General features: G+C 48.3%; 47 protein-coding genes. 15 read left to right on the top strand and 32 right to left on the bottom strand.

The features are described from left to right. Window positions 1-10: 10 nt before the first annotated feature. Genes AB4Z29_RS20870 through AB4Z29_RS20855 form a run of 4 tightly spaced genes read right to left on the bottom strand, consistent with a single transcriptional unit; the run spans window position 11 to window position 3,763 of the window. Entirely contained in the window at window positions 11-775 is a 765-nt protein-coding gene (locus AB4Z29_RS20870; RefSeq protein ID WP_441944920.1) for an ATP-binding cassette domain-containing protein, read from the bottom strand. A gap of 18 nt (window positions 776-793) precedes the next feature. After that, window positions 794-1,567 carry an aliphatic sulfonate ABC transporter permease SsuC gene (ssuC, locus tag AB4Z29_RS20865; protein WP_441944919.1) on the bottom strand — a complete coding sequence of 258 codons (774 nt, stop codon included), beginning with the start codon at window positions 1,565-1,567 and terminating at the stop codon, window positions 794-796. A 21-nt stretch (window positions 1,568-1,588) separates the two neighbouring features. Beyond that, window positions 1,589-2,734 carry an FMNH2-dependent alkanesulfonate monooxygenase gene (gene ssuD, locus AB4Z29_RS20860; RefSeq protein ID WP_441944918.1) on the bottom strand — a complete coding sequence of 382 codons (1,146 nt, stop codon included), beginning with the start codon at window positions 2,732-2,734 and terminating at the stop codon, window positions 1,589-1,591. A 36-nt stretch (window positions 2,735-2,770) separates the two neighbouring features. After that, on the bottom strand, window positions 2,771-3,763 hold the full coding sequence (locus AB4Z29_RS20855; RefSeq protein WP_441944916.1) for a sulfonate ABC transporter substrate-binding protein: 993 nt from the start codon (window positions 3,761-3,763) through the stop codon (window positions 2,771-2,773). 274 nt (window positions 3,764-4,037) lie between these two features. Between AB4Z29_RS20855 and AB4Z29_RS20850 the strand changes: the two genes are divergently transcribed. Beyond that, window positions 4,038-5,240: a helix-turn-helix domain-containing protein gene (locus AB4Z29_RS20850; protein ID WP_441944915.1), complete on the top strand. Its 1,203-nt coding sequence runs from the start codon at window positions 4,038-4,040 to the stop codon at window positions 5,238-5,240. Window positions 5,241-5,341: 101 nt separating this feature from the next. On the opposite strand, the gene AB4Z29_RS20845 is transcribed toward AB4Z29_RS20850, so the two are convergent. Further along, window positions 5,342-6,385: an anthranilate phosphoribosyltransferase gene (locus tag AB4Z29_RS20845; RefSeq protein WP_441944971.1), complete on the bottom strand. Its 1,044-nt coding sequence runs from the start codon at window positions 6,383-6,385 to the stop codon at window positions 5,342-5,344. Between the two features lie 15 nt (window positions 6,386-6,400). Continuing rightward, window positions 6,401-7,018 carry an ANTAR domain-containing response regulator gene (locus AB4Z29_RS20840; protein WP_441944914.1) on the bottom strand — a complete coding sequence of 206 codons (618 nt, stop codon included), beginning with the start codon at window positions 7,016-7,018 and terminating at the stop codon, window positions 6,401-6,403. Between the two features lie 324 nt (window positions 7,019-7,342). Between AB4Z29_RS20840 and nirB the strand changes: the two genes are divergently transcribed. The 4 genes from nirB to AB4Z29_RS20820 all read left to right on the top strand — a co-directional run bounded on the left by nirB (window position 7,343) and on the right by AB4Z29_RS20820 (window position 12,227). Next, on the top strand, window positions 7,343-9,787 hold the full coding sequence (nirB, locus tag AB4Z29_RS20835; protein ID WP_441944913.1) for a nitrite reductase large subunit NirB: 2,445 nt from the start codon (window positions 7,343-7,345) through the stop codon (window positions 9,785-9,787). A gap of 68 nt (window positions 9,788-9,855) precedes the next feature. Further along, window positions 9,856-10,170, top strand: a complete 315-nt coding sequence (gene nirD, locus AB4Z29_RS20830) for a nitrite reductase small subunit NirD (RefSeq protein WP_441944912.1) — start codon at window positions 9,856-9,858, stop codon at window positions 10,168-10,170. Between the two features lie 136 nt (window positions 10,171-10,306). Further along, window positions 10,307-11,083, top strand: a complete 777-nt coding sequence (cobA, locus tag AB4Z29_RS20825; RefSeq protein ID WP_441944911.1) for a uroporphyrinogen-III C-methyltransferase — start codon at window positions 10,307-10,309, stop codon at window positions 11,081-11,083. A gap of 190 nt (window positions 11,084-11,273) precedes the next feature. Further along, window positions 11,274-12,227 carry a TRM11 family SAM-dependent methyltransferase gene (locus AB4Z29_RS20820; protein ID WP_441944910.1) on the top strand — a complete coding sequence of 318 codons (954 nt, stop codon included), beginning with the start codon at window positions 11,274-11,276 and terminating at the stop codon, window positions 12,225-12,227. A 13-nt stretch (window positions 12,228-12,240) separates the two neighbouring features. Here the strand turns inward: AB4Z29_RS20820 and AB4Z29_RS20815 are convergent, their stop codons facing one another. From AB4Z29_RS20815 to AB4Z29_RS20785, 7 genes are all read right to left on the bottom strand, one after another. Further along, window positions 12,241-13,017, bottom strand: a complete 777-nt coding sequence (locus AB4Z29_RS20815; protein ID WP_441944970.1) for an alpha/beta hydrolase — start codon at window positions 13,015-13,017, stop codon at window positions 12,241-12,243. Between the two features lie 176 nt (window positions 13,018-13,193). After that, window positions 13,194-13,658, bottom strand: a complete 465-nt coding sequence (locus AB4Z29_RS20810) for a divergent PAP2 family protein (protein ID WP_441944909.1) — start codon at window positions 13,656-13,658, stop codon at window positions 13,194-13,196. 75 nt (window positions 13,659-13,733) lie between these two features. Beyond that, complete coding sequence (locus AB4Z29_RS20805) at window positions 13,734-14,588, bottom strand: MBL fold metallo-hydrolase (RefSeq protein WP_441944908.1); 855 nt, start codon at window positions 14,586-14,588, stop codon at window positions 13,734-13,736. Then, window positions 14,585-15,346, bottom strand: a complete 762-nt coding sequence (locus AB4Z29_RS20800; protein WP_441944907.1) for an ABC transporter permease — start codon at window positions 15,344-15,346, stop codon at window positions 14,585-14,587. The genes AB4Z29_RS20805 and AB4Z29_RS20800 overlap by 4 nt, the downstream gene beginning before the upstream one ends. Further along, entirely contained in the window at window positions 15,327-16,091 is a 765-nt protein-coding gene (locus AB4Z29_RS20795; protein ID WP_441944906.1) for an ABC transporter ATP-binding protein, read from the bottom strand. The genes AB4Z29_RS20800 and AB4Z29_RS20795 overlap by 20 nt, the downstream gene beginning before the upstream one ends. A gap of 543 nt (window positions 16,092-16,634) precedes the next feature. Next, window positions 16,635-17,114: a carboxymuconolactone decarboxylase family protein gene (locus AB4Z29_RS20790; RefSeq protein ID WP_441944905.1), complete on the bottom strand. Its 480-nt coding sequence runs from the start codon at window positions 17,112-17,114 to the stop codon at window positions 16,635-16,637. Between the two features lie 215 nt (window positions 17,115-17,329). After that, the gene (locus tag AB4Z29_RS20785; protein ID WP_441944904.1) at window positions 17,330-17,851 is read right to left on the bottom strand and encodes a GNAT family N-acetyltransferase; all 522 of its coding nucleotides are present in this window, start codon (window positions 17,849-17,851) and stop codon (window positions 17,330-17,332) included. 233 nt (window positions 17,852-18,084) lie between these two features. Between AB4Z29_RS20785 and AB4Z29_RS20780 the strand changes: the two genes are divergently transcribed. From AB4Z29_RS20780 to AB4Z29_RS20770, 3 genes are all read left to right on the top strand, one after another. Next, the gene (locus AB4Z29_RS20780) at window positions 18,085-19,449 is read left to right on the top strand and encodes an outer membrane protein assembly factor BamB family protein (RefSeq protein ID WP_441944903.1); all 1,365 of its coding nucleotides are present in this window, start codon (window positions 18,085-18,087) and stop codon (window positions 19,447-19,449) included. A gap of 138 nt (window positions 19,450-19,587) precedes the next feature. Next, the gene (locus tag AB4Z29_RS20775) at window positions 19,588-21,558 is read left to right on the top strand and encodes a hypothetical protein (RefSeq protein ID WP_441944902.1); all 1,971 of its coding nucleotides are present in this window, start codon (window positions 19,588-19,590) and stop codon (window positions 21,556-21,558) included. Next, on the top strand, window positions 21,473-22,207 hold the full coding sequence (locus AB4Z29_RS20770) for an S-layer homology domain-containing protein (RefSeq protein WP_441944901.1): 735 nt from the start codon (window positions 21,473-21,475) through the stop codon (window positions 22,205-22,207). Before AB4Z29_RS20775 ends, AB4Z29_RS20770 begins: the two co-directional genes overlap by 86 nt. Before the next feature lie 252 nt (window positions 22,208-22,459). Here the strand turns inward: AB4Z29_RS20770 and AB4Z29_RS20765 are convergent, their stop codons facing one another. The 8 genes from AB4Z29_RS20765 to AB4Z29_RS20730 form a co-directional block, all read right to left on the bottom strand. Then, on the bottom strand, window positions 22,460-23,098 hold the full coding sequence (locus AB4Z29_RS20765) for a ThuA domain-containing protein (protein ID WP_441944900.1): 639 nt from the start codon (window positions 23,096-23,098) through the stop codon (window positions 22,460-22,462). A 69-nt stretch (window positions 23,099-23,167) separates the two neighbouring features. Beyond that, window positions 23,168-24,859, bottom strand: coding sequence for an ABC transporter substrate-binding protein (locus tag AB4Z29_RS20760; RefSeq protein ID WP_441944899.1), 1,692 nt, complete (start codon window positions 24,857-24,859; stop codon window positions 23,168-23,170). A gap of 85 nt (window positions 24,860-24,944) precedes the next feature. Further along, window positions 24,945-25,841 carry a carbohydrate ABC transporter permease gene (locus AB4Z29_RS20755; RefSeq protein ID WP_441944898.1) on the bottom strand — a complete coding sequence of 299 codons (897 nt, stop codon included), beginning with the start codon at window positions 25,839-25,841 and terminating at the stop codon, window positions 24,945-24,947. Window positions 25,842-25,855: 14 nt separating this feature from the next. Beyond that, the gene (locus AB4Z29_RS20750) at window positions 25,856-26,746 is read right to left on the bottom strand and encodes an ABC transporter permease (protein WP_441944969.1); all 891 of its coding nucleotides are present in this window, start codon (window positions 26,744-26,746) and stop codon (window positions 25,856-25,858) included. 67 nt (window positions 26,747-26,813) lie between these two features. After that, the gene (locus tag AB4Z29_RS20745; RefSeq protein WP_441944897.1) at window positions 26,814-27,620 is read right to left on the bottom strand and encodes an alpha/beta hydrolase; all 807 of its coding nucleotides are present in this window, start codon (window positions 27,618-27,620) and stop codon (window positions 26,814-26,816) included. A gap of 26 nt (window positions 27,621-27,646) precedes the next feature. Then, window positions 27,647-28,357, bottom strand: a complete 711-nt coding sequence (locus AB4Z29_RS20740) for an SDR family NAD(P)-dependent oxidoreductase (RefSeq protein WP_441944896.1) — start codon at window positions 28,355-28,357, stop codon at window positions 27,647-27,649. A gap of 15 nt (window positions 28,358-28,372) precedes the next feature. Beyond that, on the bottom strand, window positions 28,373-29,461 hold the full coding sequence (locus tag AB4Z29_RS20735; protein WP_441944895.1) for an AbrB family transcriptional regulator: 1,089 nt from the start codon (window positions 29,459-29,461) through the stop codon (window positions 28,373-28,375). Between the two features lie 13 nt (window positions 29,462-29,474). Continuing rightward, the gene (locus tag AB4Z29_RS20730) at window positions 29,475-30,950 is read right to left on the bottom strand and encodes a carboxylesterase/lipase family protein (RefSeq protein ID WP_441944894.1); all 1,476 of its coding nucleotides are present in this window, start codon (window positions 30,948-30,950) and stop codon (window positions 29,475-29,477) included. Window positions 30,951-31,118: 168 nt separating this feature from the next. On the opposite strand from AB4Z29_RS20730, the gene AB4Z29_RS20725 reads away from it, so the two are divergent. After that, window positions 31,119-32,006, top strand: coding sequence for a LysR family transcriptional regulator (locus tag AB4Z29_RS20725; RefSeq protein ID WP_441944893.1), 888 nt, complete (start codon window positions 31,119-31,121; stop codon window positions 32,004-32,006). A gap of 231 nt (window positions 32,007-32,237) precedes the next feature. On the opposite strand, the gene AB4Z29_RS20720 is transcribed toward AB4Z29_RS20725, so the two are convergent. The 7 genes from AB4Z29_RS20720 to AB4Z29_RS20690 all read right to left on the bottom strand — a co-directional run bounded on the left by AB4Z29_RS20720 (window position 32,238) and on the right by AB4Z29_RS20690 (window position 41,892). Further along, on the bottom strand, window positions 32,238-33,947 hold the full coding sequence (locus tag AB4Z29_RS20720) for an ABC transporter ATP-binding protein (RefSeq protein WP_441944892.1): 1,710 nt from the start codon (window positions 33,945-33,947) through the stop codon (window positions 32,238-32,240). After that, complete coding sequence (locus tag AB4Z29_RS20715) at window positions 33,934-35,796, bottom strand: ABC transporter ATP-binding protein (RefSeq protein ID WP_441944891.1); 1,863 nt, start codon at window positions 35,794-35,796, stop codon at window positions 33,934-33,936. The genes AB4Z29_RS20720 and AB4Z29_RS20715 overlap by 14 nt, the downstream gene beginning before the upstream one ends. Window positions 35,797-36,029: 233 nt before the next feature. Beyond that, window positions 36,030-37,043 (bottom strand): zinc-binding alcohol dehydrogenase family protein, encoded by a 1,014-nt coding sequence (locus AB4Z29_RS20710; RefSeq protein WP_441944890.1) that lies wholly within the window; start codon window positions 37,041-37,043, stop codon window positions 36,030-36,032. Between the two features lie 15 nt (window positions 37,044-37,058). Beyond that, window positions 37,059-38,003 carry an aldo/keto reductase gene (locus tag AB4Z29_RS20705; RefSeq protein WP_441944889.1) on the bottom strand — a complete coding sequence of 315 codons (945 nt, stop codon included), beginning with the start codon at window positions 38,001-38,003 and terminating at the stop codon, window positions 37,059-37,061. A gap of 43 nt (window positions 38,004-38,046) precedes the next feature. After that, the gene (locus AB4Z29_RS20700) at window positions 38,047-39,576 is read right to left on the bottom strand and encodes a UxaA family hydrolase (RefSeq protein ID WP_441944888.1); all 1,530 of its coding nucleotides are present in this window, start codon (window positions 39,574-39,576) and stop codon (window positions 38,047-38,049) included. Next, entirely contained in the window at window positions 39,569-41,065 is a 1,497-nt protein-coding gene (locus tag AB4Z29_RS20695; RefSeq protein WP_441944887.1) for a tagaturonate reductase, read from the bottom strand. The genes AB4Z29_RS20700 and AB4Z29_RS20695 overlap by 8 nt, the downstream gene beginning before the upstream one ends. Beyond that, window positions 41,062-41,892, bottom strand: a complete 831-nt coding sequence (locus tag AB4Z29_RS20690) for an amidohydrolase family protein (RefSeq protein WP_441944886.1) — start codon at window positions 41,890-41,892, stop codon at window positions 41,062-41,064. Before AB4Z29_RS20690 ends, AB4Z29_RS20695 begins: the two co-directional genes overlap by 4 nt. Before the next feature lie 148 nt (window positions 41,893-42,040). On the opposite strand from AB4Z29_RS20690, the gene AB4Z29_RS20685 reads away from it, so the two are divergent. The 3 genes from AB4Z29_RS20685 (at window position 42,041) to AB4Z29_RS20675 (ending at window position 43,383) form a co-directional block, all read left to right on the top strand. Continuing rightward, window positions 42,041-42,901, top strand: a complete 861-nt coding sequence (locus tag AB4Z29_RS20685) for an AraC family transcriptional regulator (RefSeq protein WP_441944885.1) — start codon at window positions 42,041-42,043, stop codon at window positions 42,899-42,901. Between the two features lie 93 nt (window positions 42,902-42,994). Then, window positions 42,995-43,156 carry a hypothetical protein gene (locus AB4Z29_RS20680; protein WP_441944884.1) on the top strand — a complete coding sequence of 54 codons (162 nt, stop codon included), beginning with the start codon at window positions 42,995-42,997 and terminating at the stop codon, window positions 43,154-43,156. 53 nt (window positions 43,157-43,209) lie between these two features. After that, window positions 43,210-43,383: a hypothetical protein gene (locus AB4Z29_RS20675; RefSeq protein WP_441944883.1), complete on the top strand. Its 174-nt coding sequence runs from the start codon at window positions 43,210-43,212 to the stop codon at window positions 43,381-43,383. 167 nt (window positions 43,384-43,550) lie between these two features. Here the strand turns inward: AB4Z29_RS20675 and AB4Z29_RS20670 are convergent, their stop codons facing one another. Both AB4Z29_RS20670 and AB4Z29_RS20665 read right to left on the bottom strand, forming a co-directional pair. Next, window positions 43,551-44,483, bottom strand: coding sequence for an EamA family transporter (locus AB4Z29_RS20670; RefSeq protein WP_441944882.1), 933 nt, complete (start codon window positions 44,481-44,483; stop codon window positions 43,551-43,553). A gap of 220 nt (window positions 44,484-44,703) precedes the next feature. Then, a complete protein-coding gene (locus AB4Z29_RS20665; RefSeq protein WP_441944881.1) occupies window positions 44,704-48,792 on the bottom strand; it encodes an S-layer homology domain-containing protein in 4,089 nt (1,362 codons plus the stop codon). 319 nt (window positions 48,793-49,111) lie between these two features. Here AB4Z29_RS20665 and AB4Z29_RS20660 point away from each other — a divergent pair, with 319 nt between their 5' ends. Further along, window positions 49,112-50,296, top strand: coding sequence for an acyltransferase (locus tag AB4Z29_RS20660; RefSeq protein ID WP_441944880.1), 1,185 nt, complete (start codon window positions 49,112-49,114; stop codon window positions 50,294-50,296). Between the two features lie 282 nt (window positions 50,297-50,578). Then, the gene (locus AB4Z29_RS20655; RefSeq protein ID WP_441944879.1) at window positions 50,579-52,561 is read left to right on the top strand and encodes an AraC family transcriptional regulator; all 1,983 of its coding nucleotides are present in this window, start codon (window positions 50,579-50,581) and stop codon (window positions 52,559-52,561) included. Window positions 52,562-52,827: 266 nt separating this feature from the next. Here the strand turns inward: AB4Z29_RS20655 and AB4Z29_RS20650 are convergent, their stop codons facing one another. Continuing rightward, window positions 52,828-54,147, bottom strand: a complete 1,320-nt coding sequence (locus AB4Z29_RS20650) for a stalk domain-containing protein (protein WP_441944878.1) — start codon at window positions 54,145-54,147, stop codon at window positions 52,828-52,830. A 273-nt stretch (window positions 54,148-54,420) separates the two neighbouring features. Here AB4Z29_RS20650 and AB4Z29_RS20645 point away from each other — a divergent pair, with 273 nt between their 5' ends. Then, complete coding sequence (locus tag AB4Z29_RS20645) at window positions 54,421-55,437, top strand: hypothetical protein (RefSeq protein WP_441944877.1); 1,017 nt, start codon at window positions 54,421-54,423, stop codon at window positions 55,435-55,437. Between the two features lie 532 nt (window positions 55,438-55,969). Here AB4Z29_RS20645 and AB4Z29_RS20640 read toward each other — a convergent pair. Further along, window positions 55,970-57,442, bottom strand: coding sequence for a TIR domain-containing protein (locus tag AB4Z29_RS20640; protein WP_441944876.1), 1,473 nt, complete (start codon window positions 57,440-57,442; stop codon window positions 55,970-55,972). Window positions 57,443-57,671 lie beyond the last annotated feature (229 nt).

Raw genomic sequence — 57,671 nt, 5'->3', positions numbered from 1 at the left:
GGAACTAACGCTAAATCGAATACGTCGTTTCTCTCTTCGAGCCATGCTTGTCGCGCACGAGTATCCGATCCAGAATCAGCTTCTCGAAATACACGAAATCATTATCACGCTCGCGCGGACGATCCAGCGTAATCGCCACATCGAGTGCGATATGCCCGTTTTCAATCAAAATAACACGGTCCGCCAGCGCAACGGCTTCACTGACATCATGCGTTACGAGCACCGCTGTGAACCGCTGCTCCGTCCAAAGCTCTTCGATGAGCTGCTGCATATCAATTCGGGTTAATGCATCGAGCGCGCCGAGCGGCTCGTCCAGCAGCAGCAATCTCGGCTCGCCAACAAGCGCTCTTGCCAGCGCGACACGCTGGCGCTGGCCGCCGGACAGCACGCCTGGCCACTCCTTCGCGCGATCCTGCAGCCCCACTTGCCGCAGCGCCTCCAAAGCCTTTTGCTTGTCTCCCGATTTGACGCCAATCGCAACGTTATCCACGCAGCGCTTCCAAGGCAGCAGCCTCGCATCCTGAAACAGCATTCTTGTATCCTCGCGAATGCCCGTCACTACGGCATCGTCTAGCTTGATTGCTCCCTGCGACGGATCTTCCAATCCCGCGATCAGCCGAAGCAATGTGCTTTTTCCGCAGCCGCTTCTCCCGACGATGGCAACGAACTGCCCCGGAGGAATATCGAGCTCCACCCCTTCAAGCACCTGCTTAGAGTCGAATTGCTTCCCTGCTTGCTGTATGAGGAGCCTCGCTCCCGTTTGTGTGGCATGCATGCCTATCCGCCCCCTCTGTTAACGTTTCACGTAATTCGGATGCCATTTCAACAGCCATTGCTCCAGCAGCTTGGCTGCCGTATCCGACAGTTTTCCGAGTACCGCGTATAGAATAATGGCCAGCACCACTACATCAAGCCGCATAAATTCACGGGCATTCATAGCCATATAACCGATGCCCGAGTTCGCAGAAATGGTTTCCGCAACGATCAATGTCAGCCACATAAACCCAAGCGCGTAACGCACGCCAACCAGAATCGACGATAAAGCTCCCGGCAGTATGACGTCACGGTATAACGCATATCCTCGCAGACCGTACACCTTTGCCATTTCCACCAGACCAGGATCAATAGAGCGAATGCCGTGCACGGTATTTAAATAAATCGGAAAAAACACGCCCAGCACGACCAGAAATATTTTGGCCGTTTCCCCAATTCCGAACCACAAAATAACGAGCGGAATCAAAGCCAGATGAGGGACGTTCCGTACCATTTGAATAGAGCTGTCCAGCAGCCGGTTCGCTGTCTGAGACAAGCCGTTCAGCAAGCCGAGTAGAAAACCTATGCCGCCTCCGATCGCGAAACCAATAAACGCACGGCTCGTGCTGCTGCCCATGTAATGGAACAATTGTCCGCTTCTTGAAAGTTCAATTCCCGCCTCCGCCACTTTAAGAGGGGTTGGGAGCGTTCGGCTGGATATCCAGCCGAGCTCCCCAAGCAGCTGCCATATGATTAATAGGAGAATCGGAACGATAGCAGGAGCTATACGGCTGTTTAAGATTCGAGTAAACATAAAAATGCGAGCCCCTTCCGTTTAAGTAGCGCTGCCTGATTGGGATTGGGGCCGTTTATTGTAAGCGACCAATTCGCCTGACGCTTGGATCCCCTCGTGGAGTATTTCTCTGTGCGGTGCCAAAGGCAGCCTTGGAAACAATAGCTCAGCCGCACGGTATGCCTCTTCGAGATGCGGATATCCCGATAATATAAAGGTTTCGATGCCAAGCTCCGCATATTCCTTGATTCGCGCCGCAACCGTGTCGGGATCGCCGACCAAGGCTGTACCCGCTCCGCCTCTTACAAGCCCAATGCCCGCCCACAGATTCGGCGAGATGACCAGCGCGTTTTTGTCGCCTTTGTGCAATTCTCCCATGCGTTTCTGGCCTACCGAATCGTATCTTGCTAGGATTTGCTGCGCCTCGGCTATCGTTTTCTCATCCACATGGCGGATAAGGCTTTCGGCCGCATCCCATGCCTCTTCCTCGGTCTCTCTCACAATGACATGAAGTCTGATTCCGAATGTAACCTTTTTGCCGCTCGCTTCCGCAAGCTGCCGCACATCGGCGATTTTTTTGGCAACCTCGCTAGGCGGCTCCCCCCATGTCAAATAACAATCGACATGATCGGCTGCAATCTGCTGCGCAGCTGGCGAGGAGCCTCCGAAGTAGATAGGCGGGTACGGCTTCTGAAGAGCAGGGAACAGCACCTCTCCCGACTCGACACGGACATATTTGCCGTCAAAATTCACTTCGCCGCCTTCCATCATTCGCCGCCATACCGACAGGAATTCATCCGTCTGCTCGTATCGCTCGCCATGATTAAGGAAGATGCCGTCTCCGCCGAGCTCATGCGGATCGCCTCCGGTGACAACATTGACAAGCAGCCTGCCGTTTGAGAGCCTGTCGAACGTCGACGCCATTCTCGCAGCGGTCGAGGGCGACATAAGGCCCGGCCGAATCGCAACGAGAAACTTCAGACGCTGAGTAGCGCCGATTAACGAGGATGCCGCAACCCAAGCATCCTCGCATGCCTTGCCGGTAGGAACCAATACGCCATGGTAGCCTAGACGATCGGCAGCCTGTGCGATTTGCTTGATATAGTCATAATCAACTGTCCGTGCGCCTTCAGACGTTCCCAAATATCTGCCGTCTCCATGTAAGGGAATGAACCAAAATAATTCCATCGTCATGCTCCTTAATCCTCTGCAGGGTATGAGGTTTTATTTTACTACCGCATCGCTTACTTTAATGGCTGAAGGGATCAATTCCAGCTTCAGGAACGTATCCGCAATGTTCTGCTGGGCTTCAAGCGTTTCATCGCTCACACGGATGACACCCCAGCCGCGATGGGAGAGCGCTTGCTCAAGCGGCGCTGTATCGAGACCTAACGCGGGAGCGAGCAGCTTTGCAACCTCTGGCTGATTGTCCTTTGCCCAATTATCAGTCTCTTCCAGCTGCGCGAGTATGACATCGATTGCTTCCTTATTCGATTTCGCAAAATCCTTGGAAGCCAAGTAAAACTCGTAGTTTTTCACAAGCCCTTCCCCATCGGCCAGCACGCGTGCTTTGGTAGCTAGCTGCGCAACCGAGTAGAATGGCTCCCAGATGACCCACGCATCAACATTGCCGCTTTCGAATGCAGCCCTGGCATCCGCTGGCGGCAAATAGACAACCTCTACATCGCTATAGGCAAGGCCTTCCCGCTCCAAATATTTAACAAGCAAATAATGCACATTGGAGCCTTTGTTCAAAGCTATTTTTTTGCCTTTCAAATCCGCCGATGATTGGATCGCAGAATTCTCAGGCACTAGAATGCTTTCCGCCTTCGGGCTTTCTGGCGAATGGGCCAAATAAGCTAGCGGCGCACCTGCCGCCTGAGCAAAGATTGGCGGCGCTTCTCCCGTATGACCGAAGTCGATGCTTCCAACATTCAACGCTTCAAGCAGCTGCGGTCCGCCGGGGAATTCCGTCCACTCTACCGCATATCCTGCTTCCTTCAGCTTCTCATCGAGACCGCCGCGCTCCTTCATGATGTTCACCGAAGCATATTTCTGATAGCCGATCCTAACCGTTTTCGCTTTCTCTCCGCCCGCTTCCGTCTCATTGCCCTCCTTGTTCGCACCGCAAGCCGATATCACCATCATTGCAGCTAAGAGCAGCAGAAGCGCCACTCTCGCCAAACCTCTTTTTTTCGTAACCGTTCCTTTATTCATCTCTAATCACAGCCCCTCAGCTTTTCTTAAAATCGTAATAACTCATAATTCCTATTAAGTTACTTTGTTTTATGTACATCGAAATTATCATTTGCTTCAAAGGCTGTCAATAGAATGAGGAAAGACGAAGAGCGATGAGGAGGAATGAGGAATATCCACTGTTTCTTTTGCATTTATCAATTGAAGTTTAAGGGGCGATAACTTATTATTATATATAACAATTCCTATGTACTAACTATGTTTTTTCTATCACATAGAAACGGAGAGTTCAACTATGATGAATGATCGCTTGAATCTTCTCAGCCTGCAGGAAGCGATGGACCTGCTTGGGATCAGCCGTGCTACCATCGACCGCTGGCGCAAGGATAAGCAGCTTCCTCATATCAAAATAGGCAAGGAAGTATGGATCGACGAGCAGCAGCTTCAAGGTTGGATCAAGCAGCACGGCGTTTCCGAGCCGCAGAATCATGCTGCCGAGGCAATCGTCCCGGATGATACAACCATTACAATCGGTTACCAAAGCGGAGCTGCTCTGCTCTGGAGTCCGCTTATTATTAAACAGCTCGGTTTGTTCGAGGAAGAATTGAAGCGCATGAACCCCACGAAGCGCTACCAGGTCCGATACGTGAACGCTCCGAACGGCATGGAGCTTGTCGAAGAGCTTATCGCAGGACGAGTTCACATCGCCTCTGTCGGCGATTACCCGATTATAGCCAGCCGCGCACTCAGCCAGATCCTGCCCCGTTTCCAACCGCAGGTCATCGCTTTCGACGGTAAAACAGGAAGCGGCGGCGGCATATCGCTTGTCGTTCCGACTGGCGGCAAGGTCGACCATATTGAAGCGTTATCGTCCTTATCTATTTCCACGGTAGGCAACTCCAGCTCCTCATACCGGCTGAAGGAATGGATGAAGACCTACGGCCTGCATTCCGAGCCTATCGTGCATCGCGGCATGGGCGACTGTCTTAATGGCATCATTGAAGGGCATGTTGGTGCCAGCATGCTATGGGAGCCTTACCTAAGCTGGGTGCAATCGATCGGCGCAGGCGTCCCCCTCCTCTCAGAAGGAATCGGCGGCGATTACTTGACCGGGCTTGTAACCGATGGCAATTGGTCAAGAGGCAACCAAACGATCGTTATCGCTTATTTGAAAGCTCATTTAAGAGCACATGAATTCATACGCAATGATCAGCAACGCGCGGCCGAGCTGATACACAAAGCCAGCGGCTTCCCCCTTCCGCTTGTCGCCAGCGTACTTACGCAAATCAGGTGGGATGCATCCATCTACAGCCGCGACCTTCAAACCTTGAATCGATTCAATGAGGGTCAGTCCGATTGGCTTTCGGCGCATAAGAAAAACAACGGCGGCTTGGAGTTCAACAAGCTTTATTTGCAGGAAGCCGTGGAAGCGTTAAAGCTGCCCATCCTCACCGACTCCCCTTTGCCTGGCGAATGGTCAATCGACAATTTCTATTAAGCAAGCACATCAAAAAGACCGCCTCGGTTGGCATAATGCCTTCTGAGACAGCCATGATGTCATGTTTTCAGCTATCGTATTCCATCTGTTCCCGCCTGCAGCTAGCTGCTGCAGGGCTGCGCGCTTTGACTGCGCATAACGGACTGCCATTTGCGGTACAATTCCCACGCCGCGCCATTATCAAGCAGATCCTTGCAAATATAAATGCCTTCCTCGATCGAGTCCACCTTCTCCGCCAATTGAAGCCTTACAGCCGCATTGAGAAGCACTTGATTAGCAAATGCGATATGACCGCGCCCTTGCAGGATCGCTTCGGTTTCCAGCACCTGCTCTGCCGGCGTCCAGTCTTTCTCCGGCACCGCCGTCTCGAGTCCGTAAGCATCCGGATCAATAACGTTAAGCTGCGATTGTCCGTTCTCCACGAAGTAAGTCCGAGTAGGGCGCTCGATATACAGATCCTCCGACCCTTCTGTACCCTGAACAATCAGCGCCTTCTTATAGTTCAGATTATTGGCTAGCTTCGCCATCCGTTCAAAAACAGTGTTGTGGTACACGCCAAAAATGAGATACGGTGAATAGGCGTAATCAATGAGCTTCTCTGCCGTATTGAGCACCGTGCGCATGCCAAGCTCAACCCGGATCGAGCGCAGCGCCTTTAACGGCGGACACCACTCCTCGACAGGTACATACAGCACACCAGTCTCCTTCGCCGCCTGAACAATACGGTCCCTTGAAAGCAGGTCAGCATCAATGCCCGATTCCTTCAACAGATCATGCAGCGTAATCCCCCATTTGGGCGGCAATGAGGCTGAGCCGTGCAGCGTGACCGGAAGTCCTGCGGCTGCCAGGACAAACGAGGTCGCGAACGTGGCATAGAACGATTTCCTCCTGCCGTCATAAGGGCCCGCGCAATCAAGGCCTTGCTGAATCGGCGCTCGATAAGCATGCTTCCGGCAGACGTTAACGAATGCCTCAATTTCCTCAACGCTTTCCATTTTAATTCGTTCAGCAACGAAAAAGGCGCCTATTTGCGCCGGGGTCGCCTTTAGCTCCAGAATGGCGGTTGCTGCCTGCAGTGACTCCTCATAGCTGAGATCCCGCGCTCCCCTTTTACCCCGGCCAACTTCCTTTAACAGGTTGATCATCATCGCAAAGCCCCCTTATTTTTGATCCTGAAGGATTTGATAGACCTTAACGATCGATGTAGCCACATCCACCATGCGTTTCCGTTCATTCATGGCTTGCTTGCGCAGCACATCATAAGCTTCCGCTTCAGAAATATTTTTGATTTTGCATAAAATGCCTTTGGCCATATCGATCCACTTCCGCTCTTCAAGCCTGCCTTCGAGCTGCTTCCGCTCATTCATCCACTGCAGGCGCTCAAAGCATTGCTTGGAGCCGAAATGAAGAGCCCAGTGCAGCTCTTGCTCGCTCATGGAGGGTGTAAGTATGCCATCCACTTGAATGTCATCCTCGCAGAATGCCGCCGACTGGGATGCTGCCGCTGCACTGCACCACCATAGCATCGGAACCGTTTTTTGCTTCAGCAGCCTTCTTCCCCATTGCTTTACTTCATTAAGAGGGACATGAAGAACGACTGCGTCTGCGCTGACCATTTGCAACTCAGCCTTCTTCTCATCCACTGCGCGAAGTACCTGATAGCCGTAATTCTCCAATACATATTTCGGCGTTTCTGTCTTGGACAGCTGATCTGACTGAGGGTCCGCCATCGCCCCCTCGGTTGCCGTACGATGATCGACCACTAACAAAGAACGCATTTGGAAGCGCCCCCTCCTATTTCGACTTTTTGTGAACACAGCACAAGCCGATACCTTTGTGATTATATATAACATACAAAACGGCATATTGTCACTAACCAAGTTTTTTCACCGATATCCATGTTAACTATCTTGACACGAACCTGTAAGCCGTTGTATATTTACCATATCAAATTCATATCTTTCACGAGTACAACGGTGTATTCGTTATAAGCGGCAAAGAAGCCTGCTTTCGATTTCCAAGGGGACGTGCGTTTTCCCATGGATCGTGGCAGGCTTTTATTTCGTTTTCGCATAGACAGAGACTGAGAGGAGAGAAATACAATGACTACAACGAAGAAAAAATTAGTACTCATCGGCAACGGAATGGCGGGGGTTCGTGCAATCGAGCATCTATTAAAACTTTCTCCGGAGGGCTATGACATCACGATCTTCGGCTCAGAGCCTCATCCTAACTATAATCGAATTATGCTGTCTTCCGTTCTAGTAGGCGGTGCCGATTTGCAAGAAATCGTCATCAACGACTGGGAATGGTATAGAGAAAATAACATCACGCTCCATACTGGCCACAAAATAACCAAAATCGATACGGACCGCAAGAAGATTATCTCACATCTGGGCATCGAAGCCGCTTACGATACACTCATTATTGCGACAGGCTCTAACCCGTTCATGCTTCCGCTTCCGGGGGCGGACAAGGAAGGCGTCATTGGTTTCCGTGATATCAAGGACTGCGAAATCATGATGGACACTGCGAAAAAGTATAAGAAAGCGGTCGTCATCGGCGGTGGCCTGCTTGGTCTTGAAGCTGCTCGCGGTTTGCTTCACCTCGGTATGGAGGTCCATGTTGTCCATATCCATAACCACTTGATGGATCGCCAGCTTGATGAGGCAGCTTCAAGAATGCTGCAACGTGATCTCGAGGCACAAGGCATGCAATTTCTATTAAATAAACATACAGCAGCGATCAAAGGCAAACGCCGCGCAACAGGCCTTGCTTTCACTGACGGTACTGAGGTTGACGGTGATCTGGTCGTCATGGCGGTTGGCATACGTCCTAATATCGAGCTTGCTAGAGCAGCGGGCATCGAGGTTAACCGCGGAATCGTAATTAACGACTTCATGCAAACGAGCGTGCCTGATATTTATGCAGTCGGTGAATGCGCCGAGCACAGAGGTATCTCTTACGGCCTCGTAGCCCCACTTTATGAACAAGGTGCCGTTATGGTCAAGCATTTGGTCGGCGTAGAAACGGCAGGCTATGCTGGCTCGGTAACCTCTACGAAGCTGAAAGTATCCGGCGTAAATGTATTCTCTGCTGGACGTTTCGCAGATACGCCAGGCACCCGTGCTCTGAAGATTCAGGACGATCTGGCTGGCACCTACAAAAAAATCGTGATCCAAGACGGCAAGCTCGTTGGGGCTGTCCTCTTCGGAGATACGGCTGACGGCGCAGAACTGTTTGCAATGATTAAGAATGGCGAATCCATTGCGGGACGCGAAAAGGAAATTTTACTTGGCATTTCCTCCGATCTGCTCGGTCAATCCTCCAGCGGCAACAGCAGGCTTGAATCCATGGCCGATGATGAAATCATCTGCGGCTGTAATGGCGTATCCAAAGGCKATATTGGCGATGCCGTTCTAAATAAAGGGTGCAATACGGTTGGAGCCATCAAAGCCTGCACGAAAGCATCCGCCTCCTGCGGCGGCTGTAAGCCTCTTGTTGAAGGGCTGCTTCACTTATATGCCGGCGATGCGGTTGGCGAGACGGTCAAAGAAGGCATTTGCGGCTGTACAACCCATTCGAGAGATGAAATCGTAGCAGAGATTACACGCATGAATCTGAACTCGACGAAAGAAGTCATGAACGTGCTTGGATGGAGCAACCCTGAGGGGTGCACGAAATGCCGCCCAGCACTTAACTACTATCTGGGTATGATTAATCCCGAGGAATACGTGGATGAGAATGAATCACGGATTACCAACGAACGCTTCCATGGTAATATCCAAAAAGACGGAACGTATTCGGTAGTACCGCGCATCTACGGCGGCGTCACCTCTCCAGCTGATTTGAAGAAGATTGCCGAGGTTGCGGAGAAATACGATGTGCCGATGGTGAAATTCACGGGCGGCCAGCGTCTCGACTTGCTAGGTGTTAAGAAAGAGGATTTGCCGAAAATGTGGGCAGATCTCGATATGCCCTCCGGTCATGCTTACGGCAAAACGCTGAGAACGGTCAAAACATGCGTCGGCTCCACCTTCTGCCGCTTTGGCACGCAGGATGCGATCGGTATGGGCATCAAGCTGGAGAAGGCGTTCGAGGGGCTGAACGCACCAGCTAAAGTGAAGCTTGCCGTATCCGGCTGCCCGCGGAACTGCGCGGAAGCAACGATCAAGGATTTCGGCGTAGTCGCTATTGACGGCGGCTGGGAGCTTCATGTAGGCGGCAACGGCGGCGTGAAGGTTCGCGAAACCGATCTGCTCTGCATCGTGAAAACAGAAGATGAGGTCATGGAATGGTCCTCCTCCTTCCTGCAGCTTTACCGGGAAAATGCACAATGGAATGAGCGTACCGCACAGTGGATTGAACGCGTCGGTCTGGATTACGTCAAAAAAGGACTTGAAAATCCGGAAGACCGTCTAGCTCTTAAATCTCGTATCGATAAAACGCTGAGCCTAACGACCGATCCTTGGAAGCAAATCGTTGAAACGGATGAACTCCGCAAAAACTTCGAGCAGTTGAACACCGCTCAGCCGGTACAGCTGTAACATAAGTTGGATGCGTACGTTATCCAAGTCAGCATGGATCAACAAAACTTTCCAGGAGGGATATTCACATGACTACAAAACTGCTAGTAGCAAATTTATCCGAAATCGACGTAAAAGGATCCCGCCGTATCAAGGTGCAGGATATTGAAATAGCCGTATTCCGCTTGACAGACGGCAGCGTGCTTGCTGTCGAGAACAAATGCCCGCATAAGGGCGGTCTTCTATCGGAAGGAATGGTGTGCGGCACAGCCGTACACTGCCCTCTCCATGACTGGAAAATAGATTTGCGCAGCGGCAAAGTACATGAACCGGATGATGGCTGCATTACGACCTTCGAAACGGAAATCGACAGTGTGAGCGGCTCAATCTACGTTACGATTTGAGGATAATGCCCGTATGCTCAGAAGCATTCTACCTGCCTTAGATTAATGGTTAGCGAAAAACATACCTCCATCGCTTTATTGCAGGATCCCAAAGCATTGGACACTAAAACGGCGTAAGAGCCGAAGGGAGCATCCTATGAGAAACAAAACGGCAGGCAAGGTTTATATAGTAGGTGCAGGTCCAGGCGATCCTGAGCTCATTTCCGTAAAAGCGATGCGGCGTATTCAACTGGCTGACGTTATTCTCTATGATCGCCTAATTAGCAAAGAATTATTAGCCTATGCCGGTCCCCATGCAGAACTTATCTATTGCGGCAAGGCTCCCGGCTCCCATGCAATGCCCCAGCATCTTATTAATGAAGCACTGGTTCGCTTCGCTCAAGACGGCAAAACGGTCGTACGGCTCAAAGGCGGAGATCCTCTCGTCTTCGGAAGAGGCGCCGAGGAAGCGCTAGAGCTCGCTACATGGGGAATCGAGTATGAGATCGTTCCCGGCATCACTTCGGCCATCGGCGCAGCTGCGGCTGCCGGGATTCCGGTTACTCACCGTGAATACGCCGCTTCCTTCGCTTGCGTAACTGGGAGCAGATGCCACGGAGACAAAACGCCTATCCGGTGGGACTTGCTTGCACACGGCGTCGATACACTTGCCATTTATATGGGAGTGAGCGAGCTTCCGGCTATTCGCGAAGAGCTGCTGAAGCATGGCAAGTCCGCAGCAACACCCGTAGCGTTAATTGAACGCGGCACGACGAAAAGGCAGCGTACCATCATTGGCACGCTTGCAGATATCCACACGCTCGCCATAACGATGAAGCTTGCTAATCCGGCCCTGATTATCATTGGCGAGGTTGTACGGGTCCGCGAGCGACTTATGCAAGCGGAGCAGCATGCGGTAGCACTCATTGGATAACAGCATTTCGACCTATAATCGGATACCTTCCTTTACATGGAGGCGACAGCGGCTGCACTTGCCATTGTCGCCTTCTATGCTTGTCAGCTTGGTCACTCAGCACACTTCTTCCCTCCTTTTTCTTTGTCTGGTCTTCTTTTTCCTGTATACTAGAAGCTTCAACTCGTTTTTATAAAGGATGCGACTCCACTTGGAAACAAGAAATGATGTACCGTTATATTTATATACTTATGGCTCAAGATTGGAAGAAACGGAGCTATGCTACTTGGAAATGCGTTCTTTTTTCGATAAGCAAACCGATTCTGGGCTATTGATGAGCGAAATTGCGGTCCATCCCGATCGAAGCCCCTTTATGAGAGAGCGAATTGAGGTACTCTACCAAGGCGAGCAGCTTGCGGATATTCTTGAGCAAGTCAAACAAATTGAGCTTCGCGATGAGACGTTTAAGGTTATTTTTGTCAAAATGAGCGATCTTTCACCCGAGGATAAAATCGATTTCGATCAGATGCGCCTAGTCGAGAGAGAGATAGGCATTTATATAGAAGGAGAAGCCGATATGCGGAATCCTGATCGCGTATTCGGCCTTGTTTATTGGGGTGGACGTTACTATTTCGGACATTATATCAAGAGCAAAGCGGTCTGGCTTACGCAAATTCAGAAGCCGCGCAGCTATTCCATCGCGCTTAGCACCCGGGTTGCAAGAGCTGCAGCCAACATTGCCGTGCCGTTCCCAAGCGGGAAGACTGCCATCGACCCGTGCTGCGGAATCGGGACCGTACTGGTTGAAGCGCTATCGATGGGGATCGATATCGTCGGAAGAGACATTAACCACTTCGTTGTTCAGGGAACGCGCGAGAATTTAGCCCATTTCGGACTGGAGACATCGGTCATTTGCGGCGATATCGCAGATGTTACCGATCATTACGATGCGGCGATTCTAGATATGCCCTACAACCACTTCTCTACTACAACACCTGAGAAGCAGCATGAATTGCTCATACATGCCCGCCGCATCGCTAACAGGGTCATTGTAGTCACTGCAGAAACGGTCGATGCGTTTATTACAGAAGCAGGATTCACGATAGTCGATCGCTGCACGACACGGAAAGGCAGCTTTGTCAGGCAAATCCTCGTTTGTGTCTAACCGATTCGGGTGATTATGCTTGAAATCCGCTCCATGCCAGCCATGAGGCGCAGGCAGTCGTCCATTCCTTCGTATGCGCCTCACTCTCAGCCAATCCCAAGCCATGATGGCCTTTCGCATATACATGCAGGTCAAAGAGTACGTTATGCTTTCGGAGAGCGGCCGCAAACATCAGGCTGTTCTCTACGGGAACGGCTGCATCATCCGACGTATGCCACAAGAAGGTCGGTGGTGTATCCTCAGTCACTTGCAGCTCGCTGCTTAGCTGCCTGATCATGAGCGGGTCCGGTTCGGCTCCTAACAGGTTTGATCTTGATCCTGCATGGGCAAACGGGTCCAGCAGCGTTATAACGGGATAGCATAGCACGAGCAGATCGGGACGGGATGACTCGCGTTCAACTACATCCTCCGCATCTTTGTTCCCGGCATCATAGCTTGTACCAGCATTAGAAACCAAATGACCACCAGCGGAGAAACCAAGCAGACCCAGCTTATTCGGATTGATTCGGTACTCCTCTGCTTTGAACCTCACGGTGCGAATAGCCCTTTGCACGTCAAGCAGCGCGCATGGATACTCGTAAGGCGCTACCCGGTAACGCAAGACAAACGCCGATATCCCTAGACTGTTCAGCCACTGCGCAATCGGTTCTCCTTCATGGTAAGCTCTGATGCCGTAACCGCCGCCTGGGCACACGATAACAGCCGGCGCTTGCTCTCCTTCGACGAGATAAGGCGTAATTGCCGGACAATCCTCATCCTCATTGCTGCGTGCGAACGGCGCTCCGTGCATCCACAATAATTGCTCTGCCAATTGAATAACCCCCTAATTAATGGTATGTATCTTCATTCCTGATTCATTATATACCTATCCGGGCAGACGAGCTATCAGATATTAGACAAAAAAAGGCTTAAGCCTGATGGCTTAAACCTGTATTTTCGATAAAGACTCATGATGAGGTCGAGACGTTATCTCCTGAAAGAAGTAATTCCTCCTATAAAGCCAAAAAGCGCGCCGAGCACTGACCCGGCAGCGACCTCACGCGGTTGATGACCAAGACTTTCCTTGAGCCGTTCGCGCCTGCGCTTATGATAAATCCCCGGATGCTTTCCAGCTAGCCGTTCGACATCCTCATCCAAATCGTTTACCTGCACCGCAATTTCACCTGCATGCCTTCGAATATTCATGGCATCATACATTACCACAATGCTAAGCATCGCCGATATTGCAAATTCAGGTGTCCTCACACCGTATTTTGTAGCGGTATAGGCAGTTAAAGCCGTTACGCCGCTTGAATGAGCGCTCGGCATGCCGCCCGATCCAATGGCTCTTCGCAAATCCCACTGCCCCGTTTTCGCGTAATGCAGCGGAAGCTTTAGCAGCTGAGCTGCTCCAACCGCTGCAAGCGCAGTCAGCAGTCCTCTATTCGACACAACCGTCACCTCCAATCCTTTTGCTTCATCATTTTGTCCTAATGAAGCAAAATCATGTGGTCAGGAATCGAGATGCTACTTCATATAAATGAAACGTTCACCCGGCGCAAACATGTGGAACTTCTTCGCAGGATAATGACGCTGAATATAATCGACGAAATAAGCCGGGTTCTCATCATTGTGCGGGAATAAACCATAATGCATCGGAACGAGCATATCCGCATTTATTTGCACAGCTATTTCCACGGCCTCGCGATAATTGCAATTGCCGACAATGCCTTGTCCGCCGCGCACAAAATCCCTTCCGTTTATCGGAAGCAAAGCAAGATGGACTTGCTTGCTCCGCAGCCATTCCACAAGCTCTGGAAACCCTACTGTATCTCCGGCATGGTATAACGATAGACTGCCGAATTGCGCTGCAAATCCAAGAAATTTATGCTCGCCCGCTTCATCCTGCTCGAATTGCTCGTGCTTAGCGGCAAAAGCCTCTAACCGAACACCTTCGGCAAGCTCCAGAGTTTGACCATGTGATATTCCGATTAACTGCTCATCCCGCAAGCCCCATTCCTTCAATAAAGGCAGATGTGCTTTAGGAACGATGAAACGCGTCTTCTCCGATTCAGCAATCACCTGCAGCGTCTGCTTGTCCATGTGATCCTCATGATGATGGGAGCAGACCACGAAGTCGACGTCGAGGCAGTCCGCAGGCTGCAGCGGCGATTCGAACGCACGCGACCATGGCGGGCCGCTCAGCTCATACACCCAATTCGTCAAATATGGGTCAAACAGAATGGTTTTGTCTTTCCATTTGACCAAGAAGCCCTCTTGCCCCAGCGCCCATAGCGAAAGCGCATGCTCAGGCAGCTCGGTCTCCATAATTTGCTTTACCAATGCGGGGCCGCTGTTATAGATCTTCACGACATTCATCATCCCTTCTCTTCCATAGGTTGTAGACGGAGTTCCTTAGTAAACCACAGCTTGTAGCTCAGCAGACTCAGAATAATGCTCGTTACCGCAGCAGAGCTGGCGAAGGCGAATACGATTAGAATTTGGTAGCGAACCGCTTCAATTGGATCGGCTCCGGCAATGATCATGCCTGTCATCATGCCGGGCAGTTGGACAAGTCCTACCGTCTTCATGCCGTCTATGGTTGGAATCATGCTCCCTTTGACTGCGCGTTTCATGACATCCTGAACCGCTTGCCTGGCGGACGCTCCAAGTGAAAGCAGCGTATCAATCTCGCCCCTTGCCGTACTTATTTCTCTTCTCATTTGGTTCAATAATAATCCGGATACGACCATTGCGTTGCCGATTGTCATGCCGCTTAAGGGAATGATATATTGCGGCGTCGCTTCAATGACATGGAATCCGAGTAGCAATCCCATCATAAGCAGCTCAGTCGTACCGATAGCAATCGCGATTCTCCATGCGATACCGCGCAGGCCTGAACCTCTTTTGGCCGCATTGTGAGAAGCGACTCCTATCATCAGCAATAGAATCAATGCAATAAACAATGGATTGCTTGCACCAAAAACAAATTGCAGGACATAGCCGACTAGAAGGAGCTGGATCGTTGAACGGATCGTGCCTACTGCAATATCTCTTTCGAGACCAAGCTTCTGCCATACGGAAACAAGCATCGTTATCATCACGAACAAGAGCGTAAAGCTAAGAGCTAGAATGGACATGTGACTGCTCCTTCTGCAGAGGAGCAGCTATATACTCTCTTGCAAGAGCTGTTTCGGGACGCTCGAAGAATCGCTCTGTTCTGCTATTTTCGAGCAGCGTGCCCTCGCCCATGAACCAGACAGACCCGCTCATCTGGCGTGCTTGCTCCAAATCATGCGTAACCCAGATAAGCGTTGTGCCTTCTTGCTCATGCCATTCCCGCAGCGCCTGCTCAACTAATTCCTTGCTTGCTCTGTCCAGCGAAGCGGTAACCTCGTCCAGCAGCAGCACCGATGGGTGCAGGAGCAAGGAGCGCAATAAGGAAACCCGCTGTTTTTCTCCGCCTGAGAGCTGCTGTGCGTTTTTGCCCGGCTCCAGATGATCAAGCCCGAGTTTTGGCAGTAATCGCCGGACTAGCTTCTCGTCATAGGGGCTGCGATGCAGCATGCTGACCGTACGCAGGTTCTGTTCAATACTTCCTGGCAGCATGACTGCTTGCTGTGCCACGTAACACATCTTTTTCCGCCATTCCTTCGGATCCGAACCTCGAAGCGAGATGTCATGCAATCGAATATCCCCTTCATCCACGGCTTCAAGTCCGGCAAGTATTCGAAGCAAGGTGCTTTTTCCTTGGCCGGATACGCCGAGCAGCGCAATAATCGCGGGCTCAGCAACCTTGGCGGAAACATTTTCAAATAGAGGGCGATCTGCTGGTCCGCCTATATTTTTCTTCAAATGCCTGAACTCAAGCATAGGCTTCATCATTGCCCTCCTTTTCATTTTCTTACCATTATAACGTGATTGCGGCTGATCGAAAAAGAACTAAACATGAGTATGCCATTAACGCTGCGTGACCAAAGTCATTCTTCCGATCGCCGTTGCAGTCAAATGGTTTTGATTCGTTAACTTCATATATAGTTACCATTTGGTCTGCAAAAGCGAGCATTGCATTTCTCCAGAACGACTTTCACCTCTCCGTCCGCGCAGCTCATTCATTATTTCAACTTATATAATCGATGGAAACACTTCATGGCATATAACTTAATAATCGTTCTTTTCACAAAAGATGATTAATAAAAGTCATTTTCAGCCCTATCTCAAGACATTAAATTTTACAATAAGAGGTATTGGAATTAGCATCATAATTGTCCATTGCATCTCAGTAAAAACACGGAAACAAAACAAAAAGGAGATCCGTAAACATACGGCTCCCCTTTGTCAAACTCAAATCTATTTTTCTGCTCGCTTAATTCATAATAACTGTTGTCGGCTAAATACTGCTAACCGTAGCCGTCGCTTTGTAACAGCTTAGCTCAGGCCCGCTTTCGTCAATCCATACTGTACGTCAGCGGAACCAGGTACATACTTGAATGCTACGTTTACACGGTTCCAAGCATTAATCGCCATAACCGAGAAAGTCAAATCTGAAATTTCTTTTTCAGAAAATTGACCGCGTACACGATCGTAAAGCTCATCCGGTACACCATGCTCTGGCAATTTGGTCAGAATTTCAGTCCATGCCAGCGCAGCCCGTTCGCGCGGAGAGAATAGTGTAGATTCGCGCCAAATCGAGATATGGTAGAGGCGAAGCTCCGTCTCGCCATGAATTTTAGCCTGTTTCACGTGCATGTCCAGACAGAATCCGCAGCCATTCATTTGCGATGCCCGAATATGAACAAGATGAAGGATTTCCCCTTCAATTGAACTATCCTTTTCCGACATGCTGAATGCCATCATTCCTTTGAAAAGCTCCGGCGATTGCTGCATATAATTTAAGCGTTGTGTCATTATTGTGTACCTCCTAATTTTTTTTGACACTAATAAAACGATCGATCACTTTAATCTGTGACATCACCTTTTATTATTTTTCGCCTATCTTATATTTGCTATCCAAAAAAGCTTTTTCGTATTGTTTTGCGTATCACTCAAGCAGCTCAACTTTCAGCTTCATACCCTCGGATTCATATCTATTTATGACTAGAAGATGGAAGTTCCTATCTCATTCAATCATTAGGTTTGAATTTGATGAAAAACAGATTCAAATCGTCATCCGCACAAACTATGGAGCCCGGGGTGACAGGCTGCTCTTTATACATCAAACCCCTGCCATCCGGTATGTATCCCCTTTTTGCGTATAAACGCTGAGCATTGCCATAGCTTTGGTACAGCCCTACGCCAATTCCCACTTTTCCATATTTCTCAAACGCTATTCTCTCGACGGCTTCCATTAATTCATTGCCAATTCCAAGCTTTCGAACTGGAGGAATAACATTAAAATCATTAATTTCCGGAATGCCATTTTCAGCAAAGTAAGGATAATTAGATGTAGCAAGAAGATGCAAGCTTCCCGCAAAATGACCCTCGTAAAAGGCAAGTAGCGTTCTTCTTTCTCCTGCTACATTCTGTTCCCAACACTTCAAGATATAATCTCTAGGTTTTTTAATATCATGTTCTGCGAAAATCCGATATACAAGATCGACGTCCGATTCTGCCATTTGACGAACTTCAATTGAAGGATTCATCATCTCACTCCCATTCTCAATAGCGTTTAAGCTTATTTTACCAAATGGGCTACTATAGATGAACGTCATTAACAACTATAGTTGAATTTTATTGCTCATTACGTTAACTAAAATCACCGGCCGTGTGCATCGGTTTCCCCTAACGTTAGTCCCATACGAATAATGACAACCTTTTCTGAGGCAATGCGTTTATAATGAGGTAAAGTGAATATGTGGAAATTAGAGGAGGATCATCCATGCGTACAAAATCACTACTTCGAACCACACTTGCAGCCTCTGCGTTACTCATTGCCTTTCAAATCGGTCTAACGCCGGACAATATTGGCATTAGCCAAGTATATGCTGAGAAACCTGTTATATCCTTCAATACAGGAAACCCAGGGATTCAGACACCGTTTGTTCAACCATCTTGGTCCGTAAAAGTTGATAATTGGTATAGTTTTTATACTTCTTCTGACTTGATAACGACGGCTGAAGGTAAAGTATTCACGTTTAGAGATCAGAAATTAATCGCATTGAACGCTCAGACCGGAAAAACGATTTGGACTTTTAATGATCATGTGTATTCCTTGTTTGTCTATCATGAAGGGGTTATTTACGGGAATTTAATTGGCGGGGACCTCTTTGCCCTTTCTGCTTCAAGCGGGAAGAAGCTGTGGCAGTCGAGCGTCAAGATTGAAAGGCCAAATGCTATCGAGGCTTTCGGCGATACGTTATATGCCCTGATAGACAATTATACCTTTGCAGTCCATGTGAAGACTGGAAAGCAGCTTTGGGTAAACTCCGGGTCCCAAGATACCACCGAACCAAAAGAAGCCTATTACACCAGTTCAGGAATGATGGACGCTGGAGATATCTTATTGCGCGCAATTACATTAAATGAACCAACACAAACCACTCGTCAACTTCATGCCATCGATAAGAAAACGGGAAAGACGCTTTGGAATATGAACAACCAAGACGCCCCATTTAAGATCGAAGGAGGACTAGCTTACTCCATTATATATAATAACCAACCGATCGTTGATGATGCCGAGCGCAGCATTACAGTTAACGTCATTAATGTGAAAACGGGTCAAATAAAAGGTAGCCGTGATTACCGCTGGAATGTAACCACAGATTCGTACAATGAATATGGCGGCAATGCACCGCACTACTTGAATGGAAATGATTTTTATATCCATCAGAATGGCATTATAGCGAGGTATGATTTTAAAAACTACAAACCAGGGGGCAAACCTCTACAGACTTATGGCGAGCCTAGCTATAATCAAGGCTCTCCGCTTTATAAAGTTCACCGCGGTCGCATTCTGTTCCGCACTCGGCAGGATTCGCTCTTTAGTATAAAAACGGTAAACGGGCAAGATATGAGCTGGACTGGCGATAACCCTTCTGCATTGACTGCGATCTATGGAAAAGGTGTCTATCTTGCCCAAACGGATGGCATTCTGCACGCGATCGATTTTGATTCGGGCAAACCTCAGTTCCGGGTGAAAACAGGCGCGCGTCAATATGATCAGATCCTTAAAGAAGACGGGTTCCTCATCATACAGACACCTGGCAAACTGATAGGCGTTAAATTACCTTCTGCTTTCAAGTAATGGAACACGCTTTTACTGAATGAGATCTACAGTGACCTGTTGACGTTTAAGCTCACTGCCACTTTCTTTCATTATTCTTTCATAGTGATTTGCTATACTTCGACAAGCAGCAAAAAACGTGGAAGTAAATGGAGGATTATGATGAAACGAACGTTAGCAGTTCTCTTGGTTATTGCATTATTTTTGTCAAATTTCGGTGTATCGGGATGGTTGTCTATAGCAAATGCTGCACCAGCAGACACTTCAGTGAGGTTTGAAGAAACTGATCTAGGATGGGATGACCATGCTTTTACATTTCCTAATAGCGGCGCTATTAGAAATGTGTCGCAATTAGAGACTAATTCAGAGGATGACCTATTTGTCATTGCTCAATTGCCATTCGGAAACAAATGGGATATCTTTCATTTCGACACAGATGGAACTTATCATCGAGCATTAGTTGATCGCACGACTCTCGAACAGGACCTCATTGACGCCGGCGCTACTTGGTTATCGGGAGGATTCGACTTCAAGCCAGAAAAGATTGTATTTTCTAGCGAGTCGGGAGTCGATTATTTGTACATTGTACATAACCAGAATGATACGAATTATCCAATGATCAAATACAATCTAAATACAAAATCCGTCACGAATCCGGAAGTGGTCATGTTCACCCAGCCGGTAACCTCCATTCAGAAAGCATTTGATGGACTTTTTTATGTATCGACTAGAGAAACGAATACCTATTACACAATTGATCCGTCAGCCCCTGCAATAAACACCCAAACTACGAGCTGGGGTTTTGAAATTAACAGTGTACTTAAGCTGGAAAACGGAAAGTTTATGGCTAGTAATTATTATAATCCGAACAAAGGATATATTTGCGAAACTAGTTGTAATCAATTAGTGGGAAGCGAAAATCCCTTTTCGGTGATTAGCGCATCTCCTGATGGGACTCAGGTTGTTGGAGTTGGTTCAAGCGGTTCTTTTGCATCTATGGTGTATGTGAATGAAAATCCGGCGATAGAGCTTGATGGATATGCCCGTTACGTTGAAATCAATAATCAGGGTACGATCTTTGTTGGTTCGTATTATCAACATCCCATACAGGTCATTGAATATAATGCATCTTATAATAAGTATGAAGTGGTTGGAGCAATTGGCACAAGTAGAGAAACAACTTATGATAACAATGATTACAGCTTTGTTCAAGATGAGAAAGGCCATGTATTTATATTAGATTATAACAACGGCACCATTGATGAATTCGATGAGCTAGGCTTACATGTTCGAAGCAAACATGTGGACGGAAACCTATATCAGTTCACGTATTACAATGGACTGCTGTACGCTGCCGAAGACGATAGTGGCCGTGTTGTTGCCATCTCGACCGCTGATCTTAGCTATGTGGATACGCTTTGGAATGATGCCGTATCTATTCTCGCAACTCCCAACGGAACCCTGCTCGTTGCACGGCAGAACCAACTGGAGCAATATGCAATCAATCCCGTTGATAATACAAGGACATTAATCCACACTTATCCTTTTACGGGCTACAATCTAACCATGCAGTCAGACGATAGGGTATCCATAACTATGAGTATGACCTATAATTTGCGGTTCATTAACTATAAAACCTTTGAAACGGAAGATAACGATTGGACTAGCTGGTCTCCGTCGTGGTTTGATCCAACGGGGCTTATTGCGGAATATACAGACAAGTATTGGAGTATTGTTGATCCGGTAACATCCAGCATCCTGTATACGTCATCTGATCGCAATTATGGATCCAGCAGTTTTTATAAGGGCAATGGGCAAAGAATGGTTCTAAAAACGTTCTTTGACTCTAGCTTGCGCACGGTGCGGACGATTCCCGTGGGGATCATCATTGCTGCGCCATCGCTATCGGATACGCCTACTTTCTCGACGAACGAAGATGAATTGGAGCAGATCACAGGAAACTTAGTAACGTCCAATACGATTAACTTAGGTATAGATTTCCCGATGAACGGCGTTGTCGTTAATGATCTTACCCTAAATGGGGATGAGCTTCTCTTTAACGGGGCTGCTGCCAAGTACAACTTATCATGCGCGCGCTTATGCGGTAACCGATCAAGCTACACGTTATAGTTCCAACATAACCTTTACAACAGGAGCGGGACCGACGAGCCCGCCTACTACTCCACCTACAACGCCACCGGTCGTTGTTCCGGATCCTGATCTTCCTGGAGCGGCTTGTCCGTTCATGGATCTCGAGAATCATTGGTCAAAACCGGATATTTGTGAAGCGGCAAGCTTAGATATCGTTGAAGGCGTGGACGTTAATCGCTTTGCACCGAACGTGGAAATAACAAGGGCTGAATTCGCCGTCATGTTGGCACGCGCCCTTCAGGTTTCTGCCAATGAAGGTGAATCATCCCTTTCATTCCGTGATCAGGAGAGCATTCCGGCATGGGCACGCCCTATGATTCAGGCGGCACTAGCAGAAGGAATCATTGATGGTTACCCAGACGGGACGTTCCGTCCGCAGCAGACGATTACGCGGATAGAAATGGCTGCAATGCTGTCAAAGTCAATGAAGTGGGAAACAAGCGGCAAGCAGGAGCTATCCTTTGCCGATCTTGCTAGTATTCCAGTATGGGCAATGCCCTATGTAACAATAGTGAGCGAGCGGGGCCTTGTACAAGGCCGGGGAGATCATTTATTCGTTCCGCGCGGCAAAACAACAAGAGCCGAGGCTGGTGTTCTGTTGCTGAGACTTTGGCATATCCTGCACTAAAAATGAAACGGTCTACGCTGGTTTACTAGGCGTAGACCGTTTTTAATTGGATACAGAAAACGCAGCGCCTCGTACGTCTGCCATCCACATATGTCGGCGTCGTGCTCATTAGCGCCAGTTTCCCATCTATGACTGCTGTTTTGTTGCATACAGTCAGTTGAATGATTCGGCCGCCCCGTGTCGCCGAAATAAGTGATTGGGACTTTATTTGCTTCGAACAGTTTGAACTATTGTTGCACTGAGTTGTTAGGTCTATATAATCCTGGCTGCCCATAATCCGCTATTCAAAATCAACTTTCTATACGCCTCTATCTTAAAGGAGGATAGCTGATGACCGGGCATTAAATAAACGATCCTTCCACGACCAAATTCATGAGCCCAAGCCGCCGGCCACAGCTTTCCTTCATGCTCGTATTCGGCAAGCACTGTCGTCTGCAGCAACGGACTAAACGAAAACCGATATGGCTCATCCTCAATAGTAAATGGATTAATCCCATGCATGATCGGATGGCTATAATCGCGGATTTGAACAGATAACGAAGTAAAGGCGGGATGTCCCGTAAACCTGGCCCCTAGCATGCTCGCTAGTTCGTCATTTCGCTGTAAGGAAATCCCGTTGTGGATGGCAAGCAAGCCACCCCCGTTCGCAACAAATGACAGTAACGCAGCCACCTGTTCCGCAGGTAACGGCTTCTCCTTTATAAATTCCGTGTAGGATATGAACAATTCGCAAACAGACAAACTATCGGTATTCAATCTTTCGTATCGATCCGTGCTTTCGACCTGGATTTTACCTTCAAAAATTTGCTCAATCTCTTTATCAATTTCGTTAAATGGGTGATATCTTGCGTCTGAGTAATGACCTAGCGCTATTCCTGTGTACGTTTTCAATTTGCATGTATCCTCTCTATAAGATAACCCTGCACCGAATCAGCGCAGGGTTATCCTTTCACCTAATCGTTATTTCCATAGCTCGATTCTTTCTTTAACTAACTGCGTAGTAAGATCGTTCACCTTCTCAATTCCTAATTTATCAAGATCCTTCATAAAGTTATCCCAAACGGTATCGAAATGATCCGGCTTTGCCATAATAGCCTCGGGAATGCGTTTCTTCATGGTTTCATCCGCTTTTTTCGCCAAGACGTCCAGCTCAGAGCCCGTTTCCTTCGAAATGTTCCACGCTGCGCCCCACGCTTTAACAGGAAATTCGTCAGCTTGAGGCCATAGATCAAGATAACGTTCTGCGTCATAATGGCTCAACGTCTCGCGGTCAGCATCTGAGTATGCGGCAATGATTTGGCTCTTGACATTTGTCGTATACGAATTTCCAGAAGAGTCAAGCACGCCGTCACCGTACATAGGAGCGAAATTATAATTGCCAACACCGCTTTCCTTCTTAAAACTGTTTGCATCGTTCGATTTCTTATCCTGGACCTCTTGGGGGATAACGCGCATACCGTCCTCTACCATATAATCGATTCCTTCAATGCCCCAGCTGCGCAAAACTTGGCCTTCATCCGATGCCATGTAATCTAGCATCTTAATCAGCTCTTCAGGATGCTTCGCGCTGGTCGTAATTCCAATTCCGTAGCCTGCCAGATAACCCGTGCTTTGAAGATCCTTGCGCTTAATGCTCGCATCAAGCGTAACTGGGAAGCGCGCATACGTCTGATCGAACTTACCTTCTTTCTTCAATACTTGCTCCGCGTCATAGTAATCCCACACTTGGTCGATAATCCCGAGTACCCGTCCCGTCGACACTTTGGACTTATATTGATCGTATTTTTGCGTGAAACTGTCTTTGTCCAATATACCGATATTGAACAAATGATTCAGCCAGCGGAAATACTCCTTCTCTTGCGGACGCAAATAATGATAGACTGCTTCGTGCGATTCGTCATCAATTTGGAATTCGCCATCGTCCGATCCACCCGTCACGGCAAATGCGGGATTAGTCGTTGAGATTTTAATCTGCCATTCACCTGCATTAAGCGTCATGCCTATCGTCGGCTGTCCGTCGGTTGTAGGATTATTATCCAAATACGTCTTTATAGCATTTTCATAGTCTTGAACAGTCACAATGTTAGGATAGCCTAGCTCCTTCAAGACGCGATGCTGAATTTGAAAGCCTCCATTGGCTTCAAGCTGCTCACCTCCAACTCCCGCATAAGGCAGGAAGTAGATAGCGTCGTCGTCCTTGCTCCAGACGAGCCGATTCATGTATTCACCATACACTTTCTTAATATTCGGACCGTATTTGTCGATGAGTGGGCGAAGGTCAATCATGGCACCTGCGTCTACGAGCTTGCCCATATCCTTTTCCGGGATGATCATGTCCGGATACTCTCCGCTCGAGATCATAAGGGGAATCTTCTGGGCAGTTGCGCCACCGACAGGGAATTCAATCTTTAACGTTGCACCTGTTTTTTTAGTTATTTTCTTCCCAATCCTGCTCTGCATATCGTCCCAAGTTCCATTCACGCTTGCACTGTAGATTGTTGCCGTAAAAGGTGCGGCTGCACCTCCGGCATTGCCTGACACATTACCTTTAATCGTATCCCCATTGTCACCTGAACCCGAGCACCCTGCTGCAATAAGCAGCGTGGAAGCCAATAAACCTGTCGCTAATACTCTTGCATTCTTTTTGAACAAATGAAACTACCTCCCCAAATATCATATCTATGTGCATCTCAGGTTTCCCTGCAGATACCATGCCAAGATTCGCTTTTACCAGACTTCACGCTTTAACTGCACCGAGTGTTACGCCCTTAACGAAATACTTCTGTACGAATGGATACACAAGCAAAATCGGTACCGTACACAAGATCGTAATCGCCATTTTAATCGACTCCGGCGACACACTCGCCATACTTTGCGCAACGCTCGGATTGTAGGTCGCTTCAGTAAACGTCTGCGTGCTTTGCAACACTTTCATCAGCTCGAATTGCAGCGTCGTCAGTTGTTCCTTAGAGCTGTTGTACAGATAGGTATCGAACCAGGAATTCCACTGACCCACCGCAATGAACAGCGCAACTGTGGCTAGCACCGGCGAACATAACGGTAAAATAATCTTATAGAAGATTTTGAAATCATTGGCGCCGTCGATTTTCGCTGATTCTTGCAGTGCATATGGCAAACCAGCTATGAAAGAACGAATAATGAACATATTCCATACGCTCATTATGCCGGGAATGATGTACACCCAGAATGAGCCTATGAGGTTAAGGTTTCGAATCAGCATGTATACGGGTATAAGTCCGCCGCTGAAATACATCGTTAGAACGAATAGGGTCGAGAACAGTTTTCTCGCTTGGAAATCCGCCCTACTTAACACGTAAGCGACCATTGCAGCGCCTAGCACTCCCACCAGCGTTCCGCTAGCCGATCGTAATACCGAATTACGGAAGCCGATGATCAAATTAGGGTATTGCAAAATCGTTTCGTAGTTCTGCCAGGTAAAAGCTCTTGGCCAAAAGTAAATATTTCCTTTTACCGTATCCGATGATTCATTAAGCGAGATGGCCAATACATTCAAGAATGGATACAGCGTGACGATAGTGACCAGGCACATAACGATGTATAAGAAAATGTCGAAGCTTAATTCGCCACGGCTTCTGCTTTTGGAATGTCTCATTGCGCCCTCCCTTTCTAAATGATGCTCTCTTTAGTGATTCGCCGATAGATGCCATTCGCGGTCAACACAAGGATAATGCCTACGACCGAATTGAATATTCCAATCGCTGTCCCGAATGAATAACGAGACATTCCGATTCCGTAATCAAGGGCGTACAGATCGAGCACGCGAGAATAATCCGAGACGAGTGAGTTTCCGAGCAGGAACTGCTTCTCAAAGCCAATGCTAATAAGGTGACCGATCGACAAAATAAGTAAAACCATGAATGTTGTCCGTATACCCGGCAGCGTAATATGCCACATCCTACGTAGTCGCCCCGCCCCGTCCACTGTAGCCGCCTCGTACTGTTCCTGGTCAATTCCCGCCATGGCAGCAAGGAATATGATCGAGTTCCAGCCCGTTTCCTTCCACATATCGGATACCGTAACAACGGACCAGAAATATTCTCCCTTGGCTAAAAATTGAATGGGTTCTTGGATGAGATGAAGCGATATGAGCAGTTCATTGATCACCCCTCCTTCAACTGAGAGCATTTTGGTGACCAGCCCCGCAACGACGACCCATGAGACGAAATGGGGCAAGTAAGACACGGTTTGAACCATTCTTTTGAAAGCGCTTCCTCTTATCTCATTAATTAATAAAGCAAAAATGACTGGAACCGTAAATCCGACGATCAACCCCAAAACGCTCATAGCGAGCGTGTTCCGAAGTACGAGATAGAAGCTGGCATCTTGGAACAGCATCTGGAATTGGTCGAAGCCTACCCACTTTTGATCAAGAATGGATTTGCCTGGCTTGTAATTTTGGAAAGCCATCAGCCATCCCCATACTGGCATATAGCTAAAAATAATGAGCCAAATGACGAACGGAATAGACATAAAATATAAGTAACGCTGCTGCAGCATTTTTCTAAAAAAAGATCCTTCCCTACGAACAGTTAGGTTTTGAGCCTGGGCAATATCCTTTGACAGATTATTCATAGGCCTTCCCCCTGATCGGCAACCAATTCAACACCTTTTGGATGTATTCGTCCCAAAAAGTCCAATCATGGCCCCGTTCCGGCGCCACCTCATAGTCAAGGCTCAATCTGGAGCCGAATTGGCGAAAGAAATCATTATTGATTGTATAGTTATGGTCCTTCGTGCCACATGCCATATAGAACCTCGGAAGCTCCGTACCTCTTACCAAATGCTGCTCCAGTAACCAAGCCAAATCATTTTGACTATGCTCATATTCCTTAATTGAACCGAAGGTAAGGCGTGCCATCTCCAGCATTATTTTATTGCTGATCGATGAGCTGGAACCCAACCGATCCCTCTGGTCGATGCTTCCGGACAAACTTGCCACGGCGGCGAAGCGCTCTGGACAATTGATCCCCAGCTTGAAGGCACCGTAGCCTCCCATGGATAAGCCAGCCGCGAAGGTATCCTCACGAAGGCCAGAGACGGGGAAGAGATCACGAATAATCTCTGGTAACTCCTCCGACAAATAGGTGAAGTACGGAAAACCCTGCTTCTGGTCCGCATAAAAACTGTATTGAACGGAAGGCATGACGACGACGATCCCGAGCTCCTCAACATACCGTTCCAGAGACGTTTTTCTCATCCAACTCGTATGGTTGTCAGAACCACCATGGAGCAAGTACAAGACCGGATACGGCCGGCGAAATGATTGGCTGACATGCCCCTCCTTCCGTCTTAATCGCTGAGGTACGAGCACATGAACCGTGTCGGATAAACCGAGTGTTTCCGAGAAAAGCTCAACCTGTACAAATGCCATAATAAAACCTCCAAATCATAGTTCAGTTAGAATGGATGAATATTTCCGTCGTAGCCGCGAAGGACCAGCTGATTTTCGTCGACCTGTTGGTCAAAGAAGTAGTCGATTGCTCTATTGGCTGCTTCTTCGATCGTTAACTCCCCGCGATCGGATAGCTGCCCTCCCATGTAGGACTTGATCCATCCGGGATGATACAAGCGAAACCGATAGCCGTCAGGATGCAAGCGGTTGTATAGGATCTTAACGTACATATTGAGAGCAGCCTTGGACATACAGTAGGAATAGAAATCCGTCCGCTTGCTCTCCGTTATGCTACCCGCTTCGGATGAGACGAAGATGAGCCGCTTCTCTCTTCCTTTCTCAAGCATGTCGTGGAACACTTCTGTAATTCGAATCGCTCCGATGGTGTTCACGTTATACACCGCCAACATGGCATCGTAATTTTGTTTCAATGGTTCGTCGTCTGTCCTTCTTCCGTTTACCCCAGCATTATTAATAATGGCATCGAGCTCATCTGTAACCTTCTCGATCTGACGCTTAGCCTCTTCCACGCTGGCCTGGTTAGATATGTTCAACCCGATGAGATGCAAGCGATCGGGATAGTTATGCTTCAATATTTTGAGCTCATTCCAATCGTCCATATACTGTCCAGCGAATACGATATGTCCGCGTTGTAACAGCTGTTGCGCCATGCCGAAGCCTAAGCCTCGGTCGGCACCGGTAATGAGAATGTTCATGTAAGTGGCCCCTTTCTAAATGAGTAGCATAATAAGGCTCGGAAAAATGCATATGACGGCGACAAGCCTAACGGTGTGCATAACGATGACCGGTGTTGTATCACAGCCTAAGTCTCTCGCGATCATCGACATTTCCTGAATGCCTCCTGGCGTAATAGCGAGAACACTGGTCGTGATGTCGAGCGATGTTAATTTAAACATGGCGTAGCCTAAGACAACCGTAAACAGGATGAGTGAAATCGTCATGATGACAATGGGAATAATCAAATGCCGGATGGCTAATAAGCTGTCCTTTGTCATGTTTGAGCCGATTAATGCCCCAACGCCTGTTTGAAGGAAAAATCCGAATTTTTTCGGAACGTATCCTCGTCCGGTCCGCACATTGAAGAATCCGCTAAATAGAACGCCTCCAACCATACCTCCGGCCGGCACTTTCAGGAAGATCAGTAGCAGCCCCCCGAATACGCTTGCCAGCAGCGTTTGGAGAAAGTTAACCGTTTGTAATCTCGTGCCTGGCTTCGGTTCCCGCCATTTAGTCGTTTCAAGTGCAGCGCTTATTTCCTGCGTGACGGTATCCAGTCCAATCAATTGTTCTTGCTTGGGGCTGAATCTTTTGGTCAATAGCTTGAAGACGGGCGGATACAATAGATAAATGCTAAAGAGTCGAAAGATTTGTAAAATCGAGACGGTCGTCGTATCACCATTCAACTCCTCGATTATGAGCGCCATATCCGAGACACCGCCAGGTGCCGCCGCATACATCGCAGTCGCCAAATCGAGATGGCTTAGCTTGAATAGGAGATAGCCTAGAACGATATTGATGGCGATAAGCCCCATAATGAGCAGCAGAGCCGGCTTAATCAGATATCTTAAGTTGATTAAATCGGATTTACTTATCGCATGGCCGAGGAGAGCTCCCCCTGCTATTTGTAGGATTGGCCGTGCTAGACCGGGAACCGCGGCTGCTCCTGTTAGTACGTGAAAGGCGGATACACCAATTAATCCTCCAACCAAAGCGCCTGCCGGCACTTTTAGCTTTTTGGCTAACCAGCCTGTTACAATTGCAATCGCGAAGGTTACCATCATTTGAAGAGAATCGTTCATGCTGTCAATTTATTTATCCCCCCTCATTGCGAAAAGCGCTTTCAAATCCACTTAATTGAATTACTTGCATCGGAAATCGTTTGTCATAAGCATGTAAATGAATCGGTTCTACATAGCACTTTTCGTCAAGCAAAATCCGGTAACCGATTTCTCCCGAGCTACAGGAGGGCCAATTCGGAAGCTCCGGATGGTTCGGGTTTCCAGTAAGAATGAAAGTCATCCACGTTTTGTTCATAATAGCTGCCATAAAGGTATGCTCCTGACGGTACCCCTTCTCCCACTCTCTATCGCTAATTCCAAAGATATAGGGTATTTCCGATGAATGGTTCGGCAAGGAGTTGCCGGTAAAATCCCATCGATAGCACCAAACCTCGCAGCCATTCTCGGCGAGTAATTGCGTTAGTGAAATGCTAGCATCGCCGTATATATACTGAGTTTGCAACTTGCCAAAGGCTATGCTTGGATGCAACTGCTCTCTGAATTCCAAATATTTACCGAATAAGTAATCACTGTTGTCACCATAGCTGTAGAACAGCTTCTTCGGAACAGCTTCTTCTTTGAAATCCAAATCTACACAAACCGGAGTCAACTCATCTTTCGCATAGCCAATAAGCACCGGAACGCTAATGAATGTATCCGATGAAATAAAACTTTCAGGTGACTCTACAATTACGAGTCCGTCTATAACGGGACCGAATAAATGTCCCCGCGAGATTCGTTCGTAAGCTTTAATTTGACCTGCCAGCAACTCTTCCGCACACATCGATTGGAGCCACTCAGCCTCGGTATGTCCATTACTTTGTCTTAGACATGATTCCAGTACGTATTTTGCTAGCGCTGTTGCCGTTACATGGTCCCTTATGCACTGGACTCCCCCGCTTTGGATAATCGCCCTGCAAAACATCCCTTGTGCACGTGGTGTAACCATAAGATTAGCAGTCGAATGCCCCATCAAAATGATCGTTTCAGGGTCACCCCCAAATGCCGCGATATTGTTTCTTACCCATTGCAATGCACAAATCTGATCCAACAAACCGCAATTGCCGGACTCTGCGTATTGATCGCCTACTATATCTCCTAAATAAAGATAACCAAATGCACCAAGTCGGTAATTCAGCGAGACCAATACCGCCTCTCTTCCTTGAATTAATCGGTGACCGTCAGCGAAATCGTTTGAACTACTATTTTCAAAGAGTCCGTCGCCTTGAATGAAAAAGATGACCGGTCGTTTCTTATTGTCCGCCGCTGGAGTCCATATATCTAAATTCAAACAATCCTCAGAATAGAAGTAGCCCTCTTTCCGACATTGCTGCATGGCACGATTTCCATTAACCGTCGCGTCCCATGTCCCTTCCCAGTTTTCTATCATAACTGGAGGTTTAAATCGCAACTGTCCCATTGGAGCTTTAGCATAGGGAATTCCTTTGAACACATGCATGTCGTTATCCGCGTAACCCCGGACTTTTCCATGACGCGTCTCAACTATCACACGCTCACCTCCTTGGTACCGTTTACTTTATTCTCTTGAGACCAAGTATAGCCTTGACCATACAAAGCGTCTAATACATAATGATTCATATAATCCATAGATTTAAGGTTATGAAACAACAAGATCAACGTGATAATTAAATGGTTTATTATGAACAGGAGGATTTACGTGGAGTTGTTACAATTGAGATACTTCTGCAAGGTTGCCCAGTGCGGTAGCATTACTCGGGCAGCCGATGAGTTCCATGTTTCACAGCCTTCGATTAGTAAAACCATTGCGCTTCTCGAGAAGGAAGTGGGCATGCAGCTATTCGATCGTCTGGGAAGAGGCATACAATTGAACCAGCATGGTGCTAAGTTCTACAAACATGCAATCGCAATTGTAAACCATGTCGATGATTCATTGCAGGAGTTAAAAGATACAACAGAGGAGCCCAGCGGAAAAATACGGCTACTTATCCTTGCTGCTTCCAACTTGATGCCCGATCTATTTATTAATTTTTATAAGATTTATCCTAAAATCAATCTGCAATTGGTGAGACGTGACAAGGATGAATCGTTGTTGTCGAACGACTGGGATTTATGTATCTCCGCAACTCCATCTCACTATCCTGAACTAGAAAGCACCTTGTTGCTAAAGGAGGATCTCGTTCTCGCCGTTCCATCCGATCATCCGCTAGCCAAGCGTAAAAGCATTCACCTCAGTGAGGCAGCCGATTATAAATTTATTAGCTATACAAAAGGGGCTAGCATACGGACACTTTCTGATAGTATTTGCCATTTCTCCGGCTTTCAACCCAATATTGTATTCGAGAGCGACAGCGTACAAACAGTTAAAGTCATGCTCCAGAATAAGGTGGGGATTGCGCTTATTCCTTCGATAACGCAGCGTTCCATCTTAAGTTCTACTATTATCCCTGTAGCAATTGAAAAACCTGAAAGCCATCGAGAAATTAACCTATCTTGGAGAGGCAATCGGTATATGTCCAATGCGACCAAGACGTTTAAAGATTATACTATCCAACTGTTTAAGACGATTAACAATCAGATTCCATAAAACTATAAATAACTACAAAAAAAATTAGCCGTAAATATATTTCCATAAGTTGCTAATCAATGATTTCTAGCAATCCTCCGCTTTTATGGAAAAATTGGTTAAAATATTCCCCTTTTGAATAAGCTCGAATGCAAAAGAAACCACACGGAGTTGTTACACTCACATGTGGCTTACGGGTTTTACTTAACTATGATTTTGTTACATGCCCCTAAAATCGTTCCCCTTCATTCATTAATGCTGCGCCATAAGCAGCTGCTGATAAACTCTGCCCTCAGCCAGCAGCTCCTGATGCGTGCCCGACTCCGCCAAGGCTCCCTGATCCATGACGAAAATCACGTCCGCATTCTCAATCGTAGACAGCCGGTGTGCGATCATGATCGTCGTCAATCCCTCGCGTCTGGCTTCAAGCTCCCCAAGCAGCTGCCGCTCCGTCTCCAGATCGAGCGCAGAGGTGGCCTCGTCCAGCACCAATATTTCGGGATTGGTAACAATCGCCCGAGCAATCGCAATGCGCTGACGCTGGCCCCCGGACAGCTTAATGCCCCGCTCTCCGATGTTGGTGGCATAACCTTCCGGCAGACCAAGTATGAAATCATGAATCTGCGCAATGCGGCAAGCCTCTTCCATATCCGTTACGGATACGCCGTCTCTGCCGAGCATGAGATTCTCACTGATCGTATCCGAGAACATATACGGATCTTGAAATACGATCGATACCCGCTTCGCCCATTCCTCGCGATTGTAAGCCCTCGCGTCCTTTTCGTTCAGCTTAAAATGTCCTAGCGACACATCGAAGAATCGTACCAGCAGCTGTGCAATGGTCGACTTTCCCCCGCCGCTCGTGCCTACGAACGCAATCTTTTGCCCGATCGGAAGCTCCGCCGTGAAGCCCCGAATGACCTCTGGAAGCTCAGGGGAATAACGGAAGCCTACCTGCTCGAACGATAGCTGATCGATCTTCCCTTCCATCCGGCTCTTCCCAGGATCAGCCTGCTCCAGCTCAAGAATCCGCTGCACGCGATCCACGTTCGCAAGCTGAGAGGACATACCCATAACGAATTGGAAAATATTATAGAAGGCATCTGCCATCTGGGTCGAGAACTGGAACAAAATGACGAACGTTCCGATCGACATCTGCTCACTAATGAGCTGCATGCCGCAATAACCAAGCACCACAATGCCAATGCCCCATTTCATCGGATCGCTGTACCGGATTTGGCGGTTCACCAGCTTGCCCTCGGCCATTACTTGTTCAAAATATTCGGCAAACATTTTGTTGTACAGCCTCGACTCCCACTTCAGCCGGTGGTATGCGACAACCTCGCGCGTTGATGCAACCCCCTCCTCGATCTGAATGAGCAGCGCCGTTCGCTTCTCCGCTACCTGCTTCGCCTGTGCCTTCAGCTTTGGCGTGAAATAATAACCAATCAGCACATATATCGCGCACAATCCCACAATGAGCAGCAGCAGTGTGGGACTGGCAAGACCGATAATCACCATGAGGATACAAAGATTCAATATCTCCTGCATGCCGCGCGGGATTTGCCAGCCCATAACACTCGCAGATATGAATAGATCCTGTGTGAAGGAATAGACGTATTTGCCCGTGCGCTCCTGCTGGAACCGCTCGATCGGAACGCCTTCGAGACGTTTGAGCATGCGGGAGAGCAGCGAGCGGCTGACCGCGAATTCATTGCGGACGAGGCTGCGGCTTGTCATCGTAAACATGAGCGAATAAATAAGTCCCGCCGCTGCAAATACGCCGATTACGATCGGCAGCAGCTCATATCTCCCTTTCGTGAATACGTCATCGATTAGTATTTTTTGCACATAAACCAGCGTATAGTTGGATACCGACTCTAGAGCTAGGTAGAGCAGCACCATCAAATACGTACCCTTTAGCATAACCGAGTTCGACCAAAAGATTTTAAGATACTTCATGCACCGCTCTCCCTTCCGCCGCTTCCAGCTGCCCCATTTCAAGCTCATATAGCAAGCCTTGACGTGCAATGAGCTCCTCATAGCTGCCAGACTCGGCCACTCTTCCTTTATGAATGACCACAATGCGGTCAAAATGCTTCACCGTAGACAGCCGATGCGCAATCGCAATCGTCGTTCGACCCTTGAGCACCTCGTCAAGAGCGCGCTGCACCTCATATTCACTCACGTTGTCCAGCGAGGAGGTCGCTTCATCGAGCAGAACGATAGCCGGCTGCTTCGCGAACATGCGTGCAATCGCTATACGCTGCTTTTGTCCGCCGGACAGCTTCATGCCGCGCTCTCCGACGAGCGTATCGTACCCCTCAGGCAGCTGCATGATGAAGTCATGCGCATAAGCTGCCTTTGCTGCTGCAATAACCTCCTCATCGCTCGCCTCGGGTTTGCCGAAACGGATATTCTCCTTAACCGATGAGCCGAATAGGTACGTTTCTTGGAAGACGTAGCCGATCGATTCGCGCAGGTGCTCCAGCGTCAATTGTCTAATCGGTACGCCGTCAAGCTTAATGACGCCTGACGTAGGATCATAGAATCGCCCGATCATTTTGAACATCGTCGTCTTGCCGTTACCGCTTGCGCCTACGAAAGCAACCTTCTCTCCGGGGCGAATCGTGAGCGAGAATCCATTAATTACGGGAGGCTGCTCCGGATATTGAAAACAGATATCCTCGAACACGAGGCCGCCGCGCACCTCAGCGAGCGTAATCGGATCAGCCGGGTCATCAATATCAATCTGCTTATGCATGAATCGGAACAACGGAATCGTCTGGTGAATAATGAGCTTCTGCTCGGTAAGCTGCGTGACGAGCAGCGTGAGGCGGAACATCGTCGTCATGTAGAGGAGCGTGAAGGCGATGAATCCACCTAACGTAATCCATTGATTCTGAACCGAATAGTAGCCGGCGATGAACAGAGCGATTGCTCCCAAATAAAACGTGAACCGCCGGAAGCTTCCCCGCCCGAAGCTAAACGTTGCTGCCAAGAGATAATCACACGACCAGTTTTTGTGCTTGCCGAGCGTCCGCTCATGGTACCAAGGCTGCGAGCCAAATGCACGGAACTCACGCAAGCCGGAGATACTCTCATACACGGCTTGGTTGTAGTCAATGCGGCCTTGGCCGGACTTCCTTCCGTACAGCGCAGCCTTCCGCTCGAAATACGGACCGAATAAATAATAAAGGCCGAATGTCGGCAGCATGATGAGACATAACCAGCCGCTGATGCTGAGCAGGAGCACAATGGCTACCATAATAAACAATAGGTTGTCGATGACGCTCGGCAGGACGTTCCGGTATATTTTCTGAACGGAAGCCACCTCGGAGTTGAACATGGACAGCGTTTCGCCTGCCGGATGCTGCTCATAATGCGCAAAGCCAAGCCTCCGCAAATGCTTGAAGATCGCTGTCTGCATATCGCGTGAAGCAAGCTCGCCAATCGTCCGCTGCAGCAGATTGCGATAATTTTTGGCGACGAGCATCAGTAAATTTACGGCTGTAAGCGCCGCCAATATGATCAAAAACAACGATTTATCCTTATTCGGAACGACGTGATCAATGATATATTGAATCATTTTTGGCGTCAGCGTTTCACCTGCGACCGCCATCGTGCCGCACGCGGCAAGCGCCGCGATTTGCTTCTTGTAGGGCAGCAGAAAACGAAGTGCCCACACGTAAGAGCGCCCTGATTCATCTAGCTCCGCCTTTTGTTTTTGCTTATCATGCTGTTTCCGCGTTCGGTTGTTACCCTCGTACGCTTGCCGCGCTGCCTCCGATTGTTTTTCTGTTTTTGGCATCGATATCCCCCCTAGGTACTCGCTCAAAAAGCATTATGCCGCATCCTAAATTCTGTAAGCCAGCTACCAATCATAATTCCGTCTGCCCTTCTTTGTCAATGCATGAATTGCTTATAATCGTTTTGTACCATGCTCTGCGGATTCTGACCTATGAACGAGCAGAAAGCCCGATCATGGGCTGCAATGCCCCATAATCGGACTTTCAATAATCGTTGCGATGTCGCATATTTCGGCTAAAGCTCCACCATCGCTTTAATAACCTTCGATTCCGGCTTCAACCAGCCTTCGAACTCGCTGATCATCTCTGTAAACGGCACGCGATGGGTAATAAAGCTCTCTACGTCGATGCTTCCGCTCTGCACAGCCTCCTGTACCGCTGCGAAATCCTCAATCGTAGCGTTGCGGCTGCCAAGCAGCGTCATTTCCCGCTTATGGAATTCAGGATCATGGAAGGAAATATCCGCCTTGACCAGTCCCACGTAAACCAGCTTGCCGCCATGTGCAACGAAGCCGAACGCATCCTGCATCGAGCGCATATTGCCGGTTGCATCGAAGACAACGGTTGGATACTCGCCATCCGTTAATTCGGAAAGCCGCTCCTTCACGCTTTGCAGCGCGTTCACTGTCTCATCTACCTTCGCCCAGCGCTTGCAGAAGGCGAGCCGCTCTTCTTGAATATCCATGGCGATTACACGTGCTCCGCGATGCTTGGCAAATGCCATTACGCCGAGGCCAATGGGTCCCGATCCGATTACAAGGACCGTCTCGCCTGCGCGCAGCTCAGCGCGCCGTACGGCATGTGCCCCGATGCTGAGCGGTTCCAGCACAGCAGCCTGGTCAAGCGTCAAATTATTCGTCACAAGAAGATGCGTCAGCGGAACCGCAATCTGCTCTCTCATGCCTCCGTCGATATGCACGCCAAGCACCTTCATATCCGTGCAGCAGTTCGTTTTCCCATAACGGCATGCGATGCATTCCCCGCAGTGCATGTAAGGAATGATGCTGACCTGATCGCCTGCCTTAATGGCATCCTGCGCATCATCTGCCTGTTCGACAATCCCGGCAAGCTCGTGGCCAAGCACTCGCGGGTAAGAGAAGAAAGGCTGGTTTCCCTTATACGCATGAAGATCGGTACCGCAAATACCGATGCGCCTAATCCGAACGATGGCCGTTCCGGGCAGCAGCGCCGGCTCCTCCTGCTCCACTAGCTTAAGCTGGTCGATTTGTTCACATACAATGGCTTTCAACTGGCAGCTCTCCCTTTATACGTTCACGCTCGTATTGTATTCTTGCAGCCCGCTGATCCAGCTTCGGTTGCGTATCGGTTCTAGAATGGCAAGCACTTCGGACAGCAGCGCTTCATCGATCGGCTCATCCAACCATTCGATATTTTTGCGAATATTATCCGGATTTGCCGTACTCACCAGAGTCGTCGGTATGCTTTCGTTTGCTGTGGCGAATTGTACGGCAAGCTTCGTGATGTCCGCGCCTTGAGCCACGCAGTAGTCAACGGCCTGCTTGCATGCAGCGCGAATTTCATCCCCTGCGGGATGCCAGTCTGCAAGCGCTCGATTGCCGAGCAATCCCATCGACAGCGGCGAAGCGCTGACTAGTCCGACCTGCTTTTGCTCCAGCAGCGGCACAATGTCCAGCAAGGACGTGTCATTAAGCGAATAGTGGCAGTAGGACAGCACCGCATCCAGCTCCGTATACGCCAGTGACTTCTCGAATACCGACAGCGGAAGGCCTGAAACGCCTTTGAAGCGAATCTTGCCGGACTGCTTCAGCTTATCAAGAGCAAGGAACGCCCCCTCTGCTACCTGCTCGAACGGAGCGAACTCTATGTCATGCAGAAACAAAATATCAATATAATCGGTGTTTAGACGCTGCAAGCTTTCATCGACGCTTTGAATGATGCGCTTCTCGGAGAAGTCGAACTCCTCCGCTCCGTAACGCCCTGCTTTCGTACTCAAAATAAAGCGATCCCGCGAAATTTCCGCTATCGCCTTGCCTAACACCGACTCCGCCTTGGTCAAACCGTAATAGGGCGAGACGTCGATTAAATTAATGCCCATGTCGACGGCCGTATGCACCGTTCGTACGCTCTCGGCATCATCCGTCTCTCTGAATACGGAACCAAGCGATGAAGCGCCAAAGCTAAGCGCCGACACCTCCAGCCCCGTCTTTCCAAGCTTCCGATAGTTCACAATCATCTACTCCTCATTGCGGGAAATGTAATCCTGTTGCCTTTTACAAAATAACGCCATCCTTAAAGATCGCGATTTCCTTGAAGCCGTTGCGCTCATTATTCGTCTGAATCTCGCCTGAGGCGAGACTGATCAGCTGCTCCCACAGCTCATCGGTCAGCATCTCCATGCTCTTGTCCTCAAGCAGTTGCCCCGCATTGAAATCGATCCAGTTCTTTTTCCTTCCGGCAAGCTCGCTGTTCGTCGCAATCTTCACCGTCGGCACCGGACCGCCGAAAGGTGTGCCTCTGCCTGTCGTGAACAGCACGATATGCGCTCCTCCCGCGGATAAAGCCGTTACCGATACTAAGTCATTGCCCGGCGCTTCCAGAAGATTAAGTCCGCTGCTCGTTATACGTTCGCCGTAAGGTACCACATCCTGTACAATCGCATGGCCGCCCTTCTGCGTACAGCCTAGCGATTTTTCCTCCAGCGTACTAATCCCGCCTGCCTTGTTGCCCGGTGACGGATTCTCATAGATTTCCTGATCATGCTTAATGAAATATTGCTTGAAGTCATTGATAAGATGAACGATTTTGTCAAAAACCTGCTCATCCGCCGCCCGGCCCATCAGGATCTTCTCCGCGCCGAACATTTCCGGTACCTCGGTAAGAATCGCCGTACCTCCTGCTTCGATCAAACGATCGGATACCGCGCCTACAAGCGGATTTGCCGTTATGCCGGACAATCCGTCAGAGCCGCCGCATTTAAGGCCAAGCTTCAGCTTCGATACCGGAACCGGCTCGCGCTGGAAGCGCTCCGCATACAAGACTAACTGCTCAACAAGCTCGAGCGCTTCCTCAATCTCATCCTCTGCCTCCTGCGACTTAAGAAACTTCACTCGCTCCGGGCTATGCTCGCCGATCGCTCGCTTGAATGCATCGATTTGATTATTCTCGCAGCCGAGGCCGATAACGAGCACGCCTGCCGCATTCGGGTGGTTCACCAGCGAAGCAAGCAGCTTCTGCGTGTGCACCAGATCATCGCCGAGCTGCGAGCAGCCGAACGGATGGGCGAAATGGTATACGCCATCTACGCGTCCATCATAAAGCGCATGTGCTTTCCGCGCTACGATTTCACAGGTCTTGTTAATGCAGCCGACTGTATTAATAATCCATATCTCGTTGCGAATCCCGACATCGCCGCTCTCGCGTACAAAGCCTTGGAAGGTGCGTTCTGCATCTTGAGCTGCTGACCCAAGCTTCCCGCTGCCTCCGCCCGCTATATCACCTTGCTCTATTGCAATCTGCTCATACTTGTAATCGAGAACACCCTTCAAGCCCGTTCCCATATTATGCGTATGCACCCAGCTGCCAGGCTTGATATCCTCCTTCGCCACCCCGATCGAGTAGCCGAACTTGAGCACATGCTCTCCCGTGCGGACTGCCTTCGTCAGCACCTTATGGCCTTTCGGCACCTCTTCCTGCAGCACAAGCTCTGCGCCGTTCTCAAGCGTCAGCATATCCCCCTTGGCAAAAGGCTGAAGCGCTATAACGACATGATCCTGCTCATGTAATCGAACCCAGCTATTCATTGGCGCGACGCTCCATTTCCTTAAGTTCTATGCTGACTGCATCCGCCAGGGCTGGCCATTCGGCAGCCAAATCACGCCCCCAGACGCTTTTTAAACCAAGCAGCTCCAACGTTATCCGCTCCTGAGGCCAGCTCTGCTTCCCTGCCTCTGCCCAGACGCCTGCAACGGCTTCCAGCAGAGCAGCATCATCGCGTACTGTATACGGAACGCCGCTCAACGTACGGCCTTCGAAACCCGCATCGGCGCGTAGCACCTTGTAATAGCGCAACAAGCCGGCCATCCCTGCAGCAAGACCGCTCGGAACCTTATTACCGCCTATATAATAAAGCAAAGAAGGCAGCAGCCTTACTTTGAATTTGCTCAAGCTGTTCATCGCAATATCCGCAAGCCTGTGGCGGATAAACGGATTCAGGAAACGCTCATAAACATCTCCCGCATATGCCTTCAGCTCATCCTCGCTCATTCCAACCAGCGTCGGAATAATTTCCGTCTCCACAGTGTGACGTACAAGACTGCCAAGCACCGGATGCTCCATCGCTTCTCGTACCTGTTCAATGTCATGCAGCAAGCCGAGCGGCGTCATAAGCGTATGCGCGCCATTCAGAATACGAACCTTGCGCAGCTGGAACGGCTTCAGATCGTCGACCCAGTGTACGTTCAGCCCCGCTTTCTGCAGCGGCAGCACTGCTTCAAGCTCCGATCCACCTTCAATTGCCCATAAGTGATAAGGCTCAGCCGTCGTCAGCATCGAATCCGAATACTCCCATTCACTGAACCAAGCATCTGCTTGCTCCTGCTCCGGGTACCCCGTCACAATACGGTCCACCAGCGAATTCAAGAATCGGTTATGCAGCGTCACCCATTCCTTGAAAGCTTCAGAATAGCCAAAATCATCGCTATAGCGCAGCACGCAGCTGCGAAGCTCGTCGCCGTTTCTCTCCAGCAGCTCGCATGGCAAGCATATCAAGCCGCGCTCCGGATCTCCGGCGAAATGAACAAATCTCCGGTGGAGCAGCTGCGTCAGCTTGCCTGGGAAAGATTGCACCGGCTGTCCTTCCACCATCGCTTCCGGCCGATAGGCGAGTCCCGCTTCTGTCGTATTCGATACGATAACCTGCAAATCTTCGCTCTCGCCCAAAGCGAGATAACGCTCCCACTCCGAGTACGGATCGAATACGCTCCCGAAAACGGAAATCACCTCGGTACGCTCCACGCTTTGTCCGTTTTCCAACCCGCGAATAACTAGCGTATACAGCCCGTCTTGGCCTGCCAGCGCTTCGATTTTCGGTTTCCCGCCCGGACGAGGCTGCGTAACCGCGATACTTCCCTCATATAAGCCTTGCTTCTTGCATTCTTGAATCATCCAATCAAAAAAGCCGCGCAGAAAGTTGCCTTCGCCAATCTGCAGCACCGTTATTTTTGCCTGCTTCGATGCTTCATATAACCGCGCTGCTTCCTCATTTAGCACACCCTGCTGCAAGGTCCTCATAGTCGGTAAAACTCCTTCGCGTTTAGTCCGAACAGCCGAGCTCGTTCTGCTGGCGTCCAGCTGCCTTGCAGTGCATGCTCAAGCACCTCGACCACCTCGTCATAGCTTGCAGCTAGCAAGCTGACTGGCCAATCGCTGCCATACATCACCCTGTCCGTTCCGAATACATCCACCACGTGCTCGATATACGGCTTGAATGCTTCAGGCTTCCAATTCTCGTGGTCAGCCTCGGTTACCATGCCAGACAATTTGCAATAGATTCCGGGATGCGCAGCTAGCTGCGCCATCTGTGTTTTCCACGGCTCCATCACCCCGTCTTTGATTCTCGGCTTGGCGATATGGTCTATGACCCCATGCAATCCCGGTACCTGATCCAGCAGCTTAACCAAAGGCTCCAACTGATGCGACACGACCAGCAAATCGACAGGCACCCCCTGCTCCGCAAAAAAAGTGAGCGCTTCCACATAAGCCGGTGAAAGGATCTCGTTTGCGTCTGTCATGCCCTGAATCATCAAGCGAAAGCCAACAAACTTCGGATGCTCAGCGAATCGTTCATAATGCTTCCTATAATTCGGATCGGTTATATCCAGCCATGCGACAACGCCAAGGATGGTAGGCTCCGATTCACTTAGGGCAAGCAAATAATCCGTCTCTGCCAGCGTCGCCGCCGCTTGTACGACAATCGAGCCGTCCAACTGATGTTTATTTAAAAGAGGCTCCAAATGCTGAGGCAAAAAGTCTCTGTACAGCACTGGCAGTTCCGGCGTGATCCAGCCGTAATCCCCGCGTTCAATGCTCCAATAATGCTGATGCGCATCCAATCTCATCTATTCCGCCTCATTTCTAGCAGATTATCTTCTTCCTTATTATAAAAAACAATTTAGAGGTATTAAATATGCAATCATCGCATATTTGTACTCTATTTTGATATTTGTTACAATCGAGATGACAAATACGAAAAAAGTGGGTGACCCCGTGAATCCATATCGCAAAAGGTTTGACGCCATGACTCCGTTTCCCTTCGAATGCGTCTACCGGGATACCAAAAGCGCGCAAAACGAGCTGCCCGACCATTTCCATGATTGGTACGAGCTTGTTTACATTTATAGCGGCAAAGGCACCTTCTTTGTCGATCAAACCTTTTATGATGCTGTGGCAGGCGACATCTTCCTCATTCCCGGCAATACCATCCACCGTTCCTTCCCGGACCCGGATGAGCCAAAAACGTCTACCGCGCTGTTTTTTAACGCTTCGCTCGTGCACGGCGCGCCGCTTGGCGACTCCTTCTCTTATTTGCGCTGCTTTGAACAAGCAAAACGCCAAAAGCGCTACCGCCTATCGGCGGAAGCCGATGTTGAACGGCAAACGATCGTCGCGCTTATGGAGAGCATTCATCAAGAAGAATCGGGCAAGCTGCCCGGTTACCGTCAAGCCGTGCTTCTTCACCTGCAGCACATTTTGCTGCTGCTAGGCCGTACTCTGCCTTCCGTACAAGTTCCGGCGGTTTCCTCATCCGCACCAAGCTGGATGACAGCCATTCTGACCTACATCGACAGCCATCCCGGCAGCCCTCTCGGCCTCGCACAGTTGGCCAAGCGTGCGGCCGTCACTCCTGCTCATTTCTCGCGCGTCTTCAAGAAGCTTACAGGCATGAATGTGACCGAATACGTCACGACCAAACGAATTATCCGCGCCAAGGAGCTGCTCACGGAGAGTGACGTTAACGTCGCCGAGATTGCCGAGCAATGCGGCTTCGAGAGCCTTCCGCATTTCCACCGCATGTTCAAGAAACTAACGGGCATGACCCCCTCCCATTACAAAAGAAGCGAAAATTGATAGAATTGACGGTTATCATTCGCGGATGCAAGTTGTCCGACTCTCTCATAAACTATCTAGCAATGACAAAGCTGCTGGCAGGGAGGGAATGCAATGGTTCGTTCAAACGTCAAAACAATCAAATACCGCGTCGGTAAAAACAATTACCTCATTATTAATATCTATCAGACCGCAGAAGCAAGCGCCCAGCAGGGCAATGTACTAGCAAGCAACGCAGCTACCGTGCAAATTTTCAAAAATCAAAAACGCAAATAAAAGCAGTGCACACAAGCCAAACGCCATCGCTTCGCTTGAAGGGAGGTGAGAACATGTCATTCAAAAACAAACATTACAAACAAGGCAACTCCGTCAAAAAAGACAATGGCAAAACCTTCGTCAATGTGAAACAAGGCGCTAACGCCTCCATCAATCAAGGTGGCAATGCATTCGCAATCAACGCATCCGACATCGGTGTCGTTCGCGTTCGTCCCGGCCAGCAATAATCTGTTGCATTCGCCCAGCCCGCCCATGCGCCAGAGATAGTCCCGCCCTACTAAGCATCCTACCTCATCTATACTCATGCAAAAAGGACTCGCCGTAAGGTCATTGACCTTTCGACGAGTCCTTTTTTGTTGACAATTCTACCTTTCACCCATGATGTTCTGGCATGCTATGCCCCGAACAGCCTCATGAGCAGTATGCCGGCAAAAGCAAGCGATATACCTGTTATCTCCAGCGGCGTGAACCGCTCCTTCACGACAAAACGCGTGTAAAGCAATACGATCAGCACATTCAGCGCGGTAACCGCCGATACGAGTCCCGCTTTGCCGAGGTCGAATGCCGTAACGATCAGCATCATGCCCACCGCGTTCGTCGTTCCAACCGCCAAACCTACCGTAAATGTTCGTTTAGCCGTCCAAAATGCTGGTTCCCGGCCTGCTGAAACATATTGTGAAGTTGCGACTCGTCCGAGATGACCCGAATCTCCAAGCGCAAGCGCTCGCTTACCGCGTTCGCTCTGCAGGTCCCGAAGCCACCAAAGTCCGAAACAAGTCGCACCCGTAACAAACATAAAAAACATGGTAGGGAACAGATCCGCTTCCATCAGTGTCGACCATTTCCCTGACAGATCATTGGCAGCAAACAGCAGTATCGCTAACAGCCCCCACTGCGCACCTTGCAAATTGCGCAGGGAAATATCATTTGATAGACGCACCAGCAGCACGCCGCCGATTATCACAACGAATGCGATCAGCTGCATCGCATGAAGCTTCTCCTGCCATAATCCAAATGCAACGATGACGACAACAACGGACGGAAGTGCCGTCAATATAGCGACTAGCGATGCCTTCCCTACCGCAAAGCCCTTGAACATGCTTGCGTTGGCTCCAAAAGAAAATAACCCCATTTGTATGCCGATAAGCGCCGCAATCGTCCAATGCGATGAGAATACAAGCGCACAGATTCCATTTACAATAGCACCCATGCTGAACGTGCCGCATAGCAATAGATTGCGATTTATCGGCTTCTGGCTGGTCCAATGATAGAGAATACCTCGCAAGCCGAAACAAAGGGCGGCGAACACCGAATAAGTTAGCCACATGCGAACGAATCGCCCCTCTCTGAGATCAAGCCTATATGGCTGATAAACATAATAGGACCTATCATATCAAGCGGAGCCGCATTTGTCTGTATCCAATCAAAGGCAATCGCCTCAATCAAGCTGTATAAGAAGCATTAAAGCAATCAGCCGCTGATCAAAAAGAAAAGCCGTTTCGAGGGATCCTTCTCGGACCTTCGAAACGGCTTGTCGTCCTGATGCCTTATATCAAGTTGGATTGCGTAAGCAAATGTTGGATCATGACTGCGGTCTCGGCACGGGTTGTCAACGCTTTGGGAGCAAGCAACATGTCGTTCTTGCCCGTCACGATGCCCGCCTTTATGACATTCGCCGTGGCGTCAATTGCCCACTTAGACACTTCATCTCTATCGGAGTACAATTGAAGGATATCTCCCCCCGCAAGGTCAACAGACAATCTCGTGATTTGAATGGCTCTGTCGATGATCGCCATCGCTTGCTCGCGTGTGATTCGATCATTTGGCCTGAAGGAGCCGTCTTCAAATCCGTTTATCAATCCATAAGCATGCGCCGTATGAATAACACCATTATACCAATCATCCGCCGAAACGTCCGTAAAAGCGTCTGTCCCCTTCTCCGGACTTAGACCTAAGCCCCGAACGACGATCGCAGCGAACTCGGCACGCGTAATCGCTCCGTCGGGATTAAACAACCCTTGGCCCGTACCTTCGATAATCATTCGCGAACCCATGTCATTGACCGCAACTTTTGACCAGTGTCTCTCTACGTCGCGGAAAGTGACGGGATTCCATACCAGCGCGTAGTCGCTGTTCGTCAGACTGTTGATTACCGCAGCGTATCTTTTCCCGTCGGCGGTAACTTTGGTAGGCACGTGCCGCACCGTTCCGTCTTCCTCCACAACGACGCCGGTCGTTATACGATTCGGATCCGTTCCTTCCGGAAGGGTGATCGTACGTTCCACGTACGTTTCAAACTTGGACACGTTGACGAGAATACCGCCATATTCCGCTATAATTGTGAACCGAAGCGGAGGAGCTTCTAGCTTGACGCCATTTGCGGCCACCGTTTCTGTCACCTTCTTCAGTGAACTTCCCGGAAGCGCAGAAACCTCGAGTCGTATTTTAATATCGTTTATTGATACCGAATTGCCCAATTGCTTGGAAATAGACTCGATGTCTATTTGTCCAGGTCGGATGGAATAACTCCCTTTGTCAGTTTGAAGCACGAGAACAGCTTGATGGTTCTCGAGATCCTTGAACATTTGACCATTCATTTCGGCGATCACCGCATCTTGCACGGATGTAAGCTCGATTACGACCCGGGCGTTCTTACCTTCCTTCGCGAGGCTCTCCGCCAATTTCCGCTGATCAAATGTTACAATCGTTAACGATTGATCAAGCAGCGTTTTTTTGGTGGCTGTTGCGAAATTCATTTCTTTCCCGTTGACAAGTCCTAATCCGCTGTTCGATGTTCCAGCGTTCGACGATCCGCCATCCGACACAACCGGCGCCGATGGAATAACGGCACTCGTTTCGGTGGAGTTAACACTTGAGCCTGCCGCATTTATTGCTTTGACGGCAAATGTATAACCCGTGCCGTTGCTTAGTCCTGTGAAGGTAATCGGACTTGTTGTTCCGTGTTTAACCAGATTGCCCGGCATAGCGACAACCTCGTAACCCGTAATCGCGCCACCACCGTTGTCGGCCGGAGCCGTAAACGTAATCGTGGCTTGCCCGTTACCTGCAACCGCGGTCACTTCCGTCGGCTCGCCGGGTACGGTTATCGGCGTCATAGAAATTTGATTGGAATAAGGACTTTCCAAGCTGCCGTTCAACGCCTTGACTTCAAAGTAATAGGTCGTACCGTTCGTCAGCCCCGTCACTTCTACCTGTGTCAGGGAAGCAAGAATCGAATTTACTTCTACGCCATGTGTTCCTTCTGTATCGCTTTGATAGATTTTGTACTCGGTAGCGTGATTGACGTCGTTCCATTCCAACGTAACCTTCCCGTTGCCGGCTGAAGCTGTCAGGACCGGAGCTTGTGGCGGAGAGTTCACCGTCAACGTTACGCCGTTTGACGTTGCGCTAGGCACCGCTGCACCAGTCACGATGACTCGGTACATATATCCGTTCATGTCAGACGTTGCGGCGGAGATCGTCAACGTAGACGTTGTCGCTCCGCTGTACGGGCTGCCGTTCGTGATGTTCGTGTAGCCCGATCCCGTATCCACCTGCCACTGAAAACCTGTCGCGTTGCTTGCTACCACGGAGAACGTCGTGTTCGCTCCCGCTGCTATTGAAGAGTTGCTTGGCTGGCTCGTTATCGACGGCGGCGGCGTKACCGTCAGCGTTACGCCGTTTGACGTTGCGCTTGGAACCGCAGCACCAGTCACGATGACCCGGTACGTATATCCGTTCATGCCAGACGTTGCGCCGGTGATCGTCAACGTCGACGTGGTCGCTCCACTGTACGGGCTGCCGTTAGAAATATTCGTGTAGCCCGATCCCGTATCCACTTGCCACTGGTAACCTGTCGCGTTGCTTGCCGTMACGGAGAATGTCGTGTTCGCTCCCGCTGCTATTGAAGAGTTGCTTGGCTGGCTCGTTATCGACGGCGGCGGCGTTACCGTCAGCGTTACGCCGTTTGACGTTGCGCTAGGCACCGCTGCACCAGTCACGATGACCCGGTACATATATCCGTTCATGCCAGACGTTGCGCCGGTGATCGTCAACGTCGACGTGGTCGCTCCGCTGTACGGGCTGCCGTTGGWAATATTCGTGTAGCCTGATCCCGTATTCACTTGCCACTGGTAACCTGTCGCGTTGCTYGCCGTCACGGARAATGTCGTGTTCGCTCCCGCWGCTATTGAAGAGTTGCTTGGCTGRCTCGTTATCGACGGCGGCGGCGTTACCGTCAGCGTTACGCCGTTTGAYGTYGCGCTAGGCACCGCTGCACCAGTCACGATGACTCGGTACATATATCCGTTCATGCCAGACGTTGCGCCGGTGATCGTCAACGTMGAYGTRGTCGCTCCGCTGTACGGGCTGCCGTTCGTGATGTTCGTGTAGCCTGATCCCGTATTCACTTGCCACTGGTAACCTGTCGCGTTGCTTGCTACCACGGAGAACGTCGTGTTCGCTCCCGCTGCTATTGAAGAGTTGCTTGGCTGGCTCGTTATCGACGGGGCAACCGGAGCCGGAGCTAAATTCGCAACGGCAATTAAATTATCAATTCCGATAGCTCCGCTGATTGTGTATGGTCCGTTCGCACGAATTCGGAAAGCGTCGATTCCGATAAAATCACTATCATTCGATACATCAAAAGTGACCAATGTACCCGAGTTCGAAGCATTAATGACCGTTTGGGCTAGCGTTGCGCCCGGCACTGGATTCCCATTGCGGTAACCGACTAACTCGGTAAGCACACTAGTGGCTTCGTTTACTCCATCAATGGTAATGTCTACCGAATAAAGATTGAATGGATGACCGTCATGCCTGGATACGTCCGCATGCGTCAAATTCGTAGCTCCGCTCTGCGTACTGCCATACAGCAAGGGCGTTGCTCCTGTAAAAGGTTCTATGCCAATATCCGCATCAGCCGCATCATTCGATGCATATAAAGTGAAATCGTATCCTTTAATATCCAAAGCTTTTAAACCTTGATCAGCGGCTTGAGGCGCATCTGCGACCAAGCCCACATAACTACCACTATATAAAGAGTCAAAAGTGATGATCGGTTTTCCGATCTCTATGTCGTTAATTGCGATCCACATGTCATTATTTTGGGGGGTTATTCTTATTTCATCTACATTTTCAAAGATGGCAGGTGATAGCCCGTTGCTTTGATTGAATGTATTCTCATAATCATTTTGAGCTATATCCAGATTAACCGAGCCAGTAGGCGCCCCGTTATCAAAACCCGTTACTTTAATATTACCGATGCCATAATCGCTCACAAAAAACGAACGAAAATCAAAATTTATCGCGGAGTCTCCACTTTTTATCGTAATTAAGGTAGACTCGGCACTATCGTCGTAACTTGCAGCAATTGCGTCTGTTGTATAGGGCACCTCATGGCTCCACGTAAAACCATCCCCACTTGTAATTTGCAGCTCCGTCCACGGAATCGAAGCCGATCCACCCTGACCAGCAGTTACCGTAGCCCCCTCAAAATCATCATCATTCGTAAAGGTAACAACGCTTGACGTTGGAGCAGCTTGCACTGAGTAAACAGGCAAATAGGAACAGAGCAACACGATTGCCAACATAGTAGATAATGTCTTACGGCCGAGCATATTCTTTAAACGATGCATGTACATGACCTCCGCTGTCGATTCTGCCAATTTCGAATTGGCGACGTTTTTTCACTTATTCGACAGAATGAGACAATTTTCCTGCTAAATTTAGGAAAAAAGTATACATTTATCAGAAGTCGCCATAAACTCCGATAGCACCCTCGGCCCCAATGGAAATTGTGGAGACCGTTTGTTGGTAAGGTTATAGTCTTAGTCGCCTCTTATATCGTAAAAATAAATAGATTGGCTGAATATAGCATGGACCTTATAATAGCGATAGAGACTGTTCCGCGTTTCTGGCAACCGTTATCATTACATAGCGAATAAGGGGATTTCAATGGCACAAGCTGCAAAAAGACCGTACATACCCGAGCTCGATCTCGTAAGAGCATTCGGCATTTTGGCGGTAATTATGATTCATGCTACTTCATCGGTCGTAGCCTCCTACGATCACCAGGCTGCGCTTTATCCGCTTTATGTTTTTTTAAACACCGCCGCCAAATTCGCGGTTCCCGTTTTCATTTTTTTAAGCGGCTTCGTGCTCTTTTACAACTACTATGACAAACCCTTCACTGCTGGAACAATCGGACAGTTTTACAAAAAAAGAATGTCCAAAATTTTAATACCCTTTTTACTGTTTTCAGTCTTTTATTTTGCCTATACGCGATATGTGCAGTTCGGATTTGTAGACGTGCAAACCTTTATCGGTTACTTCACGACAACCAAGTTTCTGAACATGCTGCTGTCCGGGAAAACGTATACGCATCTCTATTTCGTCATAATCATTATTCAGTTTTATGCGATCTCACCGCTTCTCCTGTATGCGGTTAAGAAATTCCCTTTTCTCAGCAAGCATATCGTCTGGATTGGGATGCTCGTGCAGTGGTTGTTTGTTTATAAGCTGGCCGGTCAATGGGGGGTCAAAAGCCCAGGCAGCTATTGCTTTACCTATATGCTTTATTTCACGGCTGGCGCGTTCATCGGCATTTATTACATGAAGCTGGCACCGTGGATCAACCTTGCAAGAGATACAGCGACCCCTCGCAAAATAGCAGCAGCGATTGGCATGTGGGCACTGTTCCTTGCATCAAGCCTGCTTCTCTTCTACTTTCATTACGAGAATAGGCTCTATAAAACAGCCGTTATTAATACCGATTTATTAGAGATGATTGACGAGGTTCGCTGCATTACGGCAGGCATCCTGCTGCTGCAGGTCTCCTACTCGGTATACGCAGCGTGGAACAAAGCCGTAGTACGCGCCCTTGTCCATATTGGCGCAACATCCTTTGGCATTTATCTGGTTCATCCCTTTATCTTGAATCTGTACCGCAAGACCAGCTCCATAGGCGATCCAATTCTCTACCATGCCTGGGTGGTTGGCGGCTTCCTCGCCGCACTCCTTATTCCATGGGCCATCGTTTCGCTTAGCGCTCCGATCAAATGGCACTGGCTGCTGTTCGGTCCGCTTCCGACCCGCAAGAAGAAGACCAACGCTCCCGTACAACCGGGAATCGAAGCCTAAACCAAAAAGCCGTCCGGTCGCTTTCACGAAGAGAACGGACCCCAAGCGTGAGATAGAATAAAACACCTTTAAGTTGAGGATGCGACTATTGTAAAATAATCGTACAATTTGGAGGTGTTTTTGCTTGGAATCAAGAGCGAGTTCCCCCGTAGGGACTGTCTACTTAATTAAGGCAAGGTCAATGGCTATGTCTACGTATACCAAATCAAGTAATATGATTATAATAGCCTCACCACATAAAAGGCTGGCTTCAACAGCCCGCGGAAGGAAGACAACTCTCCATTGAAAGCAACTGTGAATGTACAAGAGCACATACTGGTTTGGAATTATGCAGCGCTCAAAATCATGGATGTTCGACATATCAGCATACAGGCCGGCGAGCGCGTACGCCCTTACCTGTTCCCTGCCAGCGCCTTTCTATACGTAACGCATGGCAGTGCAACCATAATTATGGACGGAAATGAGCATGCCGCTAAGCGTTTCTATATGCTACATGGGGGCAAGGGAACCAGTCTAGAAATCATCCTAACAGATGAATCCTTACACTATTATCTGATTTTTTATAAAGCCTCCTTACCGCTATCAGGCGAGCAGTATACACTTCGACATACGGACCGACAATTGCCATTCCAGCTCCAGTATGGTTTTATTCCGCTCCATCCTGCCATCCTCTACGAACTGGCTGAGCGAATGCTAGGCGAATGGCTTGTACAGGGACGCTTGGAGCGGCTTCATGTCAAAACACTATTCTATCAATTTGTACATGAGCTGCTTCGCCAAATGGATCAACAGCAGGTCAGCATCGTTAAGCCTAACCTTGCCTCCCAGCTTATTCGTTTTATGCAGGAGCACTATGCAGAGCCGCTGACCCGAGAAACGCTCGCGCACACATTCCACTACAGCGTACCTTATCTGTCCAAGCATTTCCGACGCGAAACTGGCGCAAGTATAATCGATTACTTAATCCGCATTAGGATGGACAAAGCAGGAGCGCTTCTGCAGCAGACCGATTTATCGCTGAAAGAGATCGCAGCAAGCGTCGGATATGGAGACGTATCCTATTTCATCAGAATGTTCAAAAAGCATACCGGAATAACACCAAAGCAATTCAAGGATGAGTCCGTACAAGCAGTGAAAGGCTCTTATCGTCCTATCATTAGGCTTGGATCATCTATTGTTCCGCGCAGACTTCGTCGTTATATTGATATTAGAAATGATAATCATTATCAATATAGCGAAAAAGGAGATTTACTGATGTATAGAAGCAAATTACCTGTAGGGATTACGTTGTTGCTGTGCCTGACTCTATTGCTTAGCGCATGCTCCGGACCAACGAACGCGAATGGGGGGAATAGCAATACGCTAAGCCCAACTGTAGGCGCAGAGAGTAATGCCAGCAATTCCAGCAATGCAGCAATTGGAAATACAACCGGCAGCTCGGAGATGGTAACCTATTCAGCTGTTAATGGCGATGTGCAAATCCCTAAAAACCCTCAAAGGATCGTTATGGTGGCAGGAGCCTTCACGGGACATTTGCTAGCGCTTGGCCTAAAGCCTGTCGGGACCGGTGATGAGTCCTTCAACGGCTATACAGAAGGAAAGCTGGACGACGTTGTCAACATTGGCAATGATGTTCCATACGAGAAAATAATGGAGCTGCAGCCGGATTTAATTGTAGTCTGGAACGACGCTGAAACGATTGAGAAGCTGTCCAAAATCGCGCCGACCGTCGCTGTTGAATACGGAATACCTCTGCGGGAGCAATTGATGGATTTCGGAAAGATGACAGGTAGAGAAGATCAGGCGAAGGCATGGATTGCTGAGTGGGATGCTAAAATTGCCGAGTACAAACCAATCGTGGAGCAAGCGGTAGGTGATCGCACCGTTTCGATCTTCGATTCGGGAAGCGCCAAGGAATTTTATGCCTACGGCAGCTTTGGCAGAGGCGGAGACATTATTTATGGCGAGTTCGGTCTGAAGGCACCTCCGATTATTCAGAAGGAAGCCATAGACAGCGGTCAGGGCTGGGCCAAGCTATCGCTTGAGCTGTTGCCGGAATACGCAGGAGATTATATCTTTATTAGCGGGTGGACGGGCGATGAGAATGCGGCTCCGGTTTTTGAAGGCAGTATCTGGGATAGTCTTCCGGCTGTCAAAAATAATCACGTTTATCGCGAGAACAGCCGCGGCTTCGTGTTAAGTGACCCGATTTCGTTGGAAGCTCAGCTTACATTTGTTGTAGACAGCTTAACAAAAACGGAGTGAAATTCAGTAGACGAGCGGTCTGTGAGCGGTTCATCTAAGATCTACGGATCGCCGCAAATCACAAAGAATCATCTACCACCTGACCAGATAGCTAGCCGAGGCCAAAAAGGCTGTATTCGAATATATTGAGCTTTTCTACAATCGGCGGAGAACGCATATCTGAGAAATAAAGCCAGACATTCTCACTTAGAGAATAGTCTGGCTCTATTTCTGTTAAGAGGTGTTTCTATTACGAGAGGCTCAACCTCTCCTCATACAGCCTTATCTTAAGACAACCGATGAATCGACCATACCGTATCTGCTGTTAGAGTTAGGGTTAAACCGTTAGCTTCATAATATAACTCAACTTGATCGCCTGCTTGCAGCTCAACATCGCCAGATAATGTCACCGTTGCACTTTCGAGTAGGGCTCTCATAGTTAAGACTAAAGCGATATTTACGTTTAAGATAGGCAAGTTACCTTTTATTAAATTAGAGCTGGCATTTTTCTTTACAGTAAAAATAGGATTTACAGTATTCCCCAAGCTTATGCTAGCTGCAGCAGATGTCTTATAGTTAATAGTTGCATGTATGGCATACTTGCCAGTCTCAGGCGCTGTAAATATCCCTGTAGTAGAATTAAACGTAGGACTTGAATAATTTGGGGATGTCACACTCCAACTTGTAAACTTTGTATTACTACTTACAGTGGTTACACCCGAAGCTGAAAACCCTTCAGATGTATAAGATGCCCCGGCTGGGCCTGCTGCGCCTGGATCACCTTGATCTCCCTTGGCTCCTGCTGCTCCCACTGGGCCTACTGCGCCTGGATCGCCTTTATCACCCTTGGTTCCCGCTGCTCCCGCTGCGCCTGGATCGCCTTTATCTCCCTTGGCTCCTGCTGCTCCCGCTGGGCCTGCTGCTCCTGGATCGCCTTTATCTCCCTTGGCTCCTGCTGCTCCCGCTRGGCCTGCTGCTCCTGGATCGCCTTTATCTCCCTTGGCTCCTGCTGCTCCCGCTGGGCCTGCTGCTCCTGGATCGCCTTTATCTCCCTTGGCTCCTGTTGCTCCAGTCGCACCTGTAGCTCCCGTTGAACCAGTTTCGCCTTTAGCTCCTTTCTCACCTTGGTCGCCTTTAGCTCCAGGCTGAGCAGGCGCCACTGCTTCATCCATTGTAATATGTAATGTTTGAAGCTTCTGGTTCCACACCACCTTGCCTCCATATAACTCCACTAGAAAGCGAGCCGGAACCATCAAGCTCCCATTGACTAATTGTGCCGACTGCTCTAATGCTACCTCCGTTGTCTCCGTACTGGTGGTAACTATTGCCGATGCGCGTCCAAGGACGAATGACACGGTAAACTCGTCATCAGACAGCGTCAATGTTTTGGTTTGATCGTCCCAACGATACTTGGAGCCAAAAATATCCGCAGCATATTTAACGGAAATAAGAACTTTCCCATTCTTCACGACAGGAGGAACCTTCTGTTCTATTGAACTTCCATTCACGACCAACGATATTCCAGCTGCCTGCACATATTGTACAGAGATCATCATCAAGGCTAATAATGCAATAGCTACAGTGCTTAACCATTTCTTTTTTAGCAAAACAATTCCCCTTTCGAATATAAAAGCTATTAATACACATGAAAAATTGTACCATAGCTATACCGTTTTTTCCCTAGTTTTTGTCATAAATCGACAGAATATAATTATAACGAAAGGAGGGATTGAGCAGCCTTATATGTGTAAATCCTGAACCATTTCGGCAGTTATTTAACTATCGCTACGCTAATGAGAACAACTTAACAGAAGGAGATTTTGTTAAAGGCATGGAATAATTTAGTATGCAAAATAGAATATTGGAGGGTGCATGCAGACATGAGTTCTTATGATGTGCATATTGGCAAGTTAATCAGTGGGAGACGTGAGTTAGAGGGCAGTGGGATCTATATGATCTGTACACCCGAAAAGGAGATTGTAGAAGTAAGCACTCACATACCCGAAAATGGGATATTTGTCGGCTCAAAAGACATGGAGGACGCCCTGTATGACTTTTGTAGATCTGCTTTAGATGATTATATCCGAGACGGCAACAATAAAGATGTCTACACCTTTTCCATTTATACAGATACATATTACGGCAGCTACGTGATTTACATCAACAATATGCTCTCATTAAACAAAAGCGTAGATGAAGGCTATGTCCGATACCAACAGAAATATCTAGAGACGGGTTATGACCATTATAACCAGAGCCGCGAGCAGCTATATAACCAATTCAAGTACGGCGAAGGCGACTACCCCTTTATGTATGAGGAAATGCCAGAACGTCTCCAAAAGTGGCTGGCAATTTTCAATCGCATTATTCAGGAAGAACCTGAATATTTGGATATCGATCAGAATTATATTTTCGAGAAAAAAATCATCGACTCTCAACTCTTCCTGATCGCCATTGATGTTATTCATCGCCTACATGATGATTTGAAACTATTGGATCAAACTGATGACTTTATTGCATACGTCTCTGCGGCAGATGGCGTCGGTGGCGACTACTTGACCGATAGCCAACTGATTCGGAGATGTGTAAGTGAGGATCAATTGTATCGTGCTATCCCACAATTGAAAGAGAAAGACATGGCCTATATGTCTGCGGTTGCAGCGGTTAAGCAGAAGGCCCTTCAAGAACAAATTCAGCATTGGATCAACGTTATTGAAGAAGGAGAATTCGGCAAGGACAGTGTGCATCGTTTCTTGAAAACCGACTATGAATCTTATGAGCAATTAGTAGAGCTCGGCCAAACTGCAGTACCTTACATACAAGAATTTATGAACGGAGATATCAAGACTGAAACCAACTTTATTCTTAAGATGGTATTAGCAGATTTGGAAAACTAACTCAACCTCATACGTTATCCATTGTAGATTCTCTGTTGATCGATCTTCAACAAGCAACTTGTTGTTGCACGATATGAAGAGCCCAACTTAACAAAGACCGGTAGCCGCGTTTGAACGAGGGAACTACCGGCCTTTTTTGTACCTGTAAAGAGGGTTGGCGGTATATCGAGCCCCTGCGAGCTAACGCTTGTCACTTGGCTTCCTATAAGTATTTTTAAAGTATGAGTGTTGATTGCATGTTGAATCCGGAAATTAAAAATACATCGCCCATAGCATAAGCCCATAAGGCGATGTATGCGATCCCTACATACTACTATGTGAATCCCGGCTTTTACTCATCCCCCACCTCAACCGGATTCCCACTATTAAAACTCCAATCACTCCAGCTGTCGGATTTAACAAAGGAAAGGTGGCTGGACTAATCTACTTACAATGCTAATTTCAAAAAAGTGTCAATTGCATTCCTTGGTCTTCTTCATATGAGTCTTTCTTATTTTTCGAAGAAACATCTGAAGCGGTAGTAATCCTATGATCAGCCAGTTTTTTTTAAAAGTACCTCTGAAATATAGTTTATCTGCTCTTCAAAATTACTGTTTCTTTGAAATTCTATTCCACCAATCTTTGACGTTTCATCAAATATCCCTACCGGAGAGTCATCAAACCAAATTGGAATAACACTTCCCTCACCAAAACGATCTTTAAATTGTTGTGACYCAAATTTCGTCCAAATCCTCTTTGGATAATTTGGCCCTAGAAGTACAACAACGTATTGCGCTTCACTTTTATATATCGGTCCCAAATACTCTTCCACATTTTCAGCTAGAATCCTATGCTGTTCATTTTTATCGTAAAAAATAGATACTTCTTCCTCACGTAACCGAGAAAAGAGAGCTTCTGCCACTGCTCTGTCGCTTCCAGCAAAGGAAAGAGCGAAATCATAAACCGATTTAAAATTAATAGTTTTATAACCAATCTCTAAAACAAATTTTTTCCACTGAATATTCCTGATGTAATACACAAACTTTGGATCTTCGACACTTATAACATTTGTATTTGGTTCGTAATGAATGCAATCTGCAAATAATTCTGATTTAGGACCCTTTAGAAAACTTTCCAAGTATCCTTGTTCCATCACCGTATTTACACTACTTCTATTTTCAGGGTATTTTCGTGTAGCTTGGTTAAGGTCAAGAGCCCATTCGTTACTAATAGCAAGCCAAAACAATATGTGTAAGTAAGGAGCTCTACCATCCTTTCTTAATTTTGGACCCGTAGCAAATGCTCTTGCCGTTTCATAAAACACTCTGCTTAAGTCATCAAACACTTTGTGTTTAATTACTTCTAGGCTTGTAGTAATGACAAATCGCTCATCCCTTGCTTCAAGAACATCTCCGTAAATACACATTTCTTTACACAACATTTGGGCTATGTGGAAACTACCTTGTGCTTCTTTTACAATTTCACTTTTTGTATTAATTGAAATGTTTAATGCTGCCTCTCCACTTTCAATTAATTGAATTATTTTTTCTTCCGGGTTTGACTCAAATCTAATAGTGTCTATCCTGTTATTCAGGTCTCTCGCGAATCTAACCAATGAATCTCCAGCTTTATTTATCCCAACAATGACCAGCTTAGTTGTTGCTGATTCTTCATCAGCTAACGTTTTCATATAGTCAGCAATGGAATTTTTAGTTTCTGGATCTAGCCTATGAAAATCATCAATTATTACAATACCTTCGGGCTCTGTAATTGGTATTTCTTTAATAGTAGCTAGTTCTTTAACTTTTCGAGCGGTTAATATCGTTACTTTGCTTTTAATACCAAGCTCTTCTAATCCTTTTGTAATGCTAGATGTCTTACCAATACCAGAGGGGCCTTCGACTACTAGACCTTTACCCTGCGTACGTAATGATACAAGTAGCTTTTTATACTCCACTGGTTTTACAAACGTATATGTAGGTACTCCTGAATCCTTAAACACTTCATGTAAATAAAGTATTGCCACCCCTAGCCACTCCCCATTTAGTGTTATTTTATATCATACGGTATTTTATGATTAGTAGCAATAAATCCCAATTTATACATCACTGTACCCCAGCGACTATGCTTCAGTTAACAAGGATGGATGGACAAGAACAGGCCGCAACATTGTTGTTTGCTAGTCTTCACATTGATTTATCATTTCCCACTAGTAATGTCACTTCTGATCTTTGGAGTGGCTTCTTCATTGGTCA

This window comes from Paenibacillus sp. 2TAB23, assembly GCF_052115165.1.
In the GTDB taxonomy this organism is placed as follows: Bacteria; Bacillota; Bacilli; order Paenibacillales; family Paenibacillaceae; genus Pristimantibacillus.
This window is presented reverse-complemented; position numbering and strand designations above follow the sequence as displayed.

Excerpts from the sequence above, each read along its gene's own strand:
- AB4Z29_RS20675 (WP_441944883.1), top strand. The coding sequence starts at position 43,210 with ATGTCATTCAAAAACAAACATTACAAACAAGGCAACTCCGTCAAAAAA.
- AB4Z29_RS20660 (WP_441944880.1), top strand. The coding sequence starts at position 49,112 with ATGGCACAAGCTGCAAAAAGACCGTACATACCCGAGCTCGATCTCGTA.
- AB4Z29_RS20715 (WP_441944891.1), bottom strand. The coding sequence starts at position 35,796 with ATGCCAAAAACAGAAAAACAATCGGAGGCAGCGCGGCAAGCGTACGAG.
- AB4Z29_RS20850 (WP_441944915.1), top strand. The coding sequence starts at position 4,038 with ATGATGAATGATCGCTTGAATCTTCTCAGCCTGCAGGAAGCGATGGAC.
- AB4Z29_RS20800 (WP_441944907.1), bottom strand. The coding sequence starts at position 15,346 with ATGTCCATTCTAGCTCTTAGCTTTACGCTCTTGTTCGTGATGATAACG.
- AB4Z29_RS20815 (WP_441944970.1), bottom strand. The coding sequence starts at position 13,017 with ATGCACGGAGCGCCGTTCGCACGCAGCAATGAGGATGAGGATTGTCCG.
- AB4Z29_RS20870 (WP_441944920.1), bottom strand. The coding sequence starts at position 775 with ATGCATGCCACACAAACGGGAGCGAGGCTCCTCATACAGCAAGCAGGG.
- AB4Z29_RS20755 (WP_441944898.1), bottom strand. The coding sequence starts at position 25,841 with ATGAGACATTCCAAAAGCAGAAGCCGTGGCGAATTAAGCTTCGACATT.
- ssuD (WP_441944918.1), bottom strand. The coding sequence starts at position 2,734 with ATGGAATTATTTTGGTTCATTCCCTTACATGGAGACGGCAGATATTTG.
- AB4Z29_RS20720 (WP_441944892.1), bottom strand. The coding sequence starts at position 33,947 with ATGAAGTATCTTAAAATCTTTTGGTCGAACTCGGTTATGCTAAAGGGT.
- AB4Z29_RS20805 (WP_441944908.1), bottom strand. The coding sequence starts at position 14,588 with ATGATGAATGTCGTGAAGATCTATAACAGCGGCCCCGCATTGGTAAAG.
- AB4Z29_RS20680 (WP_441944884.1), top strand. The coding sequence starts at position 42,995 with ATGGTTCGTTCAAACGTCAAAACAATCAAATACCGCGTCGGTAAAAAC.
- nirD (WP_441944912.1), top strand. The coding sequence starts at position 9,856 with ATGACTACAAAACTGCTAGTAGCAAATTTATCCGAAATCGACGTAAAA.
- AB4Z29_RS20780 (WP_441944903.1), top strand. The coding sequence starts at position 18,085 with ATGCGTACAAAATCACTACTTCGAACCACACTTGCAGCCTCTGCGTTA.
- AB4Z29_RS20700 (WP_441944888.1), bottom strand. The coding sequence starts at position 39,576 with ATGAATAGCTGGGTTCGATTACATGAGCAGGATCATGTCGTTATAGCG.
- AB4Z29_RS20690 (WP_441944886.1), bottom strand. The coding sequence starts at position 41,892 with ATGAGATTGGATGCGCATCAGCATTATTGGAGCATTGAACGCGGGGAT.
- AB4Z29_RS20790 (WP_441944905.1), bottom strand. The coding sequence starts at position 17,114 with ATGACACAACGCTTAAATTATATGCAGCAATCGCCGGAGCTTTTCAAA.
- AB4Z29_RS20845 (WP_441944971.1), bottom strand. The coding sequence starts at position 6,385 with ATGATCAACCTGTTAAAGGAAGTTGGCCGGGGTAAAAGGGGAGCGCGG.
- AB4Z29_RS20670 (WP_441944882.1), bottom strand. The coding sequence starts at position 44,483 with ATGTGGCTAACTTATTCGGTGTTCGCCGCCCTTTGTTTCGGCTTGCGA.
- AB4Z29_RS20795 (WP_441944906.1), bottom strand. The coding sequence starts at position 16,091 with ATGATGAAGCCTATGCTTGAGTTCAGGCATTTGAAGAAAAATATAGGC.
- AB4Z29_RS20745 (WP_441944897.1), bottom strand. The coding sequence starts at position 27,620 with ATGGCATTTGTACAGGTTGAGCTTTTCTCGGAAACACTCGGTTTATCC.
- AB4Z29_RS20840 (WP_441944914.1), bottom strand. The coding sequence starts at position 7,018 with ATGCGTTCTTTGTTAGTGGTCGATCATCGTACGGCAACCGAGGGGGCG.
- AB4Z29_RS20735 (WP_441944895.1), bottom strand. The coding sequence starts at position 29,461 with ATGAACGATTCTCTTCAAATGATGGTAACCTTCGCGATTGCAATTGTA.
- AB4Z29_RS20740 (WP_441944896.1), bottom strand. The coding sequence starts at position 28,357 with ATGAACATTCTCATTACCGGTGCCGACCGAGGCTTAGGCTTCGGCATG.
- AB4Z29_RS20855 (WP_441944916.1), bottom strand. The coding sequence starts at position 3,763 with ATGAATAAAGGAACGGTTACGAAAAAAAGAGGTTTGGCGAGAGTGGCG.
- AB4Z29_RS20695 (WP_441944887.1), bottom strand. The coding sequence starts at position 41,065 with ATGAGGACCTTGCAGCAGGGTGTGCTAAATGAGGAAGCAGCGCGGTTA.
- AB4Z29_RS20750 (WP_441944969.1), bottom strand. The coding sequence starts at position 26,746 with ATGCTGCAGCAGCGTTACTTATATTTTATGTCTATTCCGTTCGTCATT.
- ssuC (WP_441944919.1), bottom strand. The coding sequence starts at position 1,567 with ATGTTTACTCGAATCTTAAACAGCCGTATAGCTCCTGCTATCGTTCCG.
- AB4Z29_RS20785 (WP_441944904.1), bottom strand. The coding sequence starts at position 17,851 with ATGATGAATCCTTCAATTGAAGTTCGTCAAATGGCAGAATCGGACGTC.
- AB4Z29_RS20775 (WP_441944902.1), top strand. The coding sequence starts at position 19,588 with ATGATGAAACGAACGTTAGCAGTTCTCTTGGTTATTGCATTATTTTTG.
- AB4Z29_RS20770 (WP_441944901.1), top strand. The coding sequence starts at position 21,473 with ATGAGCTTCTCTTTAACGGGGCTGCTGCCAAGTACAACTTATCATGCG.
- cobA (WP_441944911.1), top strand. The coding sequence starts at position 10,307 with ATGAGAAACAAAACGGCAGGCAAGGTTTATATAGTAGGTGCAGGTCCA.
- AB4Z29_RS20645 (WP_441944877.1), top strand. The coding sequence starts at position 54,421 with ATGAGTTCTTATGATGTGCATATTGGCAAGTTAATCAGTGGGAGACGT.